This window comes from Alteromonas sp. LOR (assembly GCF_000753865.1).
GTDB lineage: Bacteria > Pseudomonadota > Gammaproteobacteria > Enterobacterales > Alteromonadaceae > Alteromonas.
Genome location: NZ_JQFW01000049.1, coordinates 173,014 through 230,684, shown reverse-complemented (window position 1 = coordinate 230,684; position 57,671 = coordinate 173,014). Strand labels below are relative to the sequence as shown.

General features: G+C 43.2%; 52 protein-coding genes (2 of these 52 only partly in view). 24 read left to right on the top strand and 28 right to left on the bottom strand.

Annotated features, from left to right (window positions below):
* Positions 1-728, bottom strand: partial view of a 50S ribosomal protein L11 methyltransferase gene (prmA, locus tag JV36_RS0114645; protein ID WP_032097603.1) — the 5' portion only. It extends 151 nt beyond the left edge of the window; only the first 728 of its 879 coding nucleotides appear in the window; its start codon is at positions 726-728; its stop codon lies beyond the left edge, outside the window.
* Positions 729-967: 239 nt separating this feature from the next.
* On the opposite strand from prmA, the gene JV36_RS0114640 reads away from it, so the two are divergent.
* Positions 968-1,729 (top strand): substrate-binding periplasmic protein, encoded by a 762-nt coding sequence (locus tag JV36_RS0114640; RefSeq protein ID WP_052010352.1) that lies wholly within the window; start codon positions 968-970, stop codon positions 1,727-1,729.
* A 183-nt stretch (positions 1,730-1,912) separates the two neighbouring features.
* On the opposite strand, the gene JV36_RS0114635 is transcribed toward JV36_RS0114640, so the two are convergent.
* Entirely contained in the window at positions 1,913-2,503 is a 591-nt protein-coding gene (locus tag JV36_RS0114635) for a hypothetical protein (RefSeq protein ID WP_032097604.1), read from the bottom strand.
* Positions 2,504-2,792: 289 nt separating this feature from the next.
* Here JV36_RS0114635 and JV36_RS0114630 point away from each other — a divergent pair, with 289 nt between their 5' ends.
* Positions 2,793-4,409 carry an amidase gene (locus JV36_RS0114630; RefSeq protein ID WP_032097605.1) on the top strand — a complete coding sequence of 539 codons (1,617 nt, stop codon included), beginning with the start codon at positions 2,793-2,795 and terminating at the stop codon, positions 4,407-4,409.
* 274 nt (positions 4,410-4,683) lie between these two features.
* Here the strand turns inward: JV36_RS0114630 and JV36_RS0114625 are convergent, their stop codons facing one another.
* From JV36_RS0114625 to JV36_RS0114615, 3 genes are all read right to left on the bottom strand, one after another.
* Entirely contained in the window at positions 4,684-4,977 is a 294-nt protein-coding gene (locus tag JV36_RS0114625; protein ID WP_032097606.1) for a high-potential iron-sulfur protein, read from the bottom strand.
* 222 nt (positions 4,978-5,199) lie between these two features.
* Positions 5,200-5,829 (bottom strand): flavin reductase family protein, encoded by a 630-nt coding sequence (locus JV36_RS0114620; RefSeq protein WP_032097607.1) that lies wholly within the window; start codon positions 5,827-5,829, stop codon positions 5,200-5,202.
* On the bottom strand, positions 5,822-6,013 hold the full coding sequence (locus tag JV36_RS0114615) for a CPXCG motif-containing cysteine-rich protein (protein WP_032097608.1): 192 nt from the start codon (positions 6,011-6,013) through the stop codon (positions 5,822-5,824). Before JV36_RS0114615 ends, JV36_RS0114620 begins: the two co-directional genes overlap by 8 nt.
* A gap of 223 nt (positions 6,014-6,236) precedes the next feature.
* On the opposite strand from JV36_RS0114615, the gene JV36_RS19455 reads away from it, so the two are divergent.
* The 3 genes from JV36_RS19455 to JV36_RS0114605 all read left to right on the top strand — a co-directional run bounded on the left by JV36_RS19455 (position 6,237) and on the right by JV36_RS0114605 (position 9,329).
* Positions 6,237-6,527, top strand: a complete 291-nt coding sequence (locus JV36_RS19455; protein WP_032097762.1) for a hypothetical protein — start codon at positions 6,237-6,239, stop codon at positions 6,525-6,527.
* A gap of 159 nt (positions 6,528-6,686) precedes the next feature.
* Complete coding sequence (locus JV36_RS0114610; RefSeq protein WP_032097763.1) at positions 6,687-8,831, top strand: exonuclease domain-containing protein; 2,145 nt, start codon at positions 6,687-6,689, stop codon at positions 8,829-8,831.
* A gap of 225 nt (positions 8,832-9,056) precedes the next feature.
* Positions 9,057-9,329, top strand: coding sequence for a TIGR03643 family protein (locus tag JV36_RS0114605; RefSeq protein WP_235207857.1), 273 nt, complete (start codon positions 9,057-9,059; stop codon positions 9,327-9,329).
* Between the two features lie 38 nt (positions 9,330-9,367).
* Here the strand turns inward: JV36_RS0114605 and JV36_RS0114600 are convergent, their stop codons facing one another.
* The 6 genes from JV36_RS0114600 to JV36_RS0114575 form a co-directional block, all read right to left on the bottom strand.
* Positions 9,368-9,796, bottom strand: a complete 429-nt coding sequence (locus JV36_RS0114600; protein WP_032097610.1) for a hypothetical protein — start codon at positions 9,794-9,796, stop codon at positions 9,368-9,370.
* Positions 9,797-10,343: 547 nt separating this feature from the next.
* Positions 10,344-11,687, bottom strand: a complete 1,344-nt coding sequence (accC, locus tag JV36_RS0114595) for an acetyl-CoA carboxylase biotin carboxylase subunit (protein ID WP_032097611.1) — start codon at positions 11,685-11,687, stop codon at positions 10,344-10,346.
* A 14-nt stretch (positions 11,688-11,701) separates the two neighbouring features.
* Entirely contained in the window at positions 11,702-12,157 is a 456-nt protein-coding gene (gene accB / locus JV36_RS0114590) for an acetyl-CoA carboxylase biotin carboxyl carrier protein (RefSeq protein ID WP_032097612.1), read from the bottom strand.
* 14 nt (positions 12,158-12,171) lie between these two features.
* Positions 12,172-12,612, bottom strand: coding sequence for a type II 3-dehydroquinate dehydratase (gene aroQ, locus JV36_RS0114585; protein ID WP_032097613.1), 441 nt, complete (start codon positions 12,610-12,612; stop codon positions 12,172-12,174).
* A gap of 294 nt (positions 12,613-12,906) precedes the next feature.
* Complete coding sequence (locus JV36_RS0114580) at positions 12,907-13,698, bottom strand: M23 family metallopeptidase (protein WP_032097764.1); 792 nt, start codon at positions 13,696-13,698, stop codon at positions 12,907-12,909.
* A 112-nt stretch (positions 13,699-13,810) separates the two neighbouring features.
* Positions 13,811-15,616, bottom strand: coding sequence for a protein-disulfide reductase DsbD (locus JV36_RS0114575; RefSeq protein ID WP_052010354.1), 1,806 nt, complete (start codon positions 15,614-15,616; stop codon positions 13,811-13,813).
* A gap of 629 nt (positions 15,617-16,245) precedes the next feature.
* Here JV36_RS0114575 and JV36_RS0114570 point away from each other — a divergent pair.
* The 9 genes from JV36_RS0114570 (at position 16,246) to JV36_RS0114530 (ending at position 28,880) form a co-directional block, all read left to right on the top strand.
* Positions 16,246-16,803: an FxsA family protein gene (locus JV36_RS0114570; protein ID WP_032097614.1), complete on the top strand. Its 558-nt coding sequence runs from the start codon at positions 16,246-16,248 to the stop codon at positions 16,801-16,803.
* Positions 16,804-17,078: 275 nt separating this feature from the next.
* Complete coding sequence (locus JV36_RS0114565; RefSeq protein ID WP_032097615.1) at positions 17,079-17,369, top strand: co-chaperone GroES; 291 nt, start codon at positions 17,079-17,081, stop codon at positions 17,367-17,369.
* 40 nt (positions 17,370-17,409) lie between these two features.
* Positions 17,410-19,050: a chaperonin GroEL gene (groL, locus tag JV36_RS0114560; RefSeq protein WP_032097616.1), complete on the top strand. Its 1,641-nt coding sequence runs from the start codon at positions 17,410-17,412 to the stop codon at positions 19,048-19,050.
* Between the two features lie 404 nt (positions 19,051-19,454).
* Positions 19,455-20,741, top strand: a complete 1,287-nt coding sequence (locus JV36_RS0114555; RefSeq protein WP_032097617.1) for a histidine kinase — start codon at positions 19,455-19,457, stop codon at positions 20,739-20,741.
* Positions 20,738-21,397, top strand: a complete 660-nt coding sequence (locus JV36_RS0114550) for a response regulator transcription factor (RefSeq protein ID WP_032097618.1) — start codon at positions 20,738-20,740, stop codon at positions 21,395-21,397. Before JV36_RS0114555 ends, JV36_RS0114550 begins: the two co-directional genes overlap by 4 nt.
* Positions 21,398-21,594: 197 nt before the next feature.
* Positions 21,595-23,112 (top strand): acetaldehyde dehydrogenase ExaC, encoded by a 1,518-nt coding sequence (gene exaC, locus JV36_RS0114545; protein WP_032097619.1) that lies wholly within the window; start codon positions 21,595-21,597, stop codon positions 23,110-23,112.
* A 39-nt stretch (positions 23,113-23,151) separates the two neighbouring features.
* Positions 23,152-25,242: a 4Fe-4S binding protein gene (locus tag JV36_RS0114540; RefSeq protein ID WP_032097620.1), complete on the top strand. Its 2,091-nt coding sequence runs from the start codon at positions 23,152-23,154 to the stop codon at positions 25,240-25,242.
* A complete protein-coding gene (nosP, locus tag JV36_RS0114535) occupies positions 25,217-26,383 on the top strand; it encodes a nitric oxide-sensing protein NosP (protein WP_235207856.1) in 1,167 nt (388 codons plus the stop codon). The genes JV36_RS0114540 and nosP overlap by 26 nt, the downstream gene beginning before the upstream one ends.
* Positions 26,370-28,880, top strand: coding sequence for a PAS domain-containing hybrid sensor histidine kinase/response regulator (locus JV36_RS0114530; protein ID WP_032097622.1), 2,511 nt, complete (start codon positions 26,370-26,372; stop codon positions 28,878-28,880). The genes nosP and JV36_RS0114530 overlap by 14 nt, the downstream gene beginning before the upstream one ends.
* Positions 28,881-28,955: 75 nt before the next feature.
* Here JV36_RS0114530 and JV36_RS0114525 read toward each other — a convergent pair whose 3' ends face one another.
* The 14 genes from JV36_RS0114525 to JV36_RS0114465 all read right to left on the bottom strand — a co-directional run bounded on the left by JV36_RS0114525 (position 28,956) and on the right by JV36_RS0114465 (position 42,405).
* Complete coding sequence (locus JV36_RS0114525; protein WP_032097623.1) at positions 28,956-29,615, bottom strand: response regulator transcription factor; 660 nt, start codon at positions 29,613-29,615, stop codon at positions 28,956-28,958.
* Positions 29,616-29,777: 162 nt separating this feature from the next.
* Positions 29,778-30,665 (bottom strand): SHOCT domain-containing protein, encoded by an 888-nt coding sequence (locus JV36_RS0114520; RefSeq protein WP_032097624.1) that lies wholly within the window; start codon positions 30,663-30,665, stop codon positions 29,778-29,780.
* 67 nt (positions 30,666-30,732) lie between these two features.
* Positions 30,733-31,935: a porin gene (locus JV36_RS0114515; RefSeq protein ID WP_235207855.1), complete on the bottom strand. Its 1,203-nt coding sequence runs from the start codon at positions 31,933-31,935 to the stop codon at positions 30,733-30,735.
* 201 nt (positions 31,936-32,136) lie between these two features.
* On the bottom strand, positions 32,137-33,615 hold the full coding sequence (locus JV36_RS0114510) for an insulinase family protein (RefSeq protein ID WP_032097626.1): 1,479 nt from the start codon (positions 33,613-33,615) through the stop codon (positions 32,137-32,139).
* Positions 33,616-33,628: 13 nt separating this feature from the next.
* Positions 33,629-34,762, bottom strand: coding sequence for a pyrroloquinoline quinone biosynthesis protein PqqE (gene pqqE, locus JV36_RS0114505; protein ID WP_032097627.1), 1,134 nt, complete (start codon positions 34,760-34,762; stop codon positions 33,629-33,631).
* Positions 34,752-35,033: a pyrroloquinoline quinone biosynthesis peptide chaperone PqqD gene (pqqD, locus tag JV36_RS0114500; protein ID WP_032097628.1), complete on the bottom strand. Its 282-nt coding sequence runs from the start codon at positions 35,031-35,033 to the stop codon at positions 34,752-34,754. The genes pqqE and pqqD overlap by 11 nt, the downstream gene beginning before the upstream one ends.
* A complete protein-coding gene (gene pqqC, locus JV36_RS0114495; RefSeq protein ID WP_032097629.1) occupies positions 35,033-35,788 on the bottom strand; it encodes a pyrroloquinoline-quinone synthase PqqC in 756 nt (251 codons plus the stop codon). The genes pqqD and pqqC overlap by 1 nt, the downstream gene beginning before the upstream one ends.
* Position 35,789: 1 nt before the next feature.
* Positions 35,790-36,710, bottom strand: a complete 921-nt coding sequence (gene pqqB / locus JV36_RS0114490) for a pyrroloquinoline quinone biosynthesis protein PqqB (RefSeq protein ID WP_032097630.1) — start codon at positions 36,708-36,710, stop codon at positions 35,790-35,792.
* Between the two features lie 72 nt (positions 36,711-36,782).
* Positions 36,783-36,854, bottom strand: a complete 72-nt coding sequence (pqqA, locus tag JV36_RS19450) for a pyrroloquinoline quinone precursor peptide PqqA (protein ID WP_073324441.1) — start codon at positions 36,852-36,854, stop codon at positions 36,783-36,785.
* A gap of 108 nt (positions 36,855-36,962) precedes the next feature.
* Positions 36,963-38,594, bottom strand: a complete 1,632-nt coding sequence (locus JV36_RS19285; RefSeq protein ID WP_052010355.1) for a leucyl aminopeptidase — start codon at positions 38,592-38,594, stop codon at positions 36,963-36,965.
* Entirely contained in the window at positions 38,591-39,373 is a 783-nt protein-coding gene (locus JV36_RS0114480) for an ABC transporter permease (protein WP_032097631.1), read from the bottom strand. Before JV36_RS0114480 ends, JV36_RS19285 begins: the two co-directional genes overlap by 4 nt.
* Positions 39,373-40,095: an ATP-binding cassette domain-containing protein gene (locus JV36_RS0114475; protein WP_032097632.1), complete on the bottom strand. Its 723-nt coding sequence runs from the start codon at positions 40,093-40,095 to the stop codon at positions 39,373-39,375. Before JV36_RS0114475 ends, JV36_RS0114480 begins: the two co-directional genes overlap by 1 nt.
* A gap of 52 nt (positions 40,096-40,147) precedes the next feature.
* On the bottom strand, positions 40,148-41,110 hold the full coding sequence (locus tag JV36_RS0114470) for a PQQ-dependent catabolism-associated beta-propeller protein (protein WP_032097633.1): 963 nt from the start codon (positions 41,108-41,110) through the stop codon (positions 40,148-40,150).
* Positions 41,111-41,124: 14 nt separating this feature from the next.
* On the bottom strand, positions 41,125-42,405 hold the full coding sequence (locus JV36_RS0114465) for a hypothetical protein (protein WP_052010356.1): 1,281 nt from the start codon (positions 42,403-42,405) through the stop codon (positions 41,125-41,127).
* A gap of 64 nt (positions 42,406-42,469) precedes the next feature.
* Here JV36_RS0114465 and JV36_RS0114460 point away from each other — a divergent pair, with 64 nt between their 5' ends.
* From JV36_RS0114460 to JV36_RS0114430, 6 genes are all read left to right on the top strand, one after another.
* On the top strand, positions 42,470-43,405 hold the full coding sequence (locus JV36_RS0114460; RefSeq protein WP_081926638.1) for a substrate-binding periplasmic protein: 936 nt from the start codon (positions 42,470-42,472) through the stop codon (positions 43,403-43,405).
* A 150-nt stretch (positions 43,406-43,555) separates the two neighbouring features.
* Complete coding sequence (locus JV36_RS0114455) at positions 43,556-45,343, top strand: PQQ-dependent methanol/ethanol family dehydrogenase (RefSeq protein ID WP_032097634.1); 1,788 nt, start codon at positions 43,556-43,558, stop codon at positions 45,341-45,343.
* 224 nt (positions 45,344-45,567) lie between these two features.
* Entirely contained in the window at positions 45,568-46,065 is a 498-nt protein-coding gene (pedF, locus tag JV36_RS0114450) for a cytochrome c-550 PedF (RefSeq protein ID WP_032097635.1), read from the top strand.
* Positions 46,066-46,296: 231 nt separating this feature from the next.
* The gene (locus JV36_RS0114440) at positions 46,297-48,495 is read left to right on the top strand and encodes a TonB-dependent receptor family protein (protein ID WP_032097637.1); all 2,199 of its coding nucleotides are present in this window, start codon (positions 46,297-46,299) and stop codon (positions 48,493-48,495) included.
* Positions 48,496-48,739: 244 nt separating this feature from the next.
* Positions 48,740-50,245, top strand: a complete 1,506-nt coding sequence (locus tag JV36_RS0114435) for a protein adenylyltransferase SelO (RefSeq protein ID WP_032097638.1) — start codon at positions 48,740-48,742, stop codon at positions 50,243-50,245.
* A gap of 15 nt (positions 50,246-50,260) precedes the next feature.
* Positions 50,261-51,064: a tetratricopeptide repeat protein gene (locus JV36_RS0114430; RefSeq protein WP_032097639.1), complete on the top strand. Its 804-nt coding sequence runs from the start codon at positions 50,261-50,263 to the stop codon at positions 51,062-51,064.
* Positions 51,065-51,228: 164 nt separating this feature from the next.
* On the opposite strand, the gene JV36_RS0114425 is transcribed toward JV36_RS0114430, so the two are convergent.
* Positions 51,229-53,049, bottom strand: coding sequence for a DUF885 domain-containing protein (locus JV36_RS0114425; RefSeq protein ID WP_032097640.1), 1,821 nt, complete (start codon positions 53,047-53,049; stop codon positions 51,229-51,231).
* Between the two features lie 172 nt (positions 53,050-53,221).
* Between JV36_RS0114425 and ppiC the strand changes: the two genes are divergently transcribed.
* Complete coding sequence (ppiC, locus tag JV36_RS0114420; protein ID WP_032097769.1) at positions 53,222-53,503, top strand: peptidylprolyl isomerase PpiC; 282 nt, start codon at positions 53,222-53,224, stop codon at positions 53,501-53,503.
* A gap of 20 nt (positions 53,504-53,523) precedes the next feature.
* On the opposite strand, the gene JV36_RS0114415 is transcribed toward ppiC, so the two are convergent.
* Positions 53,524-54,237, bottom strand: a complete 714-nt coding sequence (locus tag JV36_RS0114415) for a hypothetical protein (RefSeq protein ID WP_032097641.1) — start codon at positions 54,235-54,237, stop codon at positions 53,524-53,526.
* Positions 54,238-54,350: 113 nt separating this feature from the next.
* On the bottom strand, positions 54,351-54,524 hold the full coding sequence (locus tag JV36_RS19610; RefSeq protein ID WP_152561612.1) for a DUF6435 family protein: 174 nt from the start codon (positions 54,522-54,524) through the stop codon (positions 54,351-54,353).
* A 612-nt stretch (positions 54,525-55,136) separates the two neighbouring features.
* On the opposite strand from JV36_RS19610, the gene JV36_RS0114410 reads away from it, so the two are divergent.
* The 3 genes in view from JV36_RS0114410 to JV36_RS0114400 are tightly spaced (at most 11 nt apart) and all read left to right on the top strand, a layout consistent with a single transcriptional unit that may run on beyond the window.
* Positions 55,137-56,294 carry an NAD(P) transhydrogenase subunit alpha gene (locus JV36_RS0114410; RefSeq protein ID WP_032097642.1) on the top strand — a complete coding sequence of 386 codons (1,158 nt, stop codon included), beginning with the start codon at positions 55,137-55,139 and terminating at the stop codon, positions 56,292-56,294.
* Between the two features lie 2 nt (positions 56,295-56,296).
* On the top strand, positions 56,297-56,578 hold the full coding sequence (locus JV36_RS0114405; RefSeq protein ID WP_032097643.1) for an NAD(P) transhydrogenase subunit alpha: 282 nt from the start codon (positions 56,297-56,299) through the stop codon (positions 56,576-56,578).
* A gap of 11 nt (positions 56,579-56,589) precedes the next feature.
* On the top strand, positions 56,590-57,671 hold the 5' portion of the coding sequence (locus tag JV36_RS0114400) for an NAD(P)(+) transhydrogenase (Re/Si-specific) subunit beta (RefSeq protein WP_032097644.1). 307 nt of this gene lie beyond the right edge of the window; the window shows 1,082 of its 1,389 coding nt (coding positions 1-1,082); the start codon lies at positions 56,590-56,592; the stop codon falls past the right edge of the window.

Below are 57,671 nucleotides of genomic sequence, written 5' to 3'. Positions count from 1 at the left end.
GTAATGACTTCTCGCAGCTCAAGAAGAGGGCCAGAGAGTATATTGGCAACAACCACGTCGGCCTCTAGCACTGGCTGGTTTTCAGGTAAGAACACGTCTAGGCGGTCTTCTACCCCATTTCTGCGGGCATTTTCTTTAGTGGCTTGTAAAGCCTGAGGGTCGATATCAATTCCAATTACACGTTTGGCGCCTAGTTTTAAGGCGGCTAATGCCAAAATGCCGGAGCCACAGCCGAAGTCCACCACGGTTTTGTCCGTCATGTCGATACCATCTAACCAGCGTAAACATAACGCAGTCGTAGGGTGGGTGCCCGTACCAAAGGCAAGGCCGGGGTCGAGCATCACATTAACGGCATTAGGATCGGGAACGTCTCGCCAGCTTGGGCATATCCACAGCCGTTCTCCAAACTGCATGGGGTGGAAGTTGTCCATCCACTCACGCTCCCAGTCTTTGTCTTCTAGTGGTTCAAGCTTGTAGGTGAAGTCTGGGCCCAACACTTTTGCTTTGGCTAACCGTTCTAAAATACGTTTCATATCAGCGTCGGCTTCAAATAAACCAACCACTTGCGTGTCGGGCCAAAGCAGCACTTCGCCAGGCTTGGGTTCATACATGGGGGTATCTTTCGCGTCCACATAAGTGACTGCTTGGGAGCCATTGGCACTTAGCATATCGCCAATTGCATCTGCGTGTTCCGAAGTGGTATTAATTCGTAGTTGTAGCCAAGCCATAGTCGTGTGCCGTTAACGTATTTGGCGGTATTGTACCTTTCACCTGATGTAAACGAAATCCGGCGGCTGATAAAAATAGTGTTCAATTGGGCATACCCTAGTTTTACCGCTCCTTTTTGCTATTTTTCCTTTCGAAACGTGAGCTTTTTGATTAAAACTTAATCTTTTGTCGACTACCAACTTATCTGCAAGCTTGTATTATTGTCGCTCACTTATCCTTAAATGAGAATCACTTACCTATGCGATCACTGCTTTTACCTCTTTTTATACTGCTAGCTGCTTTTAACGTGCAGTCTCGAGAAGTAGAGGTACTTGTGGGGATGGATAAGCCGCCATACGTGAATTCTGCCAATGACAGTGGATTTGAAGTTGACCTAGTACGCGCTATTCTCAGCGATATGGGACACAGTGCAAAAGTGCTCTATCTGCCCTATGGCAGAACGACAAAGGTAATCAATCAAGGGGCTGTTGATATTGCGCTAACGCTGACGCCTTCTCATGCAGTATCGGAAGATATCCTCTCTAATCCATACATTGCCTATCAAAATGTTGCCATAACACGTTCAGACAGAAAACTTCATATTGATAGTATTGAAGCGCTAAAGACAAAGAGTGTGGTGGCCTTTCAAACTGCCACATCAGTACTTGGTAAAACGTTTGAAGCAACGCTTTCTTCGCAACCGACCTATTTAGAAATGGCAAAACAAGAGCGGCAAGTTGAGATGCTAATGCTAGGCAGTGTTGATGTAGCGGTAATGGACAGAAATATTTTTTCTTACTTCAAACTAAACGACGACAGGTATAAAAACGACGATGTGGTGATTCATGAACTCTTTCCTATTTCTACCTATCGAGCGGCTATTCCTAATGAAGAGCTGCGTGAGGCGTTTAATCACAGTTTGTCTGTAATTATTGAAAGCGGTCGTTACCAAGCCTTACTAGAAAAGTATGGGCTTGAATGGAGCGGGTCAGAAAGTGTGTTCGCTATTCTTTCTAACTAGCTTTCTGGCTAGGCGCCTACTGTTTTGCCCCTATTTTCCCCGCTCTTTAATGGAAACTCATCCGTACCTTGATTAGTGCACTTTTTTTGATAGCGCACAGTTTCCAGCGCACCTTTATTAGTATTAGTGCGCTTCCCTATTAACGTTCTTTGCAGAACAAAAAACGCTTAACTATTTAAAACGCTATCCACGAAGTGGTAAATAAGTAAGGCTTGTTTCTGTTGCTTTAAATGCCTTTCTCACCGCGGCGATATCTTGTTCGGTTACAGAGGGGGCGAATGCTTCCACCGTTCCTTTTGGCGATGAGTTCACGCCCACACCATCGCGACATGAATCGCTAGAGGCTCCCCGAGCCCGACTTATGCTTCTTGGGCAATTATCCAGAACATCTGGTGACTCATTGTTGTCTGCCATTGAGTCTTCTCTCAATATGATTTTGCCACCGTAATAAATTTTACTTTCCGACAATGAAAGTGCGGCCAGCTGCCCTTCAAGGATATCCCAGGTATTTACTTCACCTTCTTTAGCGCAACTTACCTTGCCGAAGTGGTAAGTGCCCGTTTCTAATTCTGCGGCAGCAAACGCACTTGTCGTAAATGTAAGGCGCTGGGTGTTCGCATTAGACTGAGAGACTAATTCAATATCGAGCTTGTCACAGTTCAGGTTGCTTGAAAGTTGGAGTACATAAGCCGTGTTTGGTGCTTTGGTTTGGTTGGCAACCGCGGAGGATGCCGCGACGGCGAGGATAGCCGAAGCAATAAAGAAGCGATTCATACAATATCCTTATAAGTTGAATGTATAACATTAGTTGCTAAGTACGTTATTCGCAACCTCTGTTGCTTAATTTTTGGCACGTTTATTTTCCATTTAGCGTCTACATACCGCCTGCTTTACGTAGTTATTTTCGTTACATATGAACTATTTTTGCTGCATAGTATTAAAAGTAGTTAATGCGAAAAAAAACGCTAAAAAAAGCGCGTTAATAAAATTACACCGCTATTTACCCTGAGGCAGGCCGCCAACAGGCTTTTGAGTAGTTGTGTAGCAAAATAAGGGAAAAATAATGATAAAGAAGTGGTATCTACTCATTTTTGTGGCGCTATGCAGCGCATGCACAACAACAAATAAGCAGCAAAGCACGGCATCACAATGGCTGGATAAACCGGCGTATGCCCAAGCCGGCGCTATTCAGTCAGGCGAGTTATCGTCGTATGATTTGGTATCAGGCTATTTAGCTCGCATTGAGCGCCTAGATACTGATACTAACAGTGTACTGGCTATTAATACCCAAGCCCTTGAGCAAGCTAAGCGCATTGATGCAAAAATTAAGAATGGCGAAAGCGTTGGCGCATTAGCCGGAATTCCCGTTTTACTAAAAGATAATATTGAAACAAGCGAGATGGCAACCACCGCGGGATCGATGGCACTGCTGAACAATACAACGGGTCGCGATGCGCCGATTGTGGCTAAGCTAAAAGCAGCTGATGCCATTATATTAGGTAAAACGAACTTATCAGAGTGGGCAAACTTTCGCTCGGAGTCGTCAATTAGTGGATGGAGTGCAGTGGGTGGGCTAACCCGTAATCCGCATTTATTATCGAGAAGCGCCTGTGGCTCTTCATCAGGCTCTGGTGCCGCTATGGCCCTTCGCCTAGCCTCTCTTGCCGTAGGTACAGAGACAAATGGCTCTATTATCTGCCCGTCTTCAATGAACGGTGTGGTTGGCTTTAAACCAACAGTAGGTATGCTTTCTCGCACTCACATTGTTCCTATTTCATTTAGCCAAGATACCGCCGGCCCAATGACAAACAATGTTCAAGATGCATGGCTAATGGCGTCTATCATGGCCGGCGAAGATACAAAAGACAGCGCAACAGCAGATGCGGGCAAGCACCTTATTCAGCAGCCTAACGCATCGCTTATTGCTACTGATTTAAAAGGTGTAAGAATTGGTGTGGTACGTTTCAGGCAAGGCGATAACCCTCATATACTCGCAGCCTACGAAAATGCGTTAAGCAGCCTGGAAAATGCTGGCGCAACCCTTGTTGATATTGACGACTTCGAACAGCCAGATAGTTTTTGGGCAGACTCGTACAACGTTCTGTTAAGTGAGTTCCATTCCTCGATTAACGAGTATTTAGCCGACTCGCCTGCAGATATTCCTGCGAGAGATTTACAGGCACTTATCGCTTTTAACAAAACAGATAAACGAGAGCTAGCGTTGTTCAATCAAGACATTTTTGACAAGTCGCTAGAAGCCGCGGCCATCGATAGTGAGGAATATAAGTCGGCACTTTCACTGATTCAGAAAACCGCAGGAACCAACGGCATCGATACACTGATGCAGCAGCACAATGTTGATGTTTTGGTTTCTCCTTCGAACAGTCCTTCGTTTTTAATTGACGGGGTGTATGGCGATCACTCGCCAGGCGGGTTTATTGGCGTTGGCTATTTAGCTGCGGTAGCAGGGTACCCACATTTAACCGTGCCTGTTGATGACATTAAAAACCTCCCCGTTGGACTTAGCTTCATCGCGAGTAAGTGGATGGATGAAAAGGTATTGCGAATTGGTAGCGTTTTTGAAGCCAAACATGGCTTTTCTATCACTCCGGGTCTTTTACCTTCACGATTTGATGCGCCTGAGCTTGAATCCATTACTGAAAACGTGACGTCCAACTAGGGCTTGGTTCCTCTATGAGGAGCTAACAACGTCTTATAACTAAACACAAAAAAAGAGCCTCAACACCATGTGTTGAGGCTCTTTTCTATTGTTGGTTTACACAACAATTGTGTAATGAGTGCTTACAGCTTGTTCTTCATTGTTCACTCTGCCTCGCTTGTTGCCACTAATCTTCAATGAAGCTCAGCGCTTGCGAAACAACCGCTACATTAGCACAGTCATTATCCAAACGTTTGAGACAGCGCTGATAAGTCAACAGTGAAAGACACGCTACCTAGCCAGGCTTTTTAACCCAAGCGCTACACCAGCCGTTTGCATTAACCAGTTTGCCAGGGAAGATATTACATGGACGGTGTGGTTCGCCATCGGCGCCCTGTACGTACATGCAGTTACTGCATTTTGCACCATCAACAGTTGAAGCTGGCGTGTAATTAAGGGCTTTTGCAGTGGCATCGTCTGCGCTCAACTGTTCTTGAGCTTGTGCACGCAGTGCAACGCCGCCTAGGGTTAACCCTATTAGCGTCGAGCCCGTGAATTTCATAAAGTCGCGGCGATTAACAGATTTCATAACATTCTCCTAATGAGATAGAAACGATAATGATTCTTTTTTATTCAGTGCCTTAAACGCAAAAAACCTGCCCAGAAAGAGCAGGTTTTTTGTTACATACTTTATACTAACGCTTTTTCAGTAAAGATCGACAAAAATTGCGTAAAACTCAGTTTTAATCGATTAATAAAATTTTATCTATTGCCATTCATGCACAATAAGACAGCGTCTATGCTTAAAAGTTTACTTTGTTTCAAGGGGGACATTTGGCTTAGCGTACGCGTACCTCGCCAACCGTTTGCTTGAGTGATAGCTATCTAGCCCACTGATTGACGCAGTGTTTAAAGCTTCAATATCAAGATACCCATCTTTATCAAGGGCATCTTTAGCAAAAAAGACTTCTTGGATTTCACCAATTACCATTTCGGTATTATTGAGCAAGCTAAAATGCTGAGCGACTTTAAGGCCAATGTTAACTTCGCTTTCTTTAACATAAGGCGCACTAAACGTATCGCTGAAAAAAGGTGTCAGTCCCACTGCATCAAATTCGCTTTCATCTTGCTCGTAGCGGGCAGAGGTTTGGTGCGCTTTATCAGCCCACTGAGTATTCACGTGATTTAAGGTGTAAAAGCCCTGCTGCTTAATATTATCCAATGAATCTCTCTGCACAGTGTGCGGACGCATTATCATGCCAAGTAGCGGCGGGTTAGCACCTATGTGAACTACTGAGCTAATAATGGCTAAGTTGTTAGTTTTCCCATCTGAGGTTCCCAGCAACACCGCCGATTTAAAGCCAGACAAACTATTAATTAAATTAGCGCGGTAGCGCTGCTCTAAGTTATCTAAATCATCGCGAGTCATACGGTCAGTCATTTTCTCGTTCTGCCTCTATAGAAAGTTCTTCACCGTGCTGAAACACTCTTAATTCGATGGGCTGACAGCAAACTTGGCAGTCTAGTACCTGAACTTGACCCACGTCGTTTATTTCATCAATTTCAACGTCATTAGGGGCCATACAGTACGGGCAGGAAAAGCCCATTGCGCGTGTCAAACTCATATCTTAATTCCATGTTTTTTCAATTTACTATAAATACGCTTATTACCAATGGGTGGATTGTTTTTAACTTCTTATGCATTGCTTGTTGAATGATTTATTGGATGACTTATTGAAAAGCTTAGGTAGCAGATTAGTGATCAGGTGCCAGTATTTTCGGTATTAATGAATAGCCTAAATGTTTAGGTTATTCATTTGGTATTTAAACAATAGTGAGGTGGTTGGTGTGGCAAACACTGTTGGGATATGTCCTTGCTGCAAACGTAAAACGCGACTGACATATCATCATCTTATTCCGAAAAAAATGCACAGGCGTCAATATTTTAAGAAGCATTACACAAAAGCCGAACGCCAAGAGGGGGTGCATGTTTGCAGGCAGTGTCATAGCGGTATTCACCACTTTTACGATGAAATGACCCTTGCCAAAAACCTCTGTACATTGCCGCTATTACTAGCCGATGAGCAGTTAGCATCGTTTTTTAGCTGGGTAAGTAAACAGCGGGTAAAGGTTGATTAATGGTGCTGTATAAATATACACTATAAAAAGTGTTTTGTTGTGATTTGAGTCGCTATGCCTTTAAGAAGGCATAGCTTGAGTGGCTACAACCATTAACTGTACCCAAATATCGTTAACTGACTATTTTTAATTGACTGGGCTGCTGGCCAAATGCGAAAAGTGCGAAAAGATCTCCCTCCCCGCTATTACCTCACTCATTTTCATGAGTTCCTCAGCTTTTTTGAGGGGGCAAGCGCGACACTGCTTTCTGATGAGGCCGCATCGTTTATCGAACGTTTTAACGCGTTAGACGATGACAAGCAGTGCATTATCGTACGTGCGGCTAACCGTAAATATGCGATTATTGACCGAACACAATTTAATTACGCAGAAATTAACACACCTCAAGCTCAAATAAACAGCCTAATAGAAAGCGGTTGGTTTGGCGACCTCACGAACGCCTCGTTTAATGACATAGCCGGTGTGCTTACCAAAGATGCCATATTAACGCTGTTGGCGGATTACGGCAGTACGCAAGGATTGTCCTCACAAACTAAGCCAAAGTTAGTGACGCTACTTGGCAATGAAATACGTGCGAATGGATGGCCTAGCCGCTTTTCTATCGATAACTATTTAGTGTGTTTGTTTAACGATGCACTGCGCTTCCTATTATTTTTATATTTTGGCAATACGAAGAGCCGCTTAAATCAATTCTCCATGAGAGATTTAGGCGTTATGCGCACTCGTTCAGATTCGGTGACCGATGTTGCCCGATTTGAGAGTAAGTCAGATACAGAAGCTGCGTGGTTTTACGCAAACCACTACACGCAAATTCCGTTTTATCACACCGAGACTTTGCTTAACCTGGCTGATAGCGACTTTCCTAGCACCGAAGGTGTGTCCGCAGGATTTTATAAAGATCAATTGCTGTACGCATTAGGATTAAAGCTATTAGACGAAGACAAGCAAAAAGGCCTTAATATTCTGCGCCTAGCAGACAGTGATAAAGCGAAAGAAAAATGGATAAGAGAAAGTTATAAACTCGGCTCTGTTGACGAAGTGAAAAGTGAACTTGAGTACATTATCGATAACCCTCAATCGGATACGCTATTGGCATTTGCTGAAGACTTCTATGCGCGCAAGTACAACAAAAAGCGCACCAGTACGGTGACCGATATGCTGCGCAATGCCAGCAGAGAACTATCGATTGATGTCAGCCAAAATCAGCAGGTTGAGCGTGGCGTGCTTGCCCATTATGCTAGGCATGGCATTGAAGGCTGGCGTACAGAAAACCGATTGTGGCGAAGCCTTTTTGGATTAACGTTTTGGAAGCAGCTTTATGAAGAGGATACCTTGGTAACGGAATTTGACCGACGCCCACTTTCGCTTAAGCAGAATAACTTTTACGCCAAATTTGAATCTAGTATTGAAGCGTTGCTGTCGTCGTTAGATACGCCGGAAAAATTGCTATTTCATATTCAAAAAATGGCGACGCAGCACTTCGGTAAGGTGAACAGCTTGTTCATGTGGTCTAGTCGACTATTAGTGCCCATAGAGTCATTGTTGCGATACGGAAAGCTTCAGTCTATTCACAGCTTATTGAGAATGATGTGCAAAGACTTTGAAAGTCTAAGAGATGGCTTTCCCGATATCATGGTGTACGACAACGGGTTGCGGTTTGAAGAGATTAAAGCACCGGGAGATCAGTTACGACGCAACCAGCTAGTTTCTATTCAGCGTTTGCAGCAGGCTGGGTTTGAGGTGGCAGTCACTACCGTAAACTGGGTACGCGACCCAGAACAGCCCTACGTTGTAGTTGATATAGAGACAACTGGCGGAAACAACAGCTATAACCGTATTACTGAAATAGGCATGGTTAAACTTATTGCTGGTGAAGAGGTTGCTCGTTATCAAACGTTACTGAACCCTCAGCGCCGCATTCCTTCAAATATTACTCGGCTAACTGGCATTTCAGATGAGATGGTAAAAGATGCGCCGCTTTTTTCTGAGGTTGCCAATGATATTGCAGAATTTACTGAGGATGCAGTATTTGTAGCTCACAATGTCAACTTCGACTACGGTTTTATTAAACAAGAGTTTGCCCGCCTTGAGCAGCCATTCCGCCGTCCGAAAATGTGCACGGTGAGAGAAATGCGTCGCACGCACCCTGGGCTGCCCTCTTATTCATTGGCCAATTTAACTAAGCACTTCTACATTTCGATGGAGCGCCATCACCGAGCACTCTCTGATGCAAAGGCAGCTGCCGAACTGCTAAAACTAGCATTTGAAAAAGATGACGAAGTTAATGACTTGGCCGGCGAGTAGGCGAACGACTAGCGCAGCACCTTCTAATAAAAATTGAACGAAGACGATATTTTTTCGTATGTACTGATAACGCAGTGTTTTACGTAAATATAGCGATATACAAGCGTTACCTTACGCAAAGCAAGCCCTGAAAAATACTGTAAAAAGACAACGTTAAAAAAGCGTTTAATAAGAGAGCGCTTCAATTTGATAATCGCTTTTACCTTAGACCGAGCAAAACCGTTTATGAGTACAACTATGTTAGACGAAGAACAACAGTCGCGAGTGATAGAAATGGCGTGGGAAGACAGAACGCCCTTTGAAGCCATTGAAAAGCTTTTCGGATTACCTGAAAAAGAGGTAATAAAGCTGATGCGCAAAAATCTCAAGCAGAAGACATTTAAAAATTGGCGAGCCCGTGTGTCTGGCCGCAAAACCAAGCATGCGAGTTTACGACCAGAGGGTGTAGACCGAGGTTATTGTCCGTCTCAGTACAAGGTAAAAAGTGCCAATAAATAGCGCCTGTTAGCAGGCGCTTTAAGGCAAATTTTCTGGGGTTATTCTACTGTGCTTACGGGCAATAAGAAGGCCATAAGCTGCTGTCGAAACGGGCTAGGGAATATAAGGGTGTTGCCTGATTCATTAATGGATTTAGCCTGGGCTATCATCGGTCGATATGCGGCATAAGCGGTGTCGTTTTTCTCCACCTCTTCTACCCTTTCCATAATGTTTTCAATAAACTCATTAGCGGACAACGCCTCCTCCCTCTTTAAATCCTCAGCTAATGCTTTTAACACGTAGGTTTCCCATTCTTTTCTATAGCTGTCTTGAAGTCTTTCGGGGTAAAGCGTTAGGTCGTCGATATCTTGTTTTAAGTCGACAACATCGAGAGGGTCGTCATACAAAACGCGCAGGGCGAGGAGCACATCGTCAGATAATCTGGAAATCGGGAGTTTCTCTTTAAGCTGTTTGTAACGGCTTTGCATAGTACTACCTTAAACGTCATGAAGTGTCCCTAAGGTTGTAGTTCGCTTCCTTGTTCTTAACACAAAGTCTAAAGAACTAGTGCCATAGTTTAAAGGCGTAGAGGTTAAAAATAAGTAATCTTTTATATATGAACTTGTGCAAATTACGGAGCGTATTTACTCACGCACTGTTAAAGTGTGTACGCGTTCTTGCTGTTTGGCCCACCGTTTGGTGGGCCTTTTTTTTTGCGCGTCATTTATGAGTGCAATTAGGGTGAGTAAATTGCTGCAATTTAACAGGTACGGAAATCGGGCATAAAAAAGCCGGTGCAAGGCACCGGCTGAAGTGGAGACGCGCTCCATAAGGTAAAACACACAAAAGAAAAAACAGTCATTACGGGAGACGTTTAAACTTGTGATAAGTATAGGCGTGTTGTTTGAACAAGAAAAACAGTAAAAATTGATTGTTGTAATCGTTAAATTAGAATCAATAGGAAACGAAAAACAAAAAGAATTAAGAGGGCATAAAGTTGGGCTGCACTTAAACAACAGTGCAACCCAAGGGGGATTAGGCTAGGCCTAGTTTCTTTTCAAGGTAGTGAATATTAGTGCCACCGGCAAAAAAGTTTTCATCTGCCATAATAGAGCGTTGAAGCGGAATATTTGTCTTTATTCCCTCTATCACAATTTCTTCCAGAGCATGGCGCATTCGCGCAATCGCTTCATCACGACTTTCACCGTAGGCGATAAGTTTGCCTATCATAGAATCGTAATACGGAGGAACAGTGTAGCCCGCGTAAATGTGTGACTCCCAACGAATACCCAAACCACCTGGAGCATGAAACATATTGATTAAACCAGGGCTTGGAATAAAAGTCTGAGGGTCTTCAGCGTTAATACGACACTCAATAGCGTGGCCGCGAATCTGAATTTGCGACTGATCAATAGACAGAGGCTGCCCTGCAGCTATACGAAGCTGCTCTTTGATTAAATCTACGCCTGTGATCATCTCAGATACTGGGTGCTCTACTTGAATACGCGTATTCATTTCAATGAAATAAAACTCGCCGTTCTCGTATAGGAACTCAAAGGTTCCCGCACCGCGATAGTTTATTTCAACACAGGCTCTGCGGCAGCGATCGCCAATTTTGGTTCGCATTTGCTCCGAAATTCCAGGTGCTGGCGCTTCCTCTACCACCTTTTGGTGACGACGCTGCATAGAACAGTCTCGCTCACCTAAGTGAATAGCATTACCTTGCCCATCGGCCAGTACCTGTATTTCTACGTGGCGAGGGTTCTCTAAGAACTTTTCCATGTAGACAGTAGGGTTGCCAAAGGCTGCGCCTGCTTCTGCTTGAGTAGTTTCTATGGCTTTTACGAGCTCGCCTTCGCTGCGAACAACACGCATTCCGCGACCACCACCGCCACCAGCAGCTTTAACAATGATTGGGTAACCAATGCGTTTGGCTATGGTTTTATTGCGCTCGTTATCGTCTGTCAACGGGCCATCAGAACCAGGAACACAAGGCACCCCTGCTTTCTTCATTGCATTGATAGCTGATACTTTGTCGCCCATCAGATTAATGGTGTCTGCTGTAGGCCCAATAAAGATAAAACCGCTTTTTTCTACGGCTTCTGCAAAATCAGCATTTTCCGCTAAGAAACCGTAGCCAGGGTGAATAGCAATTGAATTAGTTACTTCTGCTGCTGCAATAATACGAGGAATGTTCAGGTAACTCTCGGTTGCAGACGCTTTACCGATACAAATGGATTCATCGGCGAGTAATACGTGCTTTAAATTTTTATCCGCAGTGGAGTGCACGGCTACTGTCTTGATGCCTAGTTCTTTACAGGCTCTCAAAATACGTAGGGCAATTTCACCACGGTTAGCAATAAGTACTTTATCTAACATTGTGAATTGCTCACTTATTCGATGATGAACATAGGTTGGTCGAATTCAACCGGATCTTGATTCTCTACTAAGATTGCTTTAACAACACCGGCTTTATCAGACTCGATTTGGTTCATCATTTTCATGGCTTCAACGATACATAGTGTATCGCCAACTTTAACTTGCTGACCTACTTCGGCAAACGCTTTTGCAGTAGGTGAAGACGCGCGATAGAAGGTTCCTACCATTGGCGATTTAACCACATGGCCGGTTGGTGCTGCTGGTTCAGAGGCTGCTTCAGGCGCAGCTGGGGCTTGTGCTGGCGGTTGTTGTGGCGCTGCAGGTGCTGCAAAGCTGTAGTTAACCGGCGCATGAACGCCAGTTGGACCACGGTGAATACGTACTGACTCTTCACCTTCGGTAATTTCTAGTTCAGCTACACCAGACTCTTCAACTAGCTCGATGAGTTTCTTTATCTTTCTAATATCCATGTTCTTTCTCTGCGTTATTTTTGCGATTTCGGTAAATTGATTGCTGCGGTTAGTGCAAGGGAATAACCCATAGGGCCAAGGCCAACAATGACACCAGCTGCAACATCAGAAAAATAGGAATGATGACGAAAAGGTTCACGAGCGTGAACATTCGACAAATGAACTTCGATAAACGGAATGCTCACACTTAACAGCGCGTCGCGAATGGCCACACTTGTGTGCGTGAATGCAGCAGGGTTAATGATGATGGCATCTGTAGTACCCATAGCGTCGTGTATGCGCTCAATAAGTGCATGCTCAGAGTTAGACTGAAAATGCGAAAGCGTCACATCGCTGGAGGCAGCTTGAGCTTGCAAGTCATCAACGATGTCTTGCAAAGTTTGCGTGCCATACTTGTCGGGTTCTCTTTGGCCTAACATATTTAAGTTAGGGCCATTTAATAACAAAATATTCATCTAATTTGCTGCTATCTTCGTGTAACTGTCGTGGTATTCGTTATTTCAACAAAGTTTGCAGTCAGTTGCACGAAAAAAAGCCAATAACCGGTTCCGTTTTTAAGTTTATGTATTGATTATAGAGATAGAGAAAGATTTAGCAGCAAAATACTGGTCTAATCAGGTGTTTTCGACGCAAAGTTTTCGCTACACAAACGTGGTTTGGGTGTTTTTATTGTTAATGAAACGTTGCTTTTTCAAGCGGTGTATCACCTGCCATGCGTGGTTTTCAGCGATTTCTTGAAAAGTTGTAAGCTAAAGGCGAGAGTTCTGTAGTGAAAACGGAACGCTTTGATAGCGACCGTGAAATTTTGCCACGTATACGCCGAAATGCAGGTGGGGAAGAGACGAAAAGCCGGTATTTCCGGTGTACCCGATAAGTTGCCCTTGGGTAATTCGTTGCTCTCGTTTTACCACAACACCTTCATATTTGAGGTGATAATATTCACCGGTGGTTCCATCGTCATGCAAAATGGCAACGTAATTTGCATGTTTCGCGAAATCTGGAGTAGGTCCGCCTTTTTTCCCATTGCGCTTGGTGTCTATAACAATACCCCCTCGCGCCGCAAGCACCGGTGTGCCTTCACTAGCACCAAAATCCAGAGCATATTTAGATACACCAAAGTGACTAAACTTTCCGTTAACGCCCTGCACAATAGGGTAGTTTTGTTGAGGTTGCAACGGAGACGCATAACGATATTCACTATTGTGAGCGGCACTAATATTACCTACTGTCCATTTCACGCGCATGGTGGAGAAAAAGCGAGATGGTGACTGGGTCTCTCCTAAAACAATAGGATCGTTATTAGCTAAAAAAGCATTGGCGTGGGCTGTATAACCTAGGTCTGTTGAATACAGCGTTAAAGCTACGGGTAAATCGATGTAACGCTGAACGCGTATGACATAGCTACCGCTGGTGTCGTCTTTTTCACTTAACAAAAAGCAAAAGCGGCGCTCATCAAAGCAACCCTCTCGCTGTGTGGATAAGGCGTGAGTTTCTGATGCCTGAAGGGGCCATGCCCAAATAAATAAAGCCCAAGCAATCAAGGGCCAAGCATCCAACGCCCTCACAAAGAATGCTCGTAACCGATCATTCGCAGGTTTTTTATGTAGCCACTTACCTTGACACTTATGTAGTCCACGCCGCAGAGTGATGATGCTACTCGTCGCGGGCATTTTCTGCTGCGGCGCTGCCAGTAAGCGCACTGTCGGCAAGCGCATTGTTAACGTGCGTTGCGAAGTCATCGGCTTTCATAAACCCGGTTACCCGTGACTGTCTCAACTCTTCACCTTTTTTATCAAAAAATAAAATAGTCGGTAAGCCAAGCACTTCAAATTTATCAAACACTTCCTGACGCTGTGGCGTGTTATCGGTAAGGTCCATCTGCATCCATACGGTATTGCTCAGCGCGTTAACCACGTTTTGATCTGGGAAGGTGTATTTCTCGAACTCTTTACACGCCGTGCACCAGTCGGCGTAAAGGTCTACCATTACCGTTTGGCCGTTGTCGTTAGCCTTTGCTATCTTCTGCTGTAAATCGGTAAGATCTCTTGCCTTAATAAATTCAGGGTGAGTCACTTTTTCGCCCCAAAGCCCAACGTTTTCCCCGGTTTGATAAGTAATGCCTGCACTTCCCATAACGCCTGCCGCTACCAACATGGCCCGCAATAACTTCATTTTGCTGTTAGGCGTCGCGCGATTTAACTTCCAATAGTACCCAAATAAACCGAAGCCAAGTGCTGCCCACAAAAAGTCTGAATACAAGCTGTTCCACAACCGCTCTACAAACACTATGGCGACGGCCAGCATCATGAAGCCGAATGTTACCTTAACGACGTTCATCCAGTTCCCCGCTTTTGGCAGCAATTTTCCGCCTGTAACGCCAAATATGATCAGCGGAATGCCCATGCCAATACTTAGTAAATAGAGGGAAATAAATCCAAGGGTCATATCGCCCGTTTGTGCGATGAATAACAATATGCCGGTAAGTGGCGCAGTGGTGCACGGCGAGGCAATGAGCCCCGACAGCACGCCCATAATAAATACGCCCACGAAGCTGCCGGGGGTTTGGCTGTTGCTTGCTGAGGTGAGCTTTTCTTGCCACTTTGCAGGCAGTTGTATTTCAAAACCGCCAAACAGGGCCACGGCTAACGTGGCAAATAAAGCAATGAAAACACCTAGCACAACAGGGTGCTGAAGCGCCGCTTGAAATTGCGCCCCCGCTACTGCCACAACCAATCCAAGTAGAGAGTAGGTAATTGCCATGCCTTGTACGTAAACAAAGGTAAGCCAAAAAGAATGAGAGAGGCTTTTTGTATTACCCTGACCAATAACAATGCCTGACACAATGGGGTACATAGGGAATACACAAGGAGTAAACGCAAGGCCGATACCCAAGATAAAGAATAACATCAGAGTAAGAGGGAGGTTTTCTTTATTAATTAACCTGTTGGCAAGGGAAAACTGTTCACTCTCTGGTGCTAAAACGCCATTTTGAGCTGCTACTTGCCCATCACTAACGATTTCATTGAGATAAACGACTTTTATCGTGGGTGGGTAGCAAAGCCCAGCATCTGCACAGCCTTGATAACGCACTTTCACCACGCCATCAGAAGAGGCCTCTTCTAGGGGAAGCGTTATGCTGACGCTGTTATAAAACACTTCCGACTTGCCGTAAAACTCATCTTCAATTATTACCCCTTTTGGGTAGATAGCTTCGCCTATTGCGGCGTCTTTAGCGACGTATTTAAACTGCTTTTTATACAGGTAATAACCATCTGCAATAGTAAATGTTAGCGTTAGGGTGCTGTCTTTTTGTTTGAAGTCGAAGGCAAACGCCTGCTCAACGTCTAAAAACTCAGGCTCTTGTGAGAATGCGTTGTCTAGGCTGTTGGGGAATTGTGCTTGCGCAGCGGCGGTTACTGATAACGCGTTCACTAAAAGAAGAAAAATTAAAAATACCATTGTGGTAAAAGCACACGTTCGACGGGGCAGAGATAATGTCGACACTCGGTTTAGTAGGGCATTAATCATATTAATAACTTCAACTTCTATTGTGAGTTCTAAATTGCTTATTTTAAGCTACTGCCAGTAAAGTCAGCGCAATTGCTAATGTGCTCGGTGTTTTCTTTGTATTGGCCAAGTATTAGCTTAGTAATGAATTAGTACTGGCTCTGTACTTTTACTAGCGTTTATACACGCCGACCTTACAAAAGGTGCTTAACTATACCAAAATACGGTATAGGGTTAGATATACTTCACCGTAAATAAGGGCAAGACTATCTACTTAACAGCTGCATACTTTCGTAACAGCGGTTATCCCGTCCTGAAATAGAGTATGGTAAATTACTGCAAGTGATTGAGTCATAGTAAAACTGACGCAAGGTAAATCGGATATAAAGTAGGACTGATAGATAATTAGACCGTTGGTGTCCAAATATTGTTTCACGCAAGTGTAGCTAGCTCACGGTTTTCGATAGCAGTAGTTATCGGTCGTATTGAACCTGTATTTAACCGAAAGTAAACGAACCTTTGATTGCTTTTGGGCTCAACACCCATATAACACTTAATAGACTGTTTAAAGAGGACTCACCTTGCGGGTTTTATTCATTTTATTTGCCGTACTTCCTATTTTAGAAATCGCCTTACTGGTTAATGTTGGCAGCATTATTGGCGGTTGGAACACAATAGGGATTGTTATTCTTACCGCTTTCATTGGCTCTTATTTTGTAAAGCGTGAGGGGATAAGTACCCTTCAAACTGCGCAGGCAAAAATGCAGCGCAACGAAATGCCGGGAAAAGAGCTGGTAGAAGGGCTAATGCTAGTGGTTGCTGGCGTGTTGTTAGTGACCCCAGGGTTTATCACCGACATACTCGGTTTTATGTTTGTACTACCCGGAACGCGACATTTACTTGCTGCCCAGGTAAGCAAGCACATGAAAATGCGCGTTGTTATGCCCGGTGCAGGAGCTGGTGGTGCTGGGCCAGGTGCAAGCGGCTTCAATACAAACCGGCAACAAAGCCCATTTGGCAGCGACCCTTTTGGAGGTACTGATTCGCCATTTAATACATCAGCGAAGAACAAAGACGATGTGATTGAAGGTGAATACACGGACAATACGCAAAACGACGAAGACAAGCGTTTGAAGTAAACCTACTCCATACCGCTAGCGAGTAGGTTTTGATTTGATGCTGAGCCGTCTCATCCTCTAACTAATCCCCCCAAACACATGTATTTCGCAAAAAAATCAATTTTTTTACATTTTTTTGTGGAAAACACTTGAACTTGTTTGGGTACTGCCCCATTTATCCGTGCAGATAACATTTTAACTGCTCAGCAATGAGCGTTCCAGGCAATCAACATTCAAAACAGTGAATGTTGAATATTCTTTAATTTTGAATAGTGGAATTTTCAGGAGACTTGAAAATGGCAATTCGTCCTTTACACGACCGCGTAATAATTAGACGCGCAGAGCAAGAAAGTAAATCTGCAGGCGGTATCGTTCTGACTGGTTCTGCAGCAGAAAAATCAACTCGCGGTGAAGTCATCGCTGTGGGTAATGGTCGCATACTTGAGAATGGTGATATTAAAGCGCTAGACGTAAAAGTTGGCGACACCGTTATTTTCAGTGACGGTTACGGCGTTAAAACAGAAAAGCTGGATGGTGAAGAAGTTCTGATCCTTAGCGAAAGCGACATCCTAGCGATTGTTGAGTAATAACGACTAACGTTTAACCGAATTAGAGAGGAATTGAATCATGGCAGCTAAAGAAGTACGTTTTGGTGACGACGCTCGCACAAAAATGCTTAAAGGCGTAAACACGCTAGCAAATGCAGTAAAAGTAACGCTTGGTCCTAAAGGCCGTAACGTTGTTTTAGACAAGTCTTTCGGCGCACCTACCATTACTAAAGATGGTGTATCTGTAGCGAAAGAAATCGAACTTGAAGACAAGTTTGAGAACATGGGCGCACAGATGGTGAAAGAGGTAGCCTCTAAAGCGAACGATGAAGCGGGTGACGGTACAACCACCGCTACTGTGCTTGCACAAGCTATCGTTACTGAAGGTCACAAGTCTGTTGCTGCGGGTATGAACCCAATGGATCTTAAGCGCGGTATCGATAAAGCTGTTATCGCAGCGGTTGCTGAGCTTAAAGCACTTTCTACAGATTGTGCAGACAGCAAGTCTATCGCACAAGTTGGTACTATCTCAGCTAACTCAGACGCAGAAGTTGGTGACATCATTGCACAAGCAATGGAAAAAGTAGGTAAAGAAGGTGTTATCACTGTAGAAGAAGGTCAAGCACTTCAAAACGAACTAGATGTTGTTGAAGGTATGCAGTTCGACCGTGGTTACCTATCTCCTTACTTCATCAACAACCAAGAAAACGGAACTGTTGAACTAGATAGCCCATTCATCTTGTTAGTAGATAAGAAAATTTCTAACATCCGTGAATTGCTTCCAACGCTTGAAGGCGTAGCGAAAGCTGGTAAGCCACTACTTATTATGGCTGAAGATGTTGAAGGCGAAGCGCTAGCAACATTAGTTGTAAACAACATGCGCGGTATCGTGAAAGTGGCTGCGGTTAAAGCACCTGGTTTCGGCGACCGTCGTAAAGCAATGCTTCAAGACATCGCGGTACTTACAGGCGGTACAGTAATCTCTGAAGAGATTGGTCTAGACCTTGAAAAAGTGCAGCTAGAAGACCTTGGTACAGCGAAGCGCGTAGTTATCAACAAAGACAACACGACTATTGTTGATGGTAACGGCGACGAAGAAGCGATTGAAGGTCGTTGTGCACAAATTAAAGGTCAAATTGAAGACTCTTCATCTGACTACGACAAAGAAAAGCTTCAAGAGCGTTTAGCTAAGCTTTCTGGTGGTGTTGCAGTAATTAAAGTTGGTGCAGCAACTGAAGTAGAAATGAAAGAGAAAAAAGACCGCGTTGAAGATGCTCTACACGCAACGCGTGCAGCGGTTGAAGAAGGCGTAGTACCTGGTGGTGGTGTTGCTCTAGTTCGTGCAGCGGCTAAGCTTGCTGACCTAACGGGTGACAACGAAGACCAAACTGTAGGTATTAAACTTGCGCTACGTGCAATGGAATCGCCTCTACGTCAAATCGCGAGCAATGCCGGTGCAGAAGCATCTGTTGTTGTTAACGCTGTTAAAGGCGGCGAAGGTAACTACGGTTACAACGCTGGCAACGACACCTACGGCGACATGCTAGAGATGGGTATTCTTGACCCAACTAAAGTAACGCGTTCTGCACTACAGTTTGCAGCATCAATTGCTTCACTTATGATCACTACTGAAGCGATGGTTGCTGAGCTACCTAAAGACGAAGCAGCTCCTGCAATGCCTGATATGGGCGGCATGGGCGGAATGGGCGGCATGATGTAATCAATTGCTGCCTCTTATAGTCCTTTGGAATTAATGGCTTACGTTTAATGTATACAATTAAGTATACAATTAAGTATACAATTAAGTATACAATTAAGTATACGCAAATGTAGACAGTGATGTAGGACGAAAAGAAGCTTTAAGAAAGGCGTTGGGTTTAGGCTCAGCGCCTTTTTTTGTGCTAATTAGAACACGCCTAAGTCTATTTTATCGAAAAGCTCAGTGAAAATTCACTGATATACGGCTAAGAAATGCAGCTTACCAAGATAAGTGATGTCACTGTTTTGTTCGCGAAAAGCAAATTTCCCTACCTTAGTAGGAGGAAAACGCGTCGAAGGCAGGATGGGGTTGCTCGCTAAGGTTGTTTAGCATAAACATATGGTTATATTGAACTGGATTTTTGGATGTCTGGTTTTACAAAGGTGTCTTCTGCGATCGTAGCAGTATTTATCAGTTGCTTTCTTATTTTCTCTTGTTTGGTTTATTTCCAGATAACACAAAATATAGAAGAAGAAACAACGTCAGCGCTAAGTCAAGTGCAAAAAATGGTCACATTAAACTTGCCCGCTGATGCAGTGAAGACTATTGCAGAACAAAGCCCTCACTTATCTGTACGCTACTTCACAGGGCGAATTTCAAGTGATGGAATTGTCACTAATACCATGGCTGTTGATAATGCTAATTCATTTATTCATATTCCACTGTATGAAAACTACCATTTAATCATTACTCCCCATGCATCTGCAGAATTGCGTCAAAATCTTGATTTTTTTTATTTAGTTGCTGCTCTATTTCTCGCAACGTTTGTACTGCTTCTGCTTACTTTGCGCGTGGCTGTGAAGCAAAGATTAGAGCCATTAAATCAATTATCAAAAGCCTTAAAAGTACTTAAAGAGGGAACGTTAACACAGCAATTTGCACATTCTGATATTCATGAGTTAAATCAAGTCATCAATGAGTTTCAGAACTTGCAAGTTGCGCTAAATCACAAAGAGCAACAGCTGGTAAAAATAGATAAGCAGCTTGCTTTACTGCAAGAGCAAGAACGAAGCTACCTAGCTCAAGAGCTACACGATAATGTTGGTCAGCTACTTACTACAATAAAAGCGCACGCCTATATATTGGTCAATTCTCATGAGCAAAGCGTTCTCCAGTTATCCGCTAAGAAAGTACAGGAAATGTCTCATCAAATCAGTAATTCGATAAGGATACTGACTGCTCACTTACATCCATTAGTTCTCGATAAAGTGAGTTTACATGCGTCGCTTGAAAAATTAGTTTATGAACAGGAGCTCGCAATGCCTGCAATACAGTGGGATGTTTCAATAAACCTGAAAGGATACAAAGAAGACCGTGAACGAGATATTCATATTTACAGGTTTGTTCAAGAGGCTCTAAACAATGTAGTCAAGCATGCCAGTGCAACAATGGTTAACGTTGATATTGTGGGGAATGAACAAAAGCTGAGTGTAGAGATAAGTGACAATGGGTGTGGATTAAATAAACATGTAGTCGAAAATATTGGAATGTCCTCTATGCGAAGCAGAGCTAGGTGCATCGGTGGTACATGTTCTATTCTTCCTGCTCAAGAGAAAAGCTTTAATGGTGCTCCTATAAATCGAGGTGTGAGAGTTACCCTTAATGTAACGCTGCTTGCACCTTCTACACAATTAGATGCGATAGTTGCATGAATATTCTCATCGTAGATGATCACGCTGTGGTTAGAGAAGGATACCGCGCGCTACTCAATGCTATGTTGCCAGAATATCATGTCTTTGATTGTGAAAATGGTACACAAGCTAACGCAATCCTCTCGAGTGTTAACATCGACATACTCGTTTTAGATATTAATTTGTCCAACGAAAGTGGTCTTGTTTTGGCACCTCAGTTTTTGGCGATAGTTCCTGCGCTTAAAATTATATTTTTTAGTATGTTTGAAGACTGCTTAATACTTCAGCGAGCAATGGAGAGCGGGGCCATGGGGTATATTAGTAAAAGTAGTTCACCCAGTGCGCTTATTTCAGCAATAAAAGTGGTAGGAAAAGGCCAAAAATATATAGAGCGAAGTTTGGCGGTGAATTTAGCTAATCAACTTTTAGATCACGATGTCGATCTATCCGCCAAACTTACCAAACGCGAATTTGAAATATTCATTGCGATAGCAATGAGAAAAGGGCGTAATCAGATTGCTGAGGAATTAGGCGTGTCAGCAAAAACGATATCCAATGCCCTCACTGTCATAAAGCGTAAGCTTAATGCAAGTCCATCTGAGTTTTCTGAAATCGCAAAAAAACACGGTTATGTTGGCGATGTTATAACGGGTTCGAGAACCGCTCCCAAATCATAAATAATGGTTCGTAATCTTGTCCATCTACCTCAAAAGAAAGCGACCACTTCCATAACATTGTGTTTTGTCCCCTCCTAAAGTAGGAGTCAAATGGGCCTATCGAATTATGGTGACAAAACGTTAAAAGTACGATCCTTTACTACACAGCAAGTCTAATCAGCGTGCTTTACGCACCATACACAAAAGGGTTGTCTCTTATGATTTATGCAAAACCAGGAAGTGAAGGTTCAGTTGTTAGTTTTAAAGAAAGCTACGGAAATTTTATTAACGGTGAATGGGTCGCGCCAGTTAAAGGTGAGTATTTCACCGCCACATCGCCAGTAGATGGTAGCGATATAACGCAAATTCCGCGTTCTACAGCAGAAGATATAGAGCTGGCTCTCGACGCCGCACATGCAGCGAAAAAAGGATGGGCTGACATGTCAGTGGGCGAACGCTCGAACGTTCTGTTAAAAATAGCTGATCGTATAGAAGAAAATCTGGAATTACTTGCCGTTGCTGAAACGTGGGATAATGGCAAAGCGGTTCGCGAAACGCTTAATGCTGATATTCCGTTGTGCGTAGACCACTTCCGTTACTACGCAGGATGTATTCGCAGCCAAGAAGGTACCATTGGCGAGATCGATAAAAATACCGTTGCTTATCACTTTCACGAACCGTACGGCGTAGTAGGTCAAATTATACCTTGGAATTTTCCATTATTAATGGCTGCTTGGAAGTTAGCTCCCGCATTGGTAACGGGTAACGTGGTCATATTGAAACCAGCGGAGCAAACGCCCGTATCAATATTATTGTTTGCTGAATTGATTCAAGATCTACTTCCTCCAGGTGTACTTAACATTGTGAATGGGTTTGGTGCAGAGGCAGGCCAAGCATTAGCCACAAGTACACGTATAGCTAAAATCGCTTTCACCGGCTCGACACCTGTGGGCGGTCATATACTGCGATGTGCAGCGGAAAACCTTATTCCTTCTACTGTGGAACTTGGCGGGAAGTCACCCAATATCTTTTTTGCAGATATAATGAATCACGAACCAGAGTTTATTGATAAATGTGCAGAAGGGTTGGTGCTTGGTTATTTCAACCAAGGTGAGGTGTGTACCTGTCCGTCTCGTGCCATTATTCATGAAGATATTTACGATTCGTTTATGGAAAAAGTGGTAGAGAAAATCAAAAAGATCAAGCGTGGTAATCCACTTGATACCGACACCATGGTGGGCGCTCAAGCATCCAACGAGCAATTCGAAAAAATATTGAAATATATTGATATTGGTAAAGCTGAAGGTGCTGAAGTTGTTATTGGTGGTGAGAAAGAAAAGCTGCCTGGCTTTGACAGTGGTTATTATATTCAACCAACAATCTTGAAAGGTAAAAACCACATGCGAGTTTTCCAGGAGGAGATTTTTGGACCTGTCATTTCGGTGCAGACCTTTAAAACTGAGGAAGAGGCGATTGAGATTGCAAACAACACTAGCTTTGGCCTTGGAGCTGGCGTTTGGAGTCGTGATGCCAACGTGGCGTTTCGCGTAGGCCGTGCCATTGAAGCGGGTCGCGTATGGACCAACTGTTATCATCTATATCCTGCCCACGCTGCGTTTGGTGGTTACAAAAAGTCGGGTATAGGCCGAGAAACGCATAAAATGATGCTTGATCATTATCAACAAACTAAAAACTTATTGGTAAGTTACGATATTAATCCACTAGGTTTCTTCTAATTGAGCGAGAGGGCAGCATCATGTGCTGCCTTTAATTCTATGTTTAGAAGATTTGCTTTATTGATACTTTTGTTTTTAGTGGCGTGTCACGTCTACGCAAAATCCGACGCGACTGATATCCCTTCTGACATACACGAATTTTTTCCTACTGCTACACGTGTTGGCGAAACGCATGCCGATATACAAGTTACCCCAGTTTATCAGCTACAAGATCTTCTGGGCTATGTTTTTGAATCTAACGACTTTGTTGATTTCATTGGCTTTTCTGGTAAGCCAGTCAATGTGTTAATCGGGCTCGATACCGAGGGCAATTTTGTTGGTTTAAAGGTAAAGCAACATAGTGAGCCCATATTTCTCCATGGTTTGGGCGAGCAGTCCATGTTTGATTTTATTGCGCAATACTTATCTCACAATATAAGAGAACGCTTTATTGTCGGCGGAAAAAGTAAGGCTGGTAGTGATGCAACGTATTTTGATGGCGTTACTAAAGCTACTGTGTCGGTGTTGGTGATAAACGACACCATAGTTACCTCTGCACTTGCTGTTGCAAGAGCAAAGTTAGATGGGTTTGTCGCCCCTAGTACAAAAATCGTCAATCCAGACTTTTTCGAGCCGTTAAATTTTAATGAGTTGGTTGAGAAAGGATACGTCCAGAAGCACTTGTTGTTGTCATCTCATTTTGAAGGTGTAGAAAGTGAAATAGTTGCCGCCGCTGCGCCTTTTATTAATGCAGAAAATGACGTTTTTTCAGAGCACTATTATGCATTTTTAAATATTCCTACAGTGGGCAGAAACTTATTAGGAGAGCAAGAGTTTAAAAGGTTACAAGAAAACTTAAATCCAGGTGAGTTAGCACTGATGGTGTTTAATACAAAAGGGTTTAGTTTTATCAGTGAGGATTTTGTATCACAAACTGCACCTGAGTTTTTACGTCTTAGTCAGGGAGACTTTCCGTTATCGATACGCGACATTGATTTCTATAGCTTTTATGAACCTGAATTTTCTCAACCGTTGCCAGACTTCAATGATATAAAGGTATTGCGTGTTAAGGCTAAAGGCGGACTATCACTCGACCAACCAATAACCATATCGATCGCATTGCCTTACAACCCGAGTTTTTTCGAACAAGAAGAACATCTTTTACCTTATTCTTTTACACTGCCACCGCAACTATTTATTGAAAATCCAGAAGCCATTGCCGAAACCCCATTACCACTGTGGCAAAAAATATGGCTCGATAAGACGTTAGAGATCTCTATAACCGTTGCCTATCTTTTTGGTTTGTCTGTATTCTTTGCATTTCAACGTCGTCTAACAAAATACACATTATGTATTCGTATTATTAGGCTAACATCGTTGTTATTTATATTATTCTTTATTGGTTTTTATGCGCAAGGCCAGCTTTCCGTCGTTAATATTTACACACTGTTATTGGATATAGTTGATGGTTTCTCCCTTGGCGTATATCTGTTGGATCCAGTTATTTTTATACTTTGGTGTTTTGTTTTTATTTCACTTTTTGTTGTGGGCAGAGGCCTTTATTGTGGATGGCTCTGTCCCTTTGGCGCATTGCAGGAGATGCTTGCTATCATCGCTGAAAAGCTAAAGATAAAACAAATACGAGTTAAGCCCCATCATCACAAGCGTGCACAAAAAATAAAGTATGTGCTTCTGTTGGGGTTGGTAGGATGTGCATTTTATTCACTCACACTGGCCGAAAAATTAGCTGAGTTAGAGCCTTTTAAAACTGCAATAACGCTTCATTTCGTGCGTTATTGGCCGTTTGTACTTTATGCTATCGCGATACTTGCGCTTAGCCTGAAGATTCACAAAGTATATTGCCGTTACTTATGTCCGCTTGGTGCAGGCCTAGCTGTTCTGGGTAGATTTCCCATTGTGAAATTACTGAGACGTAGACAAGAGTGCGGCGCTCCTTGCCAATTGTGTCGACAAAAAAAATGCGGCATTGATGCAATCGAAATGGACGGTAGTATTGACTATGCTGAATGCATCCAATGTTTAGAATGTGTGGTAACACTCGATAATCCCGAGATGTGTAAAATTGATAAATATAAGAAAAAAAGGGTCCCCACTCGTGTCAAAAATGTCAATATTATCAGCGCTAAGTAAAAGCGGTAGTGTTCATGCCTCTTCCTCTTACGCAGCAATTGATGCCTGCCATCATGTTGCCGAAGCCATACTTTCGCAGGCTGCTCATGAAGACATAGAGTGTATTTTATTTCACACTTCTACCGTTTTTGATTTGGATGAAGTGGCGTCTGAAATGTCTCGCTTGTTCTGTCAGATACCCGTTGTGGGATGCACAAGTGCAGGAGAGTTTAATCAGAGTGGATACGGGACAGAAAAACTTCTCGCTATAGCATTTCTGAAAAGTGAGTTTTCCATTGCCACTGCGCTGGTAAAAAATTTAGGCGATGTGAATTTTGACAAAGCACATGACATTGCGAGCACATTGCGAAATACCCTACAGAAACGTGAAATTCGGCACGAAACAGAGCAACATTTTGTTGTTTCTATGTTAGACGGTTTATCTCGACATGAAGAACACTTTTTAGAAACTTTCGCAAGCGCATTTGGCAATATTCCTCATTTAGGTGGCAGCGCCGGAGATGATTTAAAATTGAATGCCACGTATGTCTATTATGAGGGGCAATTTTATCAAGATGCTGCCGTTCTCCTACTTGTTGGCACGTCTAAGCCTTTCACGGTGTTTTCTATCGACCATATACATTCACCTGTCTCTAAATTGGTGGTTACCAATGCCGATGCGGAATCGAGAACGGTATACGAGATTAACGGCGAACCCGCTGCTCACTATTACGCTAGTTTGCTAGGATTAAAAGCGGATGAATTGACCCCTGATGTTTTTTCATTATTTCCGTTAGCTGTATTTGTTGGCGGTAAGTATTTTATACGTTCCATCCAAAAGGTCGATTTAGTGACCAATGGTATTACGTTCTATTGCGCTGTTGATATCGGTATTATCCTTACATTTATTCAACTTGGTGATTGTATTGAGGCTTTGGAATCAGTATTGGAGAGCTTGACTATAAAGTACGGTGAGCCTGATTTTATCTATGCATGTGATTGTTTCTTACGACGACTAGAAATTCAACAAAGCAACAAAGATGAAGAAATAGAGCGGCTACAGCGTAAATACAAGATTGCTGGGTTTAATGCCTACGGAGAACACATTCATTCAGTACACCTAAATCAAACGTTCACAGGGGTGTATTTTGCAAAAAACTGATGACATAACCGAGCTCACAAAATTGCAAGAAGAGCTTGCGGTACAAAAGCGCGAGAATGAAAAATTAGAGAAAATTAATGCCGCTTTGATGTATCGCATGGAAGAGGGCGGCTTTAATCATCATAGCTACCGTGCTTTCGAGCATTCGGTTCAATTATCGGAAAAAGTGAACCAGAAAACTGATGAGTTGCAATCGGTGCTTCAGAAACTCGCACAGTCGAATGCCGATTTAGAGGCCGCTCACGACGAGACAAATCGCGTCAAGCAACGCTTAAACGATGCAATAGAGAGTACTAATCAGGCGATGGTGTTGCTCGACAAATTAGGAGCTATCATCTTTTTTAATCGTCACTTCGAAACGGTGTGGGATGACCTTTCGATTACACCGCATATTGGCGATAATTACCATGATATTACTCAAGCTGCCAAGCATTCCGGTGTAATAAGACGTGCCCTGCCGGCGAATGCTGAGGGTTGTATAATCTATCAACTATCGAATCGACGCTGGTATCAGGTGACCAATCGTCGCACACAAGAGGGCGGCCAAGTCATCCTCTTTAACGACATTACTGATGTTAAATTAAATGAATCCAATCGCTATGAGCAAGTTATTAAAGAGAAAAATAAACTGCTGCAGAGTTTGATCGACAATATAGAGGTAGGTATTTTATTAATACACCAGGGCGGAGAAATTGCGTTCTGGAATGATACATTTCTTTCCCAATCTAATTTACCGGTTCAACTTCTTATCAACTGTCGCAATATTTATGCACTTCAAAACTGTGAAAATTGGAGCGGACTCAACCTACAAACGGATGCTGATAACATTCAAATAATTAGTGATGACTTGGTTGTTGAACGCAACATCACGGTATTGCCCGATGGTAATACCCTTTGTACTTTTACCAACATAACATCGCAACATCATCACGCAGAAACAATGAAGCAAAATGAAAACTGGATAAGAATGATCACTGACAATGTTCCCGCACTGATCGCCTATATTGGGACAGATAAAAAATTCCAATATACAAACAAAGGTTATCGAGATTGGTATGGGGTATCAGAGAGTGACATTGCTAAACATCCAATGGAAAACAGTCATTTAAAGGATGTATATCCCAATCTTGTTCACTATTTGAAGCGCGTTAGTAAGGGCGAAGTCGTCAGTTTTCAAAGTAGAGAGCGAAACGCAGTTGGAGAATTAGGCTTTCTGCAAAAAGTGTATCTACCACACTTTGATAGTGAAGGGACAATAGCGGGTCATTTTGTTCTTGCAACTGACATCTCTGAGCAGGTAAAAAGCAAGCTTGCACTGGAAGCTGCGAAGGATCAGCTTGAAACAAATGTTGAGAAGCGAACACGGGAACTCAATCATGCCAATGTTGCATTGCAAGATGCCATTAAGTCAAAGAGTAGATTTTTGGCTGCAATTAGCCATGATTTAATGCAGCCTTTAAGTGCAGCAATATTGTTTAACGAGTCGTTAAAAGATCAGATTGATTCATCGGCCAACACGATTATTAGTGCGCTTGATAATTCGCTTCGTGATTTACACGGATTAATACGAACACTTATTGAAACATCTAAGTTGGATGCAGGGGCATTGCAACCCGATAAGCAGGCAGAAAATGCACTGCCTTTGTTGAGTCAGCTAGCAGAGGAATTTTCTCATATTAGTAAAGATTACAAGGTCGATTTTCACTACCGGTTTCATGAGGCATTTGTTTTTACCGATTTGAATTTATTATCAAGGATTTTGAGAAACTTACTTATCAACGCTATGAAGTATGGTGCTAACGGCAAGGTTCTGTTTATTGCCCGAAAAGTGAAAGATAACCTTAAAATCAGTATTTTAGACCAAGGTGTTGGTATAAGTGAAGTAGGCAAGGGATTGATATTTAAAGAGTTTTCCCGTCTAGAAAACAGCTTCAATTATTCTTATAGTTTAGGGTTGGGTCTTTATATCGTTGATAAAATGAGCAAGCTACTAGGACATGAAATTCATGTTAAATCAGAGGAGAATGTCGGCGCGTGCTTTACAGTATGCGTTCCCATTACAGAAGACTCTGTAGAGGAAAAAATATCATCAGACCATATAAAAGAAAATCAAACGGCGCTTCCTGCTAGCCTACTGAATAAGCAAATTTGGCATATTGATAACGATACGAATATGCGTATTGCTATGCAATCGTTGTTTGATTCCTGGGGAATGGAAGTCGATACATTTTCGGGTTACCAACAGTGTAACATGGTAACCAATGGTAATTTTGAAGGGTGTGATTTATTGATTATCGATTATCATTTAGACAATAATGAAAATGGGTTGGAGATAGCCAAGAAAATTCGCGAGCGACGCCCTTTCATGCCGATAATTATTTGCACTGCCAACCGCTCTAAACAACTCGCCGATGAGGTTAGTGCATCTAATCTCAAACTGCTTTATAAACCAATAGATGCACAAACGTTAAAAACATCGTTAATCTCTTGTTTCTAATAATGCAAAATCAACCGCCTGTTAATCGCTATAGATTGACTAAGCAAGTGACGCTATGGTTTGCAGTCAGTCAATCTAATTAAACACGTATTGGTTGAAATCGATATTGGCAGCATTAGCAACAACCTTCACTCGATTGCTTGCACCTAATTTTTTCAAAATAGAAGACACATGAGATTTCACGGTGGTTTCCGAAATGTTCAATTCGTAGGCTATCACTTTATTTGCAAGCCCCTGAGTAAGATATTTGAGGACTGCAAGTTCTTTGCGTGTCAGCGAGCGGATCTGCTCCGGAGAGATGCCATTTTCTCTGTTCGTGCGGTTTCGCGAAGTCGGTGTTCGCAATATCTCAGATGGTAAACATACATTACCTTCAAAGATAGACTCTACAGAACTTGCAATTTCTTCAATTTTACTACTTTTGCTAATAAACCCAACCGCGCCGTAGGAAATAGTTTGCAGAATATTTTGCTTTTCAGATTCCGCAGAAATAATGACCACTGGTATATTTGGATGCTGATTGCGAATTTCTAGTAAACCATTTAGACCGCAGGTTTCAGGCATGTTCAGATCAAGCATGACGAGATCGAAGGCAGCGTCTTGCTCTAGAGCTTTAATCGCTTCATCTATCGAACTGGCTTCCACTGCTTCAGAACCAGGAAACTTTTTACCAAGAATGGTAACCATGGCATGACGAAAAATGGGATGATCGTCGATGATTAAAACCTTATACATACTCAACCCTCAGCTAAAAAGCGCTAAGTCAACGCTTTTATCATTACTAACTCACATGTTATTATGATAAATATTAACATATTTATTACATTATGCAGGTGAGTTAATACTAAAAGCTTAGATCAAAAAATGCTTAGTATGTAGAAATTTAATTTGTTGGTTCTAAATACTATCAAGCAGCTGCTTGCGTTTTTGTTGGTACTCCTCTTCACTTATCAATCCCGCGTCTTTAAGAGCATTGAGTTTTTCAAATCGATCCACGATGTCATCAGATTGATTTTTTAAAATAGAATCCGTAGGTTGCTGATCCCTGCCTGTGTTTTGTTTTCTAGCTACCTCGTTTTCGTCTGAATGTTTACTCGTAACGTGAGGCTGTAACTTTGTAACCGCTGATTTTGTTGCTAATACTGTGGCAGAAAGTAAATCAACAACAACCCATTCCGCTCGGTCATCGGTTTTATACGAGAACGCATCGGTGCCAAATACAAGCGGTTTATCAAAACCAAATTTTACTGGCTCACGACTTCCGTGGTTAAAAGTGTACGCCACTAGCCCCTGTCGAGTTGGATCGTAAGCCATTTCATATGCAGCGTTTGCGACCTTGTCATGGTCGCCAATAATTAAATTTAACGTATTGTCGGTAATAAATATTCGACCAGCGGTATAGTAAGTGCTGGTTTTTATTCCACCTAGCGATGGCTGTTTTCTCCCTAGCGCAAAGATAATATCTTCATGTGCTGATGCTTGTGATAGTGCACGAGAAATATGTTTGGAGAGAATTGATTGTTGCTTCACCGAAAATAACGGGACGTTAGCGTCATAGTTTTGTATTGAGATTGACGAAAATATTTCGTTAAGTACCAAATCTGAAATACTATACGGGTGGTTATTAGTAATATTCACATTTTGCTTTTCTTCAATAACTTTGGTTTGTATGAAATTATTTTTCCCCTTTTTCCATATTATCTTTTCCTCCGCAAGCGATGGAGAAATTAAAAATAAAAATAACAAATTTATTAGCGCTATTTTTTTTAATTTTGAATTTGTCATTTTTAATTTCCTTGTAAAATAAGCGATAAGAATAATCGGTGTTTCTTATCGCTATGTAGTGTGATTTTTAAAAGAAAAGGGTACCACCTAACATGAATAAAGTAAGGTCTTCGGCACTATTGTAAAGTGCTTGTGCATTAGATGACCCTTCGATATCCAAACTGAGGTTTTCATATTTTCCATAGATTAAAAATCTCGAACTGAAATATTGTTCCGCTGCAACACCCCATTGGGTAAGTTGCGAGCCTGTCACACCATCTAAGTGTGCCATACCATACTGATCATTATAGCTTGCATATTCGGCATAGAACGCCGAGTCACCAAAACGATTGAACTGTTTTCTAATCCCTGCTTTAAAGTAGTAGGCATCAGTATCATCACCTGAACCCGCTATTGCATCCTCTGCTTCTTCCATTTGATAGGTGGCAACACCAAAGAAGCCCGATTTAATATGCATTAAGCCCGCTTGCATTTGTAGCGTTGAAGAGCTGTTTCCTCCAACGTTGGCACCGCCATCTTTATTTACAGAATAACCAGCGTTGACATTTGTCTTGATTCCATCATGTTCTGCAGAATACTTTACCGCGATGTCATAAATTTCGTCGTTTGCATAACCTACAGCAACACTAAAGTCACCGAATTGCGGCAAGTCGTAACGCACCCCGTTTCGATAGATACCGTTACAGTCTATGCCTATTCCTAATCCAGGTGTTGCCAGACACTGCGCAAACTGTCCCCATGTGCCGTTGGTTGAACTGTCATCTACGCCACGAATAAAAAAGCCATTTGCCCTGAATAAGACGGAAATGCCCGACCAGATAGTTCCCGAAGGGTCTGCCAGTACGGCAATGTTGTCCGTTGGCATGCTCTGTAAGCCCACAGTGACTTTCCCCCAGTCCCCACCAATATATAAGCTGCTACCAAGAAGACCGATATCTCCACCATTGAATGTGTCTAGGTTATCTTGATTAGCAAAAAGCAGTGGAGTTTGTTGTCCTCCCCCGGCAAAATTAGGCGTTCCTGACAGTGGCTCAACAATCACCTCAAAACCAACGTCTAAACCTTGTTCTTCAAGTGAATAGTTGCCTGATAACGTAATTCTACTACCGAGTGTGGTTCCATTATCAGATAATTGTGCAACGTCGCTACCTTCACCATCATCATAATATGTTAAACCTTCATTAATCCATCCTGAAATATTCCAAGAATAATTTGGTTCTTCAGCGTAAACATTGCCACTCACTGTGCTAATTACGGCAATGGATAACAACGATCTTGCAAATATTTTATGTTTCATTTTAGTGTCCCAGTGTTGGTTTAATCATGCGTTATAATTGTTATGTCGCTACTTATTAATTTTGTGTTACATAAAATTAAATAATAGTTTTCTAACAGTTTTGAACCATAGGACGTAAGGTGAGTAAATCTCGTTCTTTAGTAGCGGGAAGAATATCGAGTGTGTAATTTACAGTTATGTTTTAAATAAGCGGTCAAGCCAAATTTCTCGCGCGTAAGAACTAACGTCTTGCGCACCATAAACATATCTCTTGGAATTATGCGTGCCCACACCCATTGCGTAACATTCACCTTGTGTGCGTGGCTGCCAGAAGGCAGCCGAACGCAGTAATTTAATGAGTGTATTTGTGCAAACATGGGTAATTTCGTAAACCCAGTGGCCATCGTTTGCGACAAATTTATCCACGCTATTCGACATGTCTGCTATTGGCCTCAGCAGGCGCGGTAAGGGAGGGAAGTGACTTACACTCAATAAGTCTGCATGTTTCTTCGCAAACACAGAAGGGTGGCAGTAAATATGCGGTTTAAAATAAATAGCGTTTGCGCTTTCAAACCGTGCACAAGTACTGATATGCGGTTCTAACAAATACGTTTTTAAAGGAGAGGGGTGACCGAGTTTTTGGTCTTTACGATTTGTGTATTGACATATGGCGTCTTGAACGACTGAGGGAAGTTTACTGTCAACAAACTTCAGAGCCTTAGCTTGTATTGTTCTCTCTACGCTTAACAGGTGATCAACTACCGTTTGTTTCAACGCGTCTAGAGAACAGTGTATAGGGTCATGAGGTATAAGTCGTAATGCAAACTGTCCTAGGTGGTTTATTTCATCATCGATGATTATTTCTGCGTTGTCGTGCACGACGTCATTAAGTGCAAGTAAACAACACTGCAGGTCGGCAATATAACAAGCGGGTATCCACCATGTAAAAACAGGCGTACTTTCTGTCAGTGGCGGGTGATGTCGTTTTTCAAATGGATAAATAGGAGTATTGATATACTTATCAGACTGGCAATGCTGGAGTATTATCGTTTGGCAGTGTTTAAATGTGGCTCGCTCTGGCGATGCTATGAATACGTCGATATTGCTATCGGTATACCATTTTTGTTTATATGCTATTAATGCTTCGAACGTTATAGTGTTAATGGTATGTGTAAACCCGCCAGCGTGCCGGTATGCTTGTTCACCTGTATCGCCTATTCGAATAGCTGCCTGTTTGCTATACCTTTGGCATCGTTCTAAAAGTTGTAATTCATTAAAGATGACGCCGCTGCGCTCTGTTTCAAATTGTGAATAAGTATAATAGTGACACCGTAAACCATGATACAGATAGTCGACGGCAGTGCTTAATAAAGCTTCGTTGTCCGTAGTAACATAGAAGAAGGTTGCGTTAGCATGCGTTGTGGCATTAATGCTAAGCGGTAATAGACTGTTAGCAACAAAAAGTTCGTGATCGGCTGGATAAGGCAATGAACCCCTAAAACACATATGTTCTGCTAAATGTGACAGGCCTGAGTGTTCAACTGCTGGCGTATTAACTGCGAATATAACAGCGTAAGTCGCGTTGTCTATAGCTTCATCTAACGAAGATGTGTTGGTTTTACTGCGGCGATGTTTGACTGAAACCGCTGTGGTGTCAATAAAATGAAATTGCATTATCAATACAATATCAAGAATCGACGACTGCGATGTCTATACCGCGTTCAACATAGCGATACTTAAGTGCCGTCGATGCTTTGCTACCCGCTTTATCAGTAATACTTTTCATCATATGGTGATCTGGCGATTTGCTACACACTGGATCTGTTTTATACATATCGCCAGTTAGCATATAAGCCTGACATCGACAGCCGCCAAAGTCTTTAGATTTTTCATTACAGCCTTTACAAGGAGATTGCATCCAGTTGTCGCCACGAAAATGGTTGAAGCTAAAGTCCTCATGCCAGATATCACGCAGGGAGCTATTTTTTACGTTAGGAAATGTAAGCGGTAAAATTTTTGCACTATGGCATGGCAGTGCGCTGCCGTCAGGCGTTACCGTAAGAAAAGTTGTTCCCCATCCGTTCATACACGCTTTCGGGCGATCTTCATAGTAGTCAGGTGTGACAAAAATAAACTTAGGGCCCCCGCTTTGTGCATCTCTATAACGATTTACGGCGCTTTCGGCATGCTGTAGCTGGGCTTTTGTCGGCAGAAGATGGTCGCGGTTTTCATAGGCCCAACCGTAATATTGAACGGTTGCGAGCTCTACAAAGTCAGCGTTAAGCTGAGTGCTCAAAGCCATGACCTCTTCGATTTCGTGAATATTTTGCGCGGTAATACAAAAATTTAACACCATCGGATATTCATACTGTTTGACCAGCTTAGCAATTTTTAGCTTTTGCTCGAAAGAATGGCGTTTGTTACCAATTAGATCGTTCACCTCAGCATTGGCTGATTGAAAACTCAGTTGAATATGGTCGAGCCCTGCCTTTTTTAACTTAGCAATGCGTTTTTCTGTCATGCCAATGCCAGAGGTAATTAAGTTGGTGTAAAAACCAAGATTTCTGGCGTAGGCAACTAGGTGCTCTAAATCTCTGCGCAGTAAAGGCTCACCGCCTGAAAAACCTAATTGAACAGCTCCCATTTCTCTGGCCTGAGTTAATACGCGCTCCCAATCTGATGTAGAGAGTTCATTGAACGTTTCCTCCATGTTGACGGGGTTGGAACAATAAGGGCAGTGCAAAGGGCATTGATAAGTGATTTCAGCAAGCAGCCACAGCGGCGGTGTAATCGAAGTGGATGTCGTATTGTTAGGCGTCATATAGTATCCACCTTTTCTCTTCTGCATGAGTTAAAAATTCTCTGACATCCTCCTCGAGGTCTTCTGGGGCGTCGGGGAAGTTTTCTCTAAGTAATTCGCATATTTCCGCGTCGGTTTTTTTGCCATCAATACAGGTAAGGATCTCTGCGGCTGATGGGTTTAACTTTATCATTCCCTCAGGAAAAAGTAGTACATAGCATTGTTGTGCATGTTCAAATTGCAGCCTGAATAATGTGTTAAGCTTAGGTGTACGAACAAACTTTTCAGACATCAAAACCTCCCTTTATGGCACACGCGTTGGTCTGCGATACCATCAAACGGCTTTCTTCCGTACTCATAGGCAAAGCAAATGGCATCGGCAATACTCCACAAAATATCAATTTTAAATTGAAGTATATTCAATGCTTTTTCTTGCTGTTTGCGCGTTACAAAATTCTCTAACGTGATTTGCAATCCGTGAGCTACATCTCGGCGCGCTTGACTTAGCCGCATTTGAAAGTAACTAAAACCGTCGCTATTTATCCAAGTGTAGTGTGTGGGCCATGTATCGAGTCGACTTTGATGAATTTCGGGTGCAAACATTTCGGTAAGTGATGAACACGCAGCCTCTTCCCACGAAGCGCGCCGCGCAAAGTTTACGTACGCGTTAACAGCAAACTTTACGCCTGGTAACAAATGCGTTTCATCAAGCAGTTCACTGCGATTGAGTCCTACTGCTTCGCCTAATCTCAGCCAAGCCTCGATACCACCCAAGCCTTGCTCTCCATTGCGACCGTCGTGGTCAATAATGCGTTGGATCCAGGACCGTCTTACCTCTTGCTCTTCACAATTCGCTAATATCGCAGCATCTTTGACTGGAATAGCCATCTGATAGTACAGTCTGTTCGCTACCCATCCCTGAATTTCTTCCTTGCTGCACTTGCCTGCATTCATGCGTTTATGAAAGGGGTGGTGTATGTGATAATAGGCTCCCTTTGCGCGAAGTTTGGCTTCAAATTCTGCTTTTGTCCATGCTTGTTCAGACATACTACACCTCTATTTCCATACCATCGAAAGCGAGTTCAATACCTTGTTGTCTCAGTTCACGATTGGCTTGTGAGTCTTCGTTAAGTACAGGGTTGGTATTATTAATGTGAATAAGTATTTTACGTTTTACTTCAAACTCTTTGAGCAGCGCAATGGCGCCATTTGGGCCGTTAACCGGCATATGCCCCATATCGGTTCCCAGTTTTTGACTAAAACCGTGATCAATCATTTCTTCATTTACCCACAGGGTGCCATCAAATAGCACGCAGTCTGCTTCGGCCATGACGTTTTTCACCACGCTGTTGGCTTGCATACATCCTGGTGCATAAAACACACTTTTTCCTGAGTGATCATCGGTAATTTTTAGACCAATGTTATTACCAGCAACAATGTTGTCCCGATATTTTGAGTACGGTGGGGCATTCGATTCCAGAACGACGGGCTGAAAAGTAAGTCCCTCTGCTCCCGACGGAACAAAAGACTTATTAAACTCGGTGCTTATGGTGTGTTGATGTAGTCCGCCGTGCCAGTGTTTTAGCACGGTGAATAGCGGAAAGCTGGTGGTTAAATCTTCCTTAACGACGTCAGTGCAATAGACAGGTAAAGGCAGACCTTCACGCAACGTTAATAGTCCTGTTGTATGATCGATCTGGCTATCGGTAAGCACTATCGACGATATACGTGTGCCCCTCGTGACAGAAGTTTCCGGCCATAATTGTGAGTGTCGATTTATTTGTTCTCGCAAATCAGGGGAAGCATTGATAAGTACCCACTGTTTTTTATTGGCACTGACAGCAATACTAGATTGAGTGCGGGGTCTGGTGTTAATGGATCCCGTGCGTAACCCTTTACAGTTAGGACAATGACAATTCCACTGCGGGAAGCCACCACCTGCGCCAGCACCGAGAATTAATACGAACATAACAACTCCATTGTGCATTTAAAAAGGCTGCCTAGGCAGCCTTTTTAACACTACGTTCAAAAGCGATAAAACTTAGCGATTACTAATATAAAGCGTAACTTCAAAGCCAAGACGCATTTCAGTGTACTGAGGTTTTGTCCACATAAGTGTTTCCTTCTTTAACCAATTAAACTCATGTTTGAGTATATGTTGATTATCTGTTAACGGCTATCCTCCTATAGGAGGAAAACTATCATGACTTTTGAGGGGTATTTAGCAATTCGCTCCTTTGGCGTGCGACATAATATAATCAAGTAGCAGCGGGATTGGGCGGCCTGTGGCAGACAATGAAGTACCGTATTTAAAGCCAGTGCCTGCAATATCAATGTGCGCCCAAGGCGTGTTCTGGGCAAAATTTGATAAAAAGCAGCCAGCGGTGATTGCTCCAGGAGAATTTTTTCCTGCGTTTAGCATATCTGCATGCGTAGAGTTGATGGCCTCGTGATATTCTCGCCATAACGGGAAGGGCCAGACCTCATCGCTACTTCGCTCCCCGGCGAGCAGTAATTCACGTTCTAGTTGATTGTCATTACAAAATAACGCACTGCAATGATGGCCTAAAGAGGTAATAGCTGCGCCCGTTAAGGTTGCGATATCAATTATGGCGCTGGGACTAAAGTCTTTACTGTATGAAATGGCGTCGGCTATCAGCATTCGTCCTTCGGCATCTGTGCTCATCACTTCGATGGATTGTTTGCTGGCGGTTTGAATTATATCGCCAGGCCGATATGCGTTACCATCAATGCTGTTGTCTGCAGTAGCCAGAATTCCAATAACGTGACATCTCACTTTCAGTACAGCAAGCGTATGCATAAGACCAATAACACAGGCGGCGCCTGTCATGTCATAAATCATATGTCGCATATTCGCATCGCGTTTTAGTGTTATTCCACCGCTATCAAAAGTAACACCTTTGCCAATGATAACCAGAGGCGGGGTCTTGTGCTCATTGCATTGATCTTGTGGAATGCCATTATAGCTAATAATGGGCATTGAGGCTGAAAAGCAAGAGCCTGCGTTCACCGCCAGATATGCGTTCATATCTCGCTTTGCTAGCATCGCCTCGTTAAGCACTTGTACTGATATTGATGAGAATTGCTGCTGAAGTTTTTGTGCTTCATTGGCGAGAAAGCCGGGCGTGCAAATATTTGCTGGCATATGCGCAAGGTCTTTAGCGCGTTTTACTCCATAAGAAAGGGCATTTTCACGATTAATCCAGTATTGAACACGCCCTAGCGATGTATCATCGCGATAGCACCATTCTGGCAACCACAGCGAAAGGGTAAGGCGCTCTTTTTTCTTATCTAACAGCGTCGACTCTGTATCACTAGCGCTTGTTTTGTAACCTGGGAATTGGTATTCCAACGCCGACATACTGCGTGCAAGTAAAGTAATAATGTTGACAATTTTATCCGAAGCATGAGGTTGCGGCGTTTTTTCGACAACAGTGTAAGGACGTTGATATTGATGTTCAACAACAAGCTTTTCCAACAAATAATCGGATAACACAACATGCACATCAGTCAAGTTGTGGGAATGGCGTTTCAGCATGTCAAAAAAACAGAAAAATTGGCGTAACAATGTCCTCTGAGAAGAGTGAGTTTCATCTAAACCAAAAAAACACAGGCGCTTCGCGGTAAGGCCACTGGGGCGATGAAGCAGTAAGAACTGTTTAGGCTCGCCAACAAATCCCTCATCGCTCATCACGGTTTCAGTGAATACTCGGGTCTCGGGGGGAAAATCTTCGAGCTGTCTGCGTAGCATATTGGCAGTGGTAAAAATAATACAACAATCGCTCTCTGCCAGTTTAAGGTGCTCTGGGAGCTTTGCTATTTGGATGGTCAAGATAAACGTCCTTTAGATGTCTTGGGACGAAAACTTCTTACCGCAAGCGAAAATGTAATGCTGGTAAGTACAATAATCGTAACAAGGTCGTAAAGCGCGAGTTTTTCATAAAGGCTAAATCGAAGGAGTTCCACGCCAGTGGTAAACGGGTTGAAGGCACAAATACGGTAGAGCCATTCACTGGCCTCGCGCATTTTCCAAAGCGGGTAAAGCGCACTCGAGAGAAAAAAGAGCGGGAAAATAATAAAGTTCATTACACCGGCAAAGTTTTCCAGTTGCTTAATATAATTTGCTAGGAGCAGTCCTAAGGCGCCTAGAAAAAGTGACAACAGCATTATTATTGGAAAGGCGTATAAGTATCCCAATAGAGAAAGCTCAACATCAACGATTAATGCAAATGCGAAGAAAATATAAACTTGAACAGCCGATACCAGCGTATTAGCAATTAATTTAGACGCCATTAGAAATGCCCGTGGAACAGGGCTCATCAATAGTACTTTCATACTCCCCATTTCACGGTCGTAAACCATAGAAAGTGAACTTTGCATACTGTTGAATAGCACAATCATGGCAGCGAGACCCGGTACAATATATTCTTCATAGAGGATATATGACGAATAAGGCTCAGTCATGGAAAGCCCAAGCGCAGAACGAAAGCCAGCAGCAAAGACGAATAGCCAAAGTAGGGGACGCACTAGAGCACTGAGCAAGCGAGTACGTTGCTGCCAGAACTTAAGCATTTCTCTTGTTAATACGCCAATAAAACAACGCCAATACATTATTGATTCTCTGTGATTAAATATTGCCACAAAGCGTCAATATTGGGCTGCTTATGAACGCTTAACAGCGTGCTACATATATCGTCTGAGACAATGCTTCCTTTAAAAAGTATCACAAGATGGTCGTCACTATGAACTTCTTCAAATAAATGCGTGGCCCATAAGACGCTCATAGGTCGCTGCTGTGTTAAATTTTTTACTACAGACAAGATCAGCTGCCTCGATGCCATATCCAAACCAACAGTAGGTTCATCGAGGAGCAAAATAGATGGGTTGTGAATAAGACAACGTGCAAGTTCTACCCGCCGTCGATGGCCGCCATTTAAGTTTCTCACTTTTGTGCTTAAACGTTCTTTTAATTCAAGTTTTTCAAGCAAAGTAGAAATTCGTTGGAGCGCTTTTTTTTCACTTATTCCGTGCAGCGAAGCAAAGTAGCTTAAGTTCTGCTGCACGGTTAAATCGATATCTAATGTGTTTTGCTGAAACACCACTCCCATATTAGCCATGATGGTATTACGTGAATGGTGAAGTGACTGACCGTCAAAAGTGATGTCGCCCTGTTCAATTTTTTGCAAGCCAGTGAGTAACCCAAACAGCGTGCTTTTGCCAGCACCGTTAGGGCCGAGTAACAGTGTAAAACCCCTTGGAAGTGTAAGTGTGACGTTTTTTAGCGCTTTGCTTGTACCATAATGATGCGACAGCTTGTTTATCATTATTTGCATAGGTGACTCAACTGAAAAGTTAGTCGCATGGCTGGTTCGCAATGATGCTCAATTATTGCCATTTTACTGCTACTCCCCAAGGGTAGCGACCCACTTTGATCGTGTGTTCTACATCGAGAGAATGGGTGTTGATAACCGATACGTCACCACTGACACCATTCGTTGTTAGCATTAAAGATTCATCCTGATTGAAAGCAAGTTGCCATACGCGGCGTCCCACCAAGATATAATCAACTATCTCGTATGTATCGGTGTTTATAACAGCCACCCTATTAGCAGGCCCAAGTGCAACAAATGCATAGGGTTTTGACTTCATTAAAACAATGCCAACAGGCTGTATCTTATCTCGATAGACTCCTTTGATATCAAAAGAGATGGTTTTTAGTTTTTGTTTCGTTTTAGTATCAAAAATGGAAACAGTGCCCCCAATCTCTGAACTTACCCAAAGTAAGCTATCATCGTGGTTAAAGTGAGCATCTCTTGGCCTAGCATCGACTAGGCTATTAGCGATATTTTCATGGTTTTGGGTATCTACCCAATGCACCATATTCGTTGTCTCAGACGTCACTACCATAAGGTTTCCATCATGGCTAACAGCAAGCCCTTCAGGCTCCACACCTACATCAATTTGGGCAACTACCGAACTAGTGGGAATATCAATTACGGTAAGAAGCGCATCATCTTCATTGGCCGTATATATAGTGTTCCCATTAGGGTGTAATGCTATAGTTTCCGGATCGGCTCCCGAGGGTAAATCACCAACAATAGTGTGGGTAGATAAATCCATTATTTGGATGCGATCCGCATCAGATGCGCAGATATATGCCTTGGCGTGATCGGCACTTAATATAAATCCTCTCGGACGTTCACCAATCTCAATAGTATCAACGACATCAAAGAGATTCATATCAATAATAGACAGTGTATTGTCTTTTTCATTTGTCACGTAGGCTTGTGGTAATGCATGGGCAAATACCGAGAAAAAGCAAAAAATATATAAAACGTTGAGCCGCATAGTAAATCCTCAATCTAAGGGGGGCACGCCGAGCTTCTATTGCCAGTTGATTGTGTATTGCCGAGAGTATCTAATTCATTGGATTGATGAAGAAAACCAGGCAAAGGAGCGTGAATAACTAATGCGTCTTCATGTGCCAGCGCTATGGGCTGACGCAGCTGACCGGTTGCAGGCCTGAATGATAAGGGGCGACCTTTATACGCCGCGAGCGAAAAGTCATCGTTCACTATGGCATTATAAAGCCCCTCACTTGTCATAGGCGAGTGAGACTGTGCAGCCGCTGAGACGGTCATCACAGCAGCGTAAGCGGCGAAATCAATCTCATTCATGGGCCGCCGATAAGTCTCGACAAAGCGATTTTGAAGCTGTCGCGCCCCCCATTGCTCATGGGTAAAATGCCAGCCAAGTGGTTTTAAACCGGCAGAACCCACAATAGGAACAACGTGGTAGGTATTAAATGGCAAGCTGTAAGCAAAATTATTATTGAAATCGGCTGCGAAAATTGCGCTATAGGGTCTATCAGTTCGTGTAAATACAGGTATTTCAGCGAACGCTGCGCGTCTTAAATCAAAATTGCCATCCCATGCTTTTGTTTCAATGATGTTTAGCTTGAACTTGCGGGCGCTTTGCTCAAATGCAGATAAAAAAGCGAGATCATTCTCATGACTACCGTAAACCGCAAGTATGTTATTCAGCCGCTTTGTTCTAAACCACTGTGCCAAGGCGTCGGTTTTCATTTGAAAGCTAGGTGTCGTATGGAGTTGTTTTACGCCGCAAAGTTGTCGACGAATGTTGGCATTGTTGTTTGCTACGTTAATGAAAAGTGTGTCTGGTGCTATGTCGATAAGGAACGATAATACCGACATATAATTGGACGTAGGCGCATCAAGCAGCACAACAGCACTGCGATTGATGTCTTTAACAATAGGTGTTTCTGCTGCGGTAAGTGTATTTATTCTATGCGTGGTCAGCGCAAAATGATGACCAAGAAATTTACCGGTAATATTAGCGTCGTCAATTGCGAGTTTAGCGCCTGCTGTTCCGGTGCTATCTGGCGATAACAAATAGCTTGGGACGCCTGCTGGTGTGGTTTCATCAATTTTTATATATGTTATTGAAATTGCATCATGAGACGTTTTAGCGTTCAACGTGCTCGCAGAAAGCGGAATTTGCAACAGAACAAGTATAAAGCATACAAAAAAGGATGTTGCGTAAAAGCTTCTCTTTGACAGCAGTTCTCTGTATCTCACAAATCCAATCCCGTGATTAAAGTATGTTGAAAGAGTATATGTCATTATTCCCAAAGAAAATCCTCCTAAAGAAGGAAACCTATGGCGCTAAAGTAGCATTAGCGAAATCATGCGTAACCCTTACTATTTACTCATAATATATTTTGATGAGCAGCAGGTTTTGAATTACTTTTTGTCGATAAAAAATAGCTTTTTCCTGGTTATCGGTGTGCTATTAACCTTTAATGGTTCTTGTCGTTCATTAGACGATATTGTGAGCAGCGGGAAAATCAATGTTGCTGTCTACGCCGACTATCCGCCGTTTTCGTTTATAGATGATGATAAAGCAACGGGAATTGATATTGATATTGCGCGCAAGATTGCGGATGGACTTGGCGTGAAGCTCGAATTAACGTGGATGACGCCCGGTGAAACGACAGAAGACGACTTTAGAAATTACCTTTGGAAAGGGCATATTATCCATCGAAACAAAGCGGATGTGATGATGCGAGCGCCTTATGATCGGGCGTTTTCACAGAAGCGTGATGATGTGGGCTTGTTAGTAAACGAACTTGTACACATGTTTGCACCGTACCATCGAGAGAGTTGGCAAATTATTCACAACACACAAATTCTTCCTAAAGTAGAAACCATGGCGATGTTTCAATACCATACTATTGGTGCGGAAATAGATAGCATTCCTCATTTTTATCTTACATCCGCATTTGGTGGCAAATTAAGAGAAAATACGCTGCATTATTCGTCTAACGCAAAGGCGTTTAAAGCGTTAGAAGAGAGCGAGGTCGCCGCTGTTATGGGGATACGTTCGCAAATAAGTTATCTTAGTCAATTCGTTGATCGAAACCAATTTAGTCTGGCGACCAATGCGTTTCCATTGATAGGTAAGCAGAAATGGGATTTAGGGTTGGCCGTATTTAGTGATTATCGCGCGTTGGCCTACGAGATTGGTGATGTGATTACACATCTTGTGACATCGGGAGAGATGGAAAAGATTTTTCAACATTACTACGTTGTTTACGAGATGCCGCCCTATTATCAGCATTGACGGAATATTTCCTACCCATTCCTCCTACTAAAGAAGGGCACAAATCACACCGCGGGTGCATAGGAATAGACAATATCCGTGGCTATTCTAAACATAACAAATAGTCTGAAAGTCAGACCGCTCATGGCCGACATGCAATTAGGAAACGTTATGAATAATAAAATGCCACTCAAAAGAATAGCTCTTTCAATGTTGATTTGCGCCGGTACGTCGCTACCTGCACACGCCACAGTCACAGACAAAGATATACAAAATGACCACCTTACTACCGATGCGATAGTAACTTACGGAATGGGTTTACAGGCACAGCGTTTTAGTCCTCTAGACGCAATAAATAAAGAAACCGTGGAAGATGTAAGACCCGTATGGGCGTTTTCACTTGGTGGTGAAAAGCAGCGAGGGCAAGAATCTCAGCCAATGATTAAAGATGGCGTTATGTACGTAACGGGCTCTTATTCTCGTGTTTGGGCTATTGATGCAAGAACAGGTGAAGAAATTTGGCAATACGACGCCCGCTTGCCCGACGGCATTATGCCATGCTGCGATGTGATAAATCGAGGCGTTGCACTCTACGATAACCTTGTCATCTTTGGAACACTCGATGCAAAACTCGTTGCTCTAGATAAAGACACGGGCAAAACCGTGTGGTCGAAAAAAGTAGAGGATTATCGCGCGGGTTACGCAATCACGGCTGCTCCTATAGTGATAGATGGAAAAGTTATCACGGGTATTTCCGGCGGTGAGTTTGGCATTGTGGGTAAAGTTTATGCGTACGATGCGAAAACCGGCAAACAGGCATGGGTTCGTCCAACAGTTGAAGGGCACATGGGCTATATATGGGAAGATGGCAAGAAGGTTGAAAATGGTATCTCTGGCGGAGCTCCAGGGAAGACTTGGCCAGCAGATCTCTGGAAAACCGGCGGAGCGGCAACTTGGCTAGGGGGCACCTACGACCCCGATACAGGTTTGCTGTTTTTCGGCACAGGGAACCCCGCCCCGTGGAACTCACATCTTCGCCCGGGGGATAATTATTTCTCGTCGTCTCGATTAGCGATAGATCCTAAAGACGGCAAAATTGTTTGGCATTTTCAAACTACACCGCACGATGGGTGGGATTTTGACGGTGTTAATGAGTTGATATCGTTTGACTATGAAGAGAATGGAAAAACGATTAAAGCTGCAGCAACCGCAGACAGAAACGGTTTCTTTTATGTGTTAAACCGCGAAGATGGTGATTTTATTCGTGGTTTTCCTTTTGTCGATAAGGTTTCATGGGCAAAAGGGCTGGATGAGAATGGCCGTCCAATTTATGTTGACGAAAACCGTCCAGGAAGTCCGTCAAATTCAGCAGATGGCAAGAAGGGGTCTGAGGTCATTGCCCGTCCTGCATTCCTAGGTGGTAAAAACTGGATGCCCATGGCATATTCAAAGAACACCGAATTATTTTACGTACCATCGAATGAATGGGAAATGGATATTTGGAATGAACCAACTGCATACAAAAAAGGCGCTGCGTATTTGGGTGCAGGCTTCACTATAAAGTCAGTTAACGAAGATTTTATTGGCGTGTTAAAAGCAATCGACCCCAAAACAGGTGAAGTGGTATGGCGTTACAACAACTTCTCTCCGCTGTGGGGCGGAGTGTTGACAACCGCTGGGGGGCTAGTGTGGACAGGAAACCCAGAAGGTTACCTTATGGCCTTTGACGATAAGACTGGTGACGTGGTTTACAAGTTCCAAACAGGGTCTGGTATCGTAGGTTCACCTATTACATGGGAAATGGACGGAGAACAGTATATTTCAGTCTTGTCAGGCTGGGGTGGTGCGGTGCCGCTATGGGGGGGAGAAGTTGCGAAGCGAGTTAAGCACTTTAACCAAGGTGGAACTGTGTGGACCTTCAAACTGCCAAAGCGTTATGCGCAACTCGCTAAAAACTAGCTTAGCGTTTAACGCTAGTTTAACTGCGGTGCAATAATGAAAAAGCCGATGGACGAATCCATCGGCTTTTTACTATATCTAGTGCCGTAATTCATATCATAGGCTATTAGCTAGTGTTTGCTCTTTGTCCTCCCAAAGGAGGAGTCTTTCAAAACCAAAGTAGAGTTATACCGTTGTGCAGTCAACGTATAATACAAACATTGGCTTTTAAGGATACACTGATTATGAAAACTAAATTATCGTTACTGATTACGGCAATGTTATTCGCTGGAGGTATAAGCCAAGTGAGTGCACACGGTAATGTGACACCTCAGGGAGCGGACAGCTCTAATATGCCAAAAATAACGGAAGGTGATGAGGCAGATGATGGCTGGGTGTTTCAAAACCCGTATCGCCACGCAGGTGAAGAAATGAAAACTGAGATTGTTCAATTTGGTGAGTCCGCTTACGCAAATAACTGTGCTGGTTGTCATGGGTTGCATGCGCAGTCGGGCGGCATCAATCCAGATCTCAGAATGCTAGATCCCGAGAGCATTGAGGACGATGAATGGTACGTTGAACGTCTTCGTTTTGGTTCATCAAAAGGAATGCCGGCATTGGGCGGTATTCCTGAAGGTCAAGATGAACCAATATTAGACCAAGAGACGCTTTGGGCAATCAAAACCTACGTTGAAGCACGTCGTGTCGTTGCTATTGAAGAGGGCGAAATAGAAGCTTACTAATCAACAACACCCGATATTAATGAGCCGGAATGACCTGTTTCTTCCGGCTTTTTTCATTTTTAGCGTCCAATTATTTTTTAATTATTCATTTATTTTAAAAAAACGACGCGATATGGGAATAGTTAGTGCTACCAAAAAACGAGTATTCCTAGTACTTAGGGAGGATTTTTCTTGGGAGCGATCAAACGTACTCTTGATTGATAAGATAAGCACGTTAACCGAGTATAAAAAATGAACTTCAAAAGAAAAGCCCTCAATAGCGCCATCCTTACTGCGTTTTTCTCAATAACGTTTTCGTCCTATGCTGATAACACGGAAAAACAAAAAAATCCCTCAGACGTCAGCGACGTTGAGGTTGTTACTGTCTATGGCCTCTTACCACAGCAAACAGACAGCCTTACTGGCTCGTTTTCAATTATTGATGCAGCAGAACTATCACAACGTCGTCCTATTTCGAACCTTGAAAGAATGCGACTGATACCGGGCATTAATATAGTGGCTGATGGCAGCATGGGGTTCGATACTAATATTGGTTTTAGAGGGCAAAACCCCAGAAGAAGTGCGAAAGCAATGATTATGGAAGACGGTGTACCGCTTCAACTCGCACCCTACACTGATCCTGTAGTTCATTATACAACGCCGACGCCTGTCGTCAGCAGAATAGAAGTTATCAAAGGTGCCGGGCAAATATTATATGGCCCTCAAACGCTCGGCGGCGCAATAAACTTTGTAACAAAAGCGGTTCCCAGATCCAATGGTGTCGAGGGCGAAGTGAGCACTGCCGTTGGCAATCAAAGTCAGCAACTGCTGAGCGGAAGTGTTGGGTTTGGTAACGAACAAGGAGGTTTTGCTGTAGATTTTTCACAACACAAAGGTGACGGAATCTTTGCTGGTGGTGAGTTCAACGTAAAAGATTATCGTATAAAAGGTGAATTTGACATTTCCGAACGACAGACGCTAGGTATCAAATTTGTTCATACCAACGATCGTCGAAATCAAACGGAAAATTATCTTACTCGTGATGAATACGCGCAAGACCCCTTCAAACATCCTACTGTCGACATCGACCAATGGCAGCAGGATAGAGACGTAGTGCAAATTAAGCACGATTTTAGGGTAAGTGACAATTTCGCTCTACGTACCAGTGCGTACTATACCGAAAGCTTTCGCAATGGCCTAAGAGGCAGTAATAGCGGTAGAGAAGTGAATGGGCAATTTGAATCCCGTCTGCGTAACTGTGATGCGGTAGGTGATACTAATGATGATGGTAATCTAACAATATCTGATTTGGGTAATACCGACATTGATGTATGTGGTGGCCGTCATGCCCCTCGTCAATATTACACAGCCGGGATCGAGTCTCGCGCTGATTTTAGTCACACACTTTTGGGTTACGAAAGTGACAGTATCATCGGTATTCGCTATCACGAAGAGAGTGCACACCGTCAGCAAGTATTTGCGACTAATCGTGAAGAGAGACTTGATTACCAATTAGCCCTTGCTAATGATTCAGCTGATACCCGTCAAGGAACATTTTTAGACGCAGAGGCGGTGTCCTACTTTGCTCAAAATACACTTTATGTGGGGGAGTGGGCCATTTCACCTGGTTTTAGAGTGGAAGATGTAACGTCAACAGACGAGGATGAGTTTACAGGCAATATTGAAACGTTGAGTTTTACCGAGTTCTTACCGAGTTTGGGTGTTTCATGGTCAGGTATTCGCGATACAACTGTATTTGCGGGTCTACACGCCGGAATCTCGCCAGCAAGAGCAGATCGAGAATTTACTGACGAGGGCGGTCGAGCCGAGCCTGAGGAAAGTACACTATTTGAGTTAGGATTTAGAAGCCATTACTTTACAGGTATCTGGGCATCGGCGACATTTTTTCACAACGACATATCTAATACTATCGTGGATTTGGGCGCAACGTTTGAAAATAGCGGTGAGAGTGAGCAGCAGGGTTTTGAATTTGCATCGCGAGTAGATTTTAAAGATATCATAAACACCACTAATAACTTCTATATCTCAGCAGCTTATACCAATGTCTGGACGGCACGTTATGAAAAAGCGAGAAGAGCTGAAGATAACGGTAATAGAATGCAGTATGCGCCTAAGCACCTATTGAACCTTGACGTTGGCTATGAGCATATCAGCGGCGTTAGCGCTCGAATTGGATTACAGCATGTCAGTGAGCAGTTTGTTGATGATAGCAATACGACGGAAGAAAATGGCAGCGGTACAGAGGGCATTATCCCAAGCTATACTGTATGGAGCGGTACCTTGAACTACGACGTTGAAAATACCGGCGTTACCCTTTTCGCAAGTGTAGAAAACATGTTCAATAAAGAGTATCTGGTGAGTAGAAACGAGGGAAAGTTAGCAGGTCGTGAGCGTTTGTTTATGGCTGGCATTCGTTATGTATTCCAATAGCATCAACATAACAATGTAGACCCTCTATTTAGAAATTGGTGCTTGTTATTGGGTAGCTGTTAATAAGCAGCGTTGAAGTTATCAGGTATAGAGTAGGTTGTTTTCTTCAGCAGGGTAGCGAAAATAGCCTAAACTAACTGTAGAGAATTGAACTTTTGTTTACGGCAGGTCATCTGCGATAAGCGCTAGACTTGCCAGTTTTCAAAAATGTTATTGTCGATTTTCTAGAGGTATTACAGACATCATGCCGTTCAAGTTAGAAAACACCTACCAACAATTGTTTAACGAATTTGTTGTACATTGTCGGCCTGAGAGCACAGAAGATCCAACGCTTGTGTTTTTCAACCGACAACTAGCGTTAGAACAAGGACTACCTTTTACACAACTTTGTGAGCAACAGCTTACGTCTCTTTTTTCAGGTAATGCTTCGTTGCTTGACTATAGCCCTTGCGCACAGGGTTATGCGGGCCATCAGTTTGGTCAATACAATCCGCTGTTAGGTGACGGGCGTGCGCATATTCTGGGTGAGTTTGTCAGTGAAAAAAAGCGATTCGATCTTTGTCTAAAGGGGTCGGGAAGGACACCTTTTAGCAGAGGAGGAGATGGAAAAGCAACGTTAGCAAGCATGCTCCGAGAGGCAATAATGGCAGAAGCGATGAATGCGTTGCATATTCCTTCCACGCGCAGTTTGGCAGTGGTACAGACGAATGAGAGTGTATTCAGGGAACAAAGGCACGAAGGAGGGGTGTTAGCAAGGATAGCGTCGAGCCATATTCGCGTGGGAACCTTTCAATTCTTTGCACACCAAGGAAAAACATCCGATGTGCAAGAGCTGGCAGATTACGTTATCCAACGTCATTACCCCGTTTGCTCAAACGACGACGAACCCTATTTGGGGTTATTGCATGAAGTCGTGACTGCACAGGCTCAGCTTGTTGCAAAATGGATGTCGGTCGGCTTTATTCACGGCGTGTTAAATACCGATAATGTATCCATTGCTGGCGAGACAATTGATTATGGCCCCTGCGCGTTTATGGAGACATATGATCCCAAAACAGTATTCAGTTCGATTGATCATGATGGGCGATACGCCTACAACAATCAACCTGGCATCACACAATGGAATTTAGCGCGGTTTGCAGAAACCTTACTCCCTTTGTTGGGAGATGACATGCAAACTGCTGTTGATGCTGCCACCAATGCGGTGGATCAGTTTGCACAGCAATATCGGCAAACGTTTCATGAACACATGTGCGAAAAATTGGGATTCGATATCGCACGGTCGAACAGGGATATTCCTACTGAAGAGCAGTTAGTGGATGAGTGGTTAGCAATGTTAAAAGATCACAATATGGATTTCACACTCGCTTGGCATGAGTTAACTGAGTTATTGGAAGGCAATGATAGACGGTTGCGTGCACATATTGCCGATGATAAACGACTGAGCAACTGGATTGCGCAATACGCAGCATTAAATGATTTGAATATAACAAGTCATGATGAGCGTTATAAACGCCAGTTGTCTAATATCGTAGCGCGAATGCGTCATGTTAACCCAACGGTTATCCCCCGGAATCACCTTGTTGAAGAAGCGCTGGAGTCAGTGCAACGTGATGGCGACTTATCAAAATTCAACCTGCTCTATGAAAAACTAATGTACCCATTTGCCACCCTAGAGCATGATAGTGAATATTGCTCTCCTGCTCCCAAATACTTCACTCAATGCTACCGAACGTTTTGCGGTACTTAACAGAGGTTGTTGGTTATGAGATTGATTAACAAGTGTATTGCATTAATGATTATTTGCAGCGGGTTTTCAGTGGAAGCTAGTTCAGGATCTCTAAGTGACGAGTTTAAGCGGGCCCCCGATAATATAAAATTATACTTTGCTTACGCGGAATTCAAAATGGCTCATTACACAAAGGCAAAGCTGATGTGGGAAAACATTGAGGGAGAAGGCAAGCCCGAAGCCTATTTCAATTTAGGTATTTTGTATGAATTGGGTAAAGGTGTGGATAATGATCTCGCCATGGCGGTTAGTTACTACAGACAGGCAGCAGAATTAGGCAGTTTTTCGGGAGCTTACCAAATGGGACTGATGCACATGACTGCTCGTGAGTACGTCAGCAAAGAAGAATCTATTCAATGGTTGGGTGTTGCTGCCGAGCAAGGTGATAACGATGCTCTCGAGCTATTGATTGCTATGAGTTCCGACGAGATTGGTCCGCTAACAAAAGCAAGGATACTGATAGCAAAAGAGGAGTACAGTAGAGCTATTTCTTCACTGCTGCAATTAACGAATACATCAATAGGAGATAATAAAATACAGGGAAAAGCGTTTACGCAATTGGGCTGGATATACGAAATGGGAAAAGGTGTTGAGCCTGATCTTAATAAAGCTTCGTTCTATTTCAGTGAAGCGGCCAGGATTGGAGATCCTGAGGCTATGTATGCCTTGGCAGTTATGTATCTAACGGGAAAAGGTAAGGAGCAAAATAAAGAACTAGGCAATGAATGGATGCGAAAATCAGCCGAGTTGGGGTTTAAAAAAGCGCTAGGTAAACGATAGTACAGGTGTTTCGGGTGCGCGCAGGCATACGTTTTCGCGCTTGCCCTTCTTGATATGTAAACTTACATTTTTTATATCTTTATTTTTTTAAAATCTTAAAGAGACATCCAAAAAAAAATTGACCCACAAAATACTTATCGAAAATATTGTGGGTCGGGTAAATTTTAAGTGCGTTTTGCCTCAATATATTCGTCAATTAACTCCTCTAAAATAGAAAGAGGTACAGCTCCGTTTTTCAGCACGACATCGTGAAAATCGCGTAAGTCGAACTTATCGCCTAAGGCATTTTTCGCTTTTTCACGCAGTTCTAATATTTTAAGCATGCCAACTTTGTACGAGGTCGCCTGACCTGGCATCACGATGTAACGCTCAATTTCTGAGGTAACGTCACTCAGCGCCATGCCCGTATTATTTACCATGTAGTCGATAGCCTCTTCTCGTGTCCAGCGTTTATCGTGAATGCCCGTGTCTACCACTAAGCGCACCGCTCTGAACAGTTCCGCTTGAAGTCGACCAAGATTATCCAATGGATTGTCTTGAAAGCCCATTTCCCACGCTAAATATTCTGAGTACAACGCCCATCCTTCTGTGTAAGCAGTGAATGGCGACATTTTACGAATAAAGGGCATGCCCTCAATTTCCATTGCGAGCGCTATTTGAAAGTGATGGCCTGGAATGCCTTCGTGATAGGCCAGCGTTCGCATGCTGTATTTGGGTGTTGCCTTTATGTCGTAAAGGTTTGTGAAAAAGCGACCCGGTCTTGACCCGTCTATGGCTGGCTGCTGATAATACGCGCCAGGTGCGGTTTTTTCTTTAAACTCAGGAATACGAACTACTTCCATGCCTGCCTTAGGACGAATGCGAAAAACCTCGCTCATATCTTCTTCAATTTCATCAAGAATAATTTGATAGTCTTTCAGTATTTGCTCACGGCCCGCATCACTGTCTTCATAATAGTGAGAAGGATCAGAGGCTAATGCGTCCATGGCAGTAGTGAAGCCTTGAGAGGTGTCGTATCCTTCGTCTGCAAGAATTTTCAGCATTTCACCTTGAATTCTAGCTACCTCTTTTAAGCCAATATTATGAATTTCGTCTGCGGTCATATCGGTGGTAGTGAAAAAGCGAAGGGCGTTGGCGTATACCTTATCGCCATCGGGCAAATGCCAGTATCCGTCATCTGTGCCCGCTTTGGTTTTAAGTGTTGTGAAATAGTCGATGAATAGCTGATAAGCACGATTTACATCATCATTAATTCGCGCTTCCGCTTTGGCTAAAAAGTCGTCTTGCTGCTCTTGGGACAGTGACTCTATATCTGCCATTTTTTCTTTTAGCGAGCTGTAAAGAATGTTCTCGTTAAGCGGTGATGAAATAAACCCGTTCATTTCATCAAGCACGCGTTCGATAACAAAGCGAGGCGGAATAATGCCTTTATCTTCACGTAGCTTCAGGCCTTCCAATACCTGCGCAAACTTTTCGTCAACTGCTTCTAAGCGGCTGAGATAGTTCTCAACGTCGGTCTCATCTTTAATTTGATGCTGCCCCTGCATAAAGCTGGGGTACCCATTTTGCACCCCAAAAAGTTGGTTTACAGGGTAGGTGTGATATTGAAAGGGCTCATTAGTGAGAAGGTAATCAAGAAGGTAAAGGGTAATCTTCTTAGAAAGTAACTCATCTTTGCTTAAGTCATCATCATCGTAATTCTCGATGACGCTTTTAATATTACGAGCCTTGTTATAAAGCTCCTCACTTTTTTCGGGGCTAGCATCATCTAGCTTAGCGTTGTGCCCCTTAATGCCTACCGACTCTAAAAACCCCAAAGAAGTAAGTGTTTCCGGGCTATCAAACGCTACTTTTACCATTTCTCGGTTAAGAAAGTTGTTAAAGTAAAAAGGTTTATCTGCATACCATTCGTGAGCAGCAAAGCTGCCGCCTAAAGCGATTATGGCTACTAAGCCAACGCCAATCCATTTAAAAAATCGTTTCATTATTTTTATTGTCCAAATTTTGTTCTCGACCTACGTTAGCGGAATTTGCGCTAAAAAGTAAACCTATTCAGCAAAATTGAAATACTGCCTAGCGGTTATTCGTATGCTTACGCTAAGCGTTGCTCTGGGTTATACTCTGAGGCGTAAATATTCAACGCTAATGGGCATTGTCATGGCAACAGCAGCAGCGGTACATATTCTGGTAAAAACCGAAAAAGAGGCCCTTTCTATTTTAGAGCAGCTGAAAAAAGGCAAAAATTTCGGCGCACTGGCTAAAAAGCATTCAACATGCCCATCGGGAAAACGCGGTGGCGATTTGGGGGAGTTCCGTCGCGGGCAAATGGTAAAAGCGTTCGATGATGTTGTGTTTAAAAAAGAAGTATTAAAAGTGCACGGGCCAGTAAAAACCCGCTTTGGTTTCCATATTATCAAAACCCTGTATCGCAATAATTAATACTTCTTACGTTAAGGCCCTTAAATTCCCGACTCCCACTTTTCTCCGCATACCCGCTCTTTTGTAAAAGCATGATAGGGGCTATTAAATTCGTGTATGTTCTCTCGCATGGCTGCGTAGTGGTCTGCACTAATAAATGGCGTGCTCTCTGCTTTTCCAGCGTTATCTAAAAGATAATAGCTGGTGGAATAGTCAGTAAGCAACATGCGATTAGCGGCTTCGCTTTCTGTTAATCGCACCCGCGTGACGGCTTTAAAACGCGCGTTTTCGTTGGGCAGAGCCAGAATTGTGCGAAAGTAATACCCTTTTTCAGTCTGCTGTTGTGAAAAACCATTGAGGGTGGCAATAAGGGTTTTTAAGTCTATCGCTTCGCGCTGTAGCATAAAGTCGTGATGAATGACTTTTTTTCCTTCGCTGCTCTCTTCTCCCGCCGTGTAAACCTGCTCTTCTTCTAAATCCGATAAATAGCGTTGCCCTATTTCGGTGTAGTGAATAAGGGCATCTGTATTCATACGAACAAAATAGTCACTAATACCCGCTGGGACTACTTCAAACAGCATGAGATCGGGAGTCACTGCGCCTCTTTCTTCTGGGGATTGTGGGCCTCGGGGGGCACACTTTTCTGAAATGAAATAATAATATTGACCGGCTTCGATGGCCTGCGCGCTTTTATGATAAAACGATGATGTAAAAACGATGCCGTATAACATCGTTATGAAGAAACGAAATGCCATGATACTCAGCGCCCTTGTTTAGGTGGTCTTAACGAAGGCGCTAGTATACGGTTATCTAAACTACAATGCGAAACGAAGCCCTGAATTCACATCACAAACGCAGAGTAGAAAGATTACTGCTGCTTTTCCGCTGCTTCTATTTTTTTCCACAGCTCTTCAGATTCTGCAGTGAGCATAGAATACGTTTTTATATCGCCCTTCCTTTGCGCAAGCATGGCTCGCTCTAGAAGCTGGTCGTATTCCTTGCGCATTTTCTTTGACGGATTCGATTTAAAAAGCCCAAACACTATTTTTCTCCCCACGCCGCACGGTACATTCTTTAAAAAAAAGTATCTCGGCTGCGCGCTCTGATGATGGTGTATTTGTTGTGAATATTATAGTTAGTAAACCGCCCAATAGCCTATGAACTTTTGCGCGTAACGGGTAAACGTTTCAATTCTCGTAACTGATCACATTCTGGCAAAAAAGATGTGGGGAAAAAAGAAATGGCAAAAAAGAATGGCTCGCTTTTTTACCTAATAAACGAGTTGGAATTTTCGGTGCACTGCTAAATCTTGTTCGTTTTTTGTACCTTTACGGCTGTGCAAAAAACAACCTCCGTACTTTAAATCTCCTTTTACTAATTACAATTCTGACAAATGAAAACAAATATAAGTGAATTTCATATAAATTATAGTTATGTATTTAAGCTTAAAAATTTTTGTAATAAATATCGTCAGGGCGTATGTTTACTAAGGCATGGGGTGATAACTGAACAGTTTTTTTCGCGTGCTATCACGCAATGAAAATTTAAACGGGCGTTTGATTTAGTCAAAAAATAATCAGCATAAATGAATAAAATGGTTTCAATGAGAACAAAGAGTGTCATTCTCAAAGTGCCTAAGAATAAGGAGAAGCGTATGAAAGTTGTTGTTTTAAATGAATCTAAAACGCCAGACTCGCTAAATAAAGTGGAAAAGCGGTGTGCTGTAACGCCATCTAGCGCGCAGCGGCTAATAAAGAAAGGGGCTTCTATTATCCTTGAGGCCGGAGCAGGACTACTTTCTGGCTACTCTGATAAAGAATATGAGGGTGTGGGTGTTTCTGTTATTAGTGATGTGAATGAGTCAGTATCATCTGCGGATATGGTGGTGGCCGTAAACAAGCCTAGCGAAGCACAGCTAGCGTTGATGAAAAAAGGGGCCATTGTGGTTGGCCATCTTGACCCTTTCTTTCAACAACCGCTTGTTGAGTCGATTGCTGACAAGCAGCTTACTGCTATTTCAGTTGAAATGATCCCGCGTTCTTCCCGTGCACAAAAGATGGATGCGTTAAGCTCTCAAGCGAGTTTAGCGGGCTATGTAATGGTGATGCAGGCTGCAAGTTTGCTCCCTTCTATTTTACCTATGATGATGACGCCATCGGGCACAATTAAACCCGCCAAAGTATTTATTATTGGCGCTGGCGTGGCAGGCCTGCAGGCTATTGCAACTGCAAAACGCCTTGGCGCTAATGTACTTGCCTACGACACTCGCGAAGTGGTTGCAGAGCAGGTTGAGTCTCTTGGTGGAAAATTCCTTAAAATTGATATTGGTGAAACCGGGCAAACTAAAGACGGTTACGCCAAAGAACTTACCGAAGAACAAAAAGCCAAGCAGCAAGACGCCCAGCGCGACGCTATTGCCGATTCAGATATTGTGATTACAACGGCGCAACTGTTTGGCCGAAAGCCCCCTGTGCTTATTTCAAAAGACACTTTAGCGCTAATGAAGCCAGGCAGCGTTGTAGTGGATATGGCGGCCACCTCTGGCGGTAATGTTGAAGGCTCAGTCGCCGGAGAAACCGTTGAGGTGAATGGCGTTAATGTTATTGGCGATGGCTACTGGAGTCAGTTTGTCGCGCGAGCTGCCACCGACATGTACGCCAATAATATTTATAACCTTGTGGACGAGTTCTTCGACACAGAAACCAATACGTTTAACCTTGATTTGGACGACGATATTCTTGCTGGCTGCGTTATTGCGCATCAGGGAAGCGTTACTAACGACATGCTGCTTAATGCATACAAAGGAGCTTAATTGTGGAAATCATATACTTACTTTTTATCGTGTTATTGGCAGGGTTTCTTGGTTTTGAACTCATCCGAAAAGTGCCAGCTACGCTTCATACGCCCTTAATGTCAGGTTCAAATGCTATTTCAGGTATTACCTTAGTTGGCGCCTTAGTGGCATCGGGTAGTGACAACAGTTTGTTAACTACCGTGTTGGGTACCATTGCGGTGGCACTGGCCAGTATTAATGTGGTGGGGGGCTATTTGGTCACCGACCGCATGCTAAATATGTTCAAAAAGAAAACGAAGTAAGGAGTACGCAGGTGAATGATATTGTAACCACGATTAACCTTGCGTATGTAGTTGCTGCGGCACTATTTATTCTTGGTCTTAAGTTGTTGAGTCACCCAGATACGGCGAAAAAAGGTAACTTTATTTCTGCTATTGGTATGTTTATAGCGGTTGTTGTTACTCTGCTCGATCAGCAGATCATCAGCTATCACTATATATTGGTAGGGTTTGTTATTGGCGGCGCTTACGGTGCGTGGAAGGCAAAAACCGTTGAAATGACTTCAATGCCAGAGATGGTGTCGTTGTTTAATGGTTTTGGTGGCGCAGCATCGCTGCTACTTGGTTGGGCGACGTTATCGAGCATGGGCATAGCGGCGCTAGAAACGGCCGGCGCGTTTACCTTTGTAACCCTATTTTTCACCATACTTGTTGGTGGCGTTACCTTTTCAGGCTCGGTAGTAGCGTGGGGAAAACTGTCGGGGAAGATGAGTTCAAAGGCGGTTGTTTTTACCGGGCTTCGCGAGCTGAGTATTCTTCATTTAGTGGGCATGTTAGCCGTTGGCTATTTGTTTACTACCGAACCATCAAACGCAGTGTGGCTGTATTGCGCTATCGCAATTGCACTTAGCTTTGGCTTATTGGCCACCATTTCTATTGGTGGTGCTGATATGCCCGTGGTTATTGCCTTGCTTAACAGTTACTCGGGCATAGCGGCCTCTGCTGCAGGTTTGGCCACCGGCAACACCATTCTTATTGTTACTGGGCTGTTGGTTGGCGCGTCAGGACTTATCCTGACGAATATAATGTGTAAGGCCATGAACCGCTCACTAATGAACGTACTGCTATCTGGATTTTCTACACCTGTTGAGGCAGGCGAAAAAATTGAAGGCGAGATTAAGGTACTGGCCGCACAAGATGCATTTTACGTGTTAGAAGCAGCGCAAGCAGTACTCGTTGTGCCAGGGTATGGCATGGCGGTTGCGCAAGCACAGCACGCAGTGCGAGAGTTGCAGTCTTTACTGGAAGATAACGGCTGTACGGTAGATTACGGTATTCATGCAGTGGCAGGGCGTATGCCTGGGCACATGAACGTACTGTTAGCCGAAGCCGATGT

Coding starts and splice junctions, on each gene's coding strand:
- JV36_RS0114640 (WP_052010352.1), top strand. CDS start 968: ATGCGATCACTGCTTTTACCTCTTTTTATACTGCTAGCTGCTTTTAAC.
- JV36_RS0114635 (WP_032097604.1), bottom strand. CDS start 2,503: ATGAATCGCTTCTTTATTGCTTCGGCTATCCTCGCCGTCGCGGCATCC.
- JV36_RS0114630 (WP_032097605.1), top strand. CDS start 2,793: ATGATAAAGAAGTGGTATCTACTCATTTTTGTGGCGCTATGCAGCGCA.
- JV36_RS0114625 (WP_032097606.1), bottom strand. CDS start 4,977: ATGAAATCTGTTAATCGCCGCGACTTTATGAAATTCACGGGCTCGACG.
- JV36_RS0114620 (WP_032097607.1), bottom strand. CDS start 5,829: ATGACTGACCGTATGACTCGCGATGATTTAGATAACTTAGAGCAGCGC.
- JV36_RS0114615 (WP_032097608.1), bottom strand. CDS start 6,013: ATGAGTTTGACACGCGCAATGGGCTTTTCCTGCCCGTACTGTATGGCC.
- JV36_RS0114605 (WP_235207857.1), top strand. CDS start 9,057: ATGAGTACAACTATGTTAGACGAAGAACAACAGTCGCGAGTGATAGAA.
- JV36_RS0114600 (WP_032097610.1), bottom strand. CDS start 9,796: ATGCAAAGCCGTTACAAACAGCTTAAAGAGAAACTCCCGATTTCCAGA.
- accC (WP_032097611.1), bottom strand. CDS start 11,687: ATGTTAGATAAAGTACTTATTGCTAACCGTGGTGAAATTGCCCTACGT.
- accB (WP_032097612.1), bottom strand. CDS start 12,157: ATGGATATTAGAAAGATAAAGAAACTCATCGAGCTAGTTGAAGAGTCT.
- aroQ (WP_032097613.1), bottom strand. CDS start 12,612: ATGAATATTTTGTTATTAAATGGCCCTAACTTAAATATGTTAGGCCAA.
- JV36_RS0114575 (WP_052010354.1), bottom strand. CDS start 15,616: ATGGTATTTTTAATTTTTCTTCTTTTAGTGAACGCGTTATCAGTAACC.
- JV36_RS0114565 (WP_032097615.1), top strand. CDS start 17,079: ATGGCAATTCGTCCTTTACACGACCGCGTAATAATTAGACGCGCAGAG.
- groL (WP_032097616.1), top strand. CDS start 17,410: ATGGCAGCTAAAGAAGTACGTTTTGGTGACGACGCTCGCACAAAAATG.
- JV36_RS0114555 (WP_032097617.1), top strand. CDS start 19,455: ATGTCTGGTTTTACAAAGGTGTCTTCTGCGATCGTAGCAGTATTTATC.
- JV36_RS0114550 (WP_032097618.1), top strand. CDS start 20,738: ATGAATATTCTCATCGTAGATGATCACGCTGTGGTTAGAGAAGGATAC.
- exaC (WP_032097619.1), top strand. CDS start 21,595: ATGATTTATGCAAAACCAGGAAGTGAAGGTTCAGTTGTTAGTTTTAAA.
- JV36_RS0114540 (WP_032097620.1), top strand. CDS start 23,152: ATGTTTAGAAGATTTGCTTTATTGATACTTTTGTTTTTAGTGGCGTGT.
- nosP (WP_235207856.1), top strand. CDS start 25,217: ATGTCAATATTATCAGCGCTAAGTAAAAGCGGTAGTGTTCATGCCTCT.
- JV36_RS0114525 (WP_032097623.1), bottom strand. CDS start 29,615: ATGTATAAGGTTTTAATCATCGACGATCATCCCATTTTTCGTCATGCC.
- JV36_RS0114520 (WP_032097624.1), bottom strand. CDS start 30,665: ATGACAAATTCAAAATTAAAAAAAATAGCGCTAATAAATTTGTTATTT.
- JV36_RS0114510 (WP_032097626.1), bottom strand. CDS start 33,615: ATGCAATTTCATTTTATTGACACCACAGCGGTTTCAGTCAAACATCGC.
- pqqE (WP_032097627.1), bottom strand. CDS start 34,762: ATGACGCCTAACAATACGACATCCACTTCGATTACACCGCCGCTGTGG.
- pqqD (WP_032097628.1), bottom strand. CDS start 35,033: ATGTCTGAAAAGTTTGTTCGTACACCTAAGCTTAACACATTATTCAGG.
- pqqC (WP_032097629.1), bottom strand. CDS start 35,788: ATGTCTGAACAAGCATGGACAAAAGCAGAATTTGAAGCCAAACTTCGC.
- pqqB (WP_032097630.1), bottom strand. CDS start 36,710: ATGTTCGTATTAATTCTCGGTGCTGGCGCAGGTGGTGGCTTCCCGCAG.
- JV36_RS0114480 (WP_032097631.1), bottom strand. CDS start 39,373: ATGTATTGGCGTTGTTTTATTGGCGTATTAACAAGAGAAATGCTTAAG.
- JV36_RS0114475 (WP_032097632.1), bottom strand. CDS start 40,095: ATGCAAATAATGATAAACAAGCTGTCGCATCATTATGGTACAAGCAAA.
- JV36_RS0114470 (WP_032097633.1), bottom strand. CDS start 41,110: ATGCGGCTCAACGTTTTATATATTTTTTGCTTTTTCTCGGTATTTGCC.
- JV36_RS0114465 (WP_052010356.1), bottom strand. CDS start 42,405: ATGACATATACTCTTTCAACATACTTTAATCACGGGATTGGATTTGTG.
- JV36_RS0114460 (WP_081926638.1), top strand. CDS start 42,470: ATGCGTAACCCTTACTATTTACTCATAATATATTTTGATGAGCAGCAG.
- JV36_RS0114455 (WP_032097634.1), top strand. CDS start 43,556: ATGAATAATAAAATGCCACTCAAAAGAATAGCTCTTTCAATGTTGATT.
- pedF (WP_032097635.1), top strand. CDS start 45,568: ATGAAAACTAAATTATCGTTACTGATTACGGCAATGTTATTCGCTGGA.
- JV36_RS0114440 (WP_032097637.1), top strand. CDS start 46,297: ATGAACTTCAAAAGAAAAGCCCTCAATAGCGCCATCCTTACTGCGTTT.
- JV36_RS0114435 (WP_032097638.1), top strand. CDS start 48,740: ATGCCGTTCAAGTTAGAAAACACCTACCAACAATTGTTTAACGAATTT.
- JV36_RS0114430 (WP_032097639.1), top strand. CDS start 50,261: ATGAGATTGATTAACAAGTGTATTGCATTAATGATTATTTGCAGCGGG.
- JV36_RS0114425 (WP_032097640.1), bottom strand. CDS start 53,049: ATGAAACGATTTTTTAAATGGATTGGCGTTGGCTTAGTAGCCATAATC.
- ppiC (WP_032097769.1), top strand. CDS start 53,222: ATGGCAACAGCAGCAGCGGTACATATTCTGGTAAAAACCGAAAAAGAG.
- JV36_RS0114415 (WP_032097641.1), bottom strand. CDS start 54,237: ATGGCATTTCGTTTCTTCATAACGATGTTATACGGCATCGTTTTTACA.
- JV36_RS0114410 (WP_032097642.1), top strand. CDS start 55,137: ATGAAAGTTGTTGTTTTAAATGAATCTAAAACGCCAGACTCGCTAAAT.